Source organism: Salipiger mucosus DSM 16094, assembly GCF_000442255.1.
In the GTDB taxonomy this organism is placed as follows: Bacteria; Pseudomonadota; Alphaproteobacteria; order Rhodobacterales; family Rhodobacteraceae; genus Salipiger; species Salipiger mucosus.
Genome location: NZ_KE557274.1, coordinates 119,809 through 174,123, shown reverse-complemented (window position 1 = coordinate 174,123; position 54,315 = coordinate 119,809). Strand labels below are relative to the sequence as shown.

Annotated in this window: 62 protein-coding genes and 2 pseudogenes (2 of these 64 cut by a window edge); 40 read left to right on the top strand and 24 right to left on the bottom strand. The window is 61.2% G+C overall.

What is annotated here, in order from left to right:
* The 3 genes and pseudogenes from SALMUC_RS07005 to recD2 form a co-directional block, all read left to right on the top strand.
* On the top strand, positions 1-425 hold the final stretch of the coding sequence (locus SALMUC_RS07005) for a S8 family serine peptidase (protein WP_021119971.1). It extends 2,230 nt beyond the left edge of the window; 425 of the gene's 2,655 nt are visible here — the last part of the coding sequence; the start codon falls outside the window, past its left edge; it ends in the stop codon at positions 423-425.
* A gap of 131 nt (positions 426-556) precedes the next feature.
* Entirely contained in the window at positions 557-3,235 is a 2,679-nt protein-coding gene (locus tag SALMUC_RS07000) for a S8 family serine peptidase (protein ID WP_021119970.1), read from the top strand.
* 90 nt (positions 3,236-3,325) lie between these two features.
* Positions 3,326-5,449 (top strand): annotated as a pseudogene (gene recD2, locus SALMUC_RS30970) (SF1B family DNA helicase RecD2); the annotation flags it as partial.
* Between the two features lie 128 nt (positions 5,450-5,577).
* Here the strand turns inward: recD2 and SALMUC_RS30965 are convergent.
* Positions 5,578-6,963 carry an IS1182 family transposase gene (locus SALMUC_RS30965; protein ID WP_020038357.1) on the bottom strand — a complete coding sequence of 462 codons (1,386 nt, stop codon included), beginning with the start codon at positions 6,961-6,963 and terminating at the stop codon, positions 5,578-5,580.
* 345 nt (positions 6,964-7,308) lie between these two features.
* Between SALMUC_RS30965 and SALMUC_RS06985 the strand changes: the two genes are divergently transcribed.
* From SALMUC_RS06985 to SALMUC_RS06965, 5 genes are all read left to right on the top strand, one after another.
* On the top strand, positions 7,309-7,575 hold the full coding sequence (locus SALMUC_RS06985; RefSeq protein WP_020042389.1) for a hypothetical protein: 267 nt from the start codon (positions 7,309-7,311) through the stop codon (positions 7,573-7,575).
* A gap of 86 nt (positions 7,576-7,661) precedes the next feature.
* On the top strand, positions 7,662-8,237 hold the full coding sequence (locus SALMUC_RS28065; protein WP_021119967.1) for a nucleoside triphosphate pyrophosphohydrolase family protein: 576 nt from the start codon (positions 7,662-7,664) through the stop codon (positions 8,235-8,237).
* 96 nt (positions 8,238-8,333) lie between these two features.
* On the top strand, positions 8,334-9,176 hold the full coding sequence (locus SALMUC_RS06975) for an ATP-grasp domain-containing protein (RefSeq protein ID WP_020042387.1): 843 nt from the start codon (positions 8,334-8,336) through the stop codon (positions 9,174-9,176).
* 47 nt (positions 9,177-9,223) lie between these two features.
* Positions 9,224-9,910: a hypothetical protein gene (locus SALMUC_RS06970; RefSeq protein ID WP_020042386.1), complete on the top strand. Its 687-nt coding sequence runs from the start codon at positions 9,224-9,226 to the stop codon at positions 9,908-9,910.
* 29 nt (positions 9,911-9,939) lie between these two features.
* On the top strand, positions 9,940-10,614 hold the full coding sequence (locus SALMUC_RS06965) for a hypothetical protein (RefSeq protein ID WP_020042385.1): 675 nt from the start codon (positions 9,940-9,942) through the stop codon (positions 10,612-10,614).
* Positions 10,615-10,657: 43 nt separating this feature from the next.
* Here SALMUC_RS06965 and SALMUC_RS28060 read toward each other — a convergent pair whose 3' ends face one another.
* Positions 10,658-12,397, bottom strand: coding sequence for a patatin-like phospholipase family protein (locus tag SALMUC_RS28060; RefSeq protein ID WP_020042384.1), 1,740 nt, complete (start codon positions 12,395-12,397; stop codon positions 10,658-10,660).
* Positions 12,398-12,705: 308 nt separating this feature from the next.
* On the opposite strand from SALMUC_RS28060, the gene SALMUC_RS06955 reads away from it, so the two are divergent.
* From SALMUC_RS06955 to SALMUC_RS06920, 9 genes and pseudogenes are all read left to right on the top strand, one after another.
* Positions 12,706-14,172, top strand: coding sequence for a sensor histidine kinase (locus tag SALMUC_RS06955; RefSeq protein WP_198014515.1), 1,467 nt, complete (start codon positions 12,706-12,708; stop codon positions 14,170-14,172).
* Positions 14,169-14,897, top strand: a complete 729-nt coding sequence (locus tag SALMUC_RS06950; RefSeq protein WP_020042382.1) for a response regulator transcription factor — start codon at positions 14,169-14,171, stop codon at positions 14,895-14,897. Before SALMUC_RS06955 ends, SALMUC_RS06950 begins: the two co-directional genes overlap by 4 nt.
* A 134-nt stretch (positions 14,898-15,031) precedes the next feature.
* A pseudogene (locus SALMUC_RS30960) lies at positions 15,032-15,169 on the top strand (thioredoxin-disulfide reductase); the annotation flags it as partial.
* 51 nt (positions 15,170-15,220) lie between these two features.
* Positions 15,221-15,907, top strand: coding sequence for a hypothetical protein (locus SALMUC_RS06945; RefSeq protein WP_156883409.1), 687 nt, complete (start codon positions 15,221-15,223; stop codon positions 15,905-15,907).
* Positions 15,904-16,620: a hypothetical protein gene (locus SALMUC_RS06940; RefSeq protein WP_156883408.1), complete on the top strand. Its 717-nt coding sequence runs from the start codon at positions 15,904-15,906 to the stop codon at positions 16,618-16,620. The genes SALMUC_RS06945 and SALMUC_RS06940 overlap by 4 nt, the downstream gene beginning before the upstream one ends.
* Before the next feature lie 21 nt (positions 16,621-16,641).
* Positions 16,642-17,391 (top strand): hypothetical protein, encoded by a 750-nt coding sequence (locus SALMUC_RS06935; protein WP_020042378.1) that lies wholly within the window; start codon positions 16,642-16,644, stop codon positions 17,389-17,391.
* Between the two features lie 24 nt (positions 17,392-17,415).
* Positions 17,416-18,093 carry a hypothetical protein gene (locus SALMUC_RS06930; RefSeq protein WP_037371310.1) on the top strand — a complete coding sequence of 226 codons (678 nt, stop codon included), beginning with the start codon at positions 17,416-17,418 and terminating at the stop codon, positions 18,091-18,093.
* Positions 18,094-18,171: 78 nt separating this feature from the next.
* On the top strand, positions 18,172-19,356 hold the full coding sequence (locus tag SALMUC_RS06925) for a M24 family metallopeptidase (protein WP_020042376.1): 1,185 nt from the start codon (positions 18,172-18,174) through the stop codon (positions 19,354-19,356).
* 126 nt (positions 19,357-19,482) lie between these two features.
* Complete coding sequence (locus tag SALMUC_RS06920) at positions 19,483-19,749, top strand: hypothetical protein (protein WP_021119963.1); 267 nt, start codon at positions 19,483-19,485, stop codon at positions 19,747-19,749.
* 13 nt (positions 19,750-19,762) lie between these two features.
* On the opposite strand, the gene SALMUC_RS06915 is transcribed toward SALMUC_RS06920, so the two are convergent.
* The 3 genes from SALMUC_RS06915 to SALMUC_RS06905 all read right to left on the bottom strand — a co-directional run bounded on the left by SALMUC_RS06915 (position 19,763) and on the right by SALMUC_RS06905 (position 20,946).
* Entirely contained in the window at positions 19,763-20,278 is a 516-nt protein-coding gene (locus SALMUC_RS06915) for a hypothetical protein (RefSeq protein WP_020042374.1), read from the bottom strand.
* Positions 20,250-20,540 carry a hypothetical protein gene (locus SALMUC_RS06910; protein WP_020042373.1) on the bottom strand — a complete coding sequence of 97 codons (291 nt, stop codon included), beginning with the start codon at positions 20,538-20,540 and terminating at the stop codon, positions 20,250-20,252. The genes SALMUC_RS06915 and SALMUC_RS06910 overlap by 29 nt, the downstream gene beginning before the upstream one ends.
* Positions 20,541-20,610: 70 nt before the next feature.
* Positions 20,611-20,946, bottom strand: coding sequence for a hypothetical protein (locus tag SALMUC_RS06905; RefSeq protein ID WP_020042372.1), 336 nt, complete (start codon positions 20,944-20,946; stop codon positions 20,611-20,613).
* Between the two features lie 232 nt (positions 20,947-21,178).
* On the opposite strand from SALMUC_RS06905, the gene SALMUC_RS28055 reads away from it, so the two are divergent.
* From SALMUC_RS28055 to SALMUC_RS06890, 3 genes are all read left to right on the top strand, one after another.
* The gene (locus tag SALMUC_RS28055) at positions 21,179-21,901 is read left to right on the top strand and encodes a type IV toxin-antitoxin system AbiEi family antitoxin domain-containing protein (protein WP_020042371.1); all 723 of its coding nucleotides are present in this window, start codon (positions 21,179-21,181) and stop codon (positions 21,899-21,901) included.
* 48 nt (positions 21,902-21,949) lie between these two features.
* Positions 21,950-23,047, top strand: coding sequence for a WGR domain-containing protein (locus SALMUC_RS06895; RefSeq protein ID WP_020042370.1), 1,098 nt, complete (start codon positions 21,950-21,952; stop codon positions 23,045-23,047).
* A gap of 171 nt (positions 23,048-23,218) precedes the next feature.
* Positions 23,219-24,169 carry a nucleotidyl transferase AbiEii/AbiGii toxin family protein gene (locus SALMUC_RS06890; RefSeq protein WP_020042369.1) on the top strand — a complete coding sequence of 317 codons (951 nt, stop codon included), beginning with the start codon at positions 23,219-23,221 and terminating at the stop codon, positions 24,167-24,169.
* A gap of 4 nt (positions 24,170-24,173) precedes the next feature.
* On the opposite strand, the gene SALMUC_RS06885 is transcribed toward SALMUC_RS06890, so the two are convergent.
* The 3 genes from SALMUC_RS06885 to SALMUC_RS06875 all read right to left on the bottom strand — a co-directional run bounded on the left by SALMUC_RS06885 (position 24,174) and on the right by SALMUC_RS06875 (position 25,666).
* Positions 24,174-24,545, bottom strand: coding sequence for a hypothetical protein (locus SALMUC_RS06885; RefSeq protein WP_156883407.1), 372 nt, complete (start codon positions 24,543-24,545; stop codon positions 24,174-24,176).
* Positions 24,546-24,573: 28 nt separating this feature from the next.
* Entirely contained in the window at positions 24,574-25,170 is a 597-nt protein-coding gene (locus SALMUC_RS06880) for a hypothetical protein (RefSeq protein ID WP_020042367.1), read from the bottom strand.
* 97 nt (positions 25,171-25,267) lie between these two features.
* Positions 25,268-25,666, bottom strand: a complete 399-nt coding sequence (locus SALMUC_RS06875) for a hypothetical protein (protein ID WP_020042366.1) — start codon at positions 25,664-25,666, stop codon at positions 25,268-25,270.
* 71 nt (positions 25,667-25,737) lie between these two features.
* Here SALMUC_RS06875 and SALMUC_RS06870 point away from each other — a divergent pair, with 71 nt between their 5' ends.
* Both SALMUC_RS06870 and SALMUC_RS06865 read left to right on the top strand, forming a co-directional pair.
* Complete coding sequence (locus SALMUC_RS06870) at positions 25,738-26,097, top strand: hypothetical protein (protein WP_020042365.1); 360 nt, start codon at positions 25,738-25,740, stop codon at positions 26,095-26,097.
* Between the two features lie 40 nt (positions 26,098-26,137).
* Complete coding sequence (locus tag SALMUC_RS06865; protein ID WP_281168845.1) at positions 26,138-26,710, top strand: 5' nucleotidase, NT5C type; 573 nt, start codon at positions 26,138-26,140, stop codon at positions 26,708-26,710.
* Positions 26,711-26,765: 55 nt separating this feature from the next.
* Here SALMUC_RS06865 and SALMUC_RS06860 read toward each other — a convergent pair whose 3' ends face one another.
* On the bottom strand, positions 26,766-28,325 hold the full coding sequence (locus tag SALMUC_RS06860; RefSeq protein ID WP_021119955.1) for a winged helix-turn-helix domain-containing protein: 1,560 nt from the start codon (positions 28,323-28,325) through the stop codon (positions 26,766-26,768).
* A gap of 89 nt (positions 28,326-28,414) precedes the next feature.
* Here SALMUC_RS06860 and SALMUC_RS06855 point away from each other — a divergent pair, with 89 nt between their 5' ends.
* Positions 28,415-29,869: a tetratricopeptide repeat protein gene (locus SALMUC_RS06855; protein ID WP_021119954.1), complete on the top strand. Its 1,455-nt coding sequence runs from the start codon at positions 28,415-28,417 to the stop codon at positions 29,867-29,869.
* A gap of 124 nt (positions 29,870-29,993) precedes the next feature.
* Here the strand turns inward: SALMUC_RS06855 and SALMUC_RS06850 are convergent, their stop codons facing one another.
* On the bottom strand, positions 29,994-30,443 hold the full coding sequence (locus SALMUC_RS06850; protein WP_020042361.1) for a transglutaminase domain-containing protein: 450 nt from the start codon (positions 30,441-30,443) through the stop codon (positions 29,994-29,996).
* Positions 30,444-31,090: 647 nt separating this feature from the next.
* Between SALMUC_RS06850 and SALMUC_RS29600 the strand changes: the two genes are divergently transcribed.
* From SALMUC_RS29600 to SALMUC_RS06835, 4 genes are all read left to right on the top strand, one after another.
* On the top strand, positions 31,091-31,360 hold the full coding sequence (locus tag SALMUC_RS29600; protein WP_021119953.1) for a hypothetical protein: 270 nt from the start codon (positions 31,091-31,093) through the stop codon (positions 31,358-31,360).
* On the top strand, positions 31,357-31,830 hold the full coding sequence (locus SALMUC_RS29595; protein WP_020042359.1) for a hypothetical protein: 474 nt from the start codon (positions 31,357-31,359) through the stop codon (positions 31,828-31,830). The genes SALMUC_RS29600 and SALMUC_RS29595 overlap by 4 nt, the downstream gene beginning before the upstream one ends.
* 47 nt (positions 31,831-31,877) lie before the next feature.
* On the top strand, positions 31,878-32,759 hold the full coding sequence (locus SALMUC_RS06840; protein ID WP_020042358.1) for a M48 family metalloprotease: 882 nt from the start codon (positions 31,878-31,880) through the stop codon (positions 32,757-32,759).
* A 250-nt stretch (positions 32,760-33,009) separates the two neighbouring features.
* Complete coding sequence (locus SALMUC_RS06835) at positions 33,010-33,273, top strand: restriction endonuclease (protein ID WP_020042357.1); 264 nt, start codon at positions 33,010-33,012, stop codon at positions 33,271-33,273.
* A gap of 90 nt (positions 33,274-33,363) precedes the next feature.
* On the opposite strand, the gene SALMUC_RS06830 is transcribed toward SALMUC_RS06835, so the two are convergent.
* The 8 genes from SALMUC_RS06830 to SALMUC_RS29590 all read right to left on the bottom strand — a co-directional run bounded on the left by SALMUC_RS06830 (position 33,364) and on the right by SALMUC_RS29590 (position 39,320).
* Positions 33,364-34,179, bottom strand: coding sequence for an ABC transporter ATP-binding protein (locus tag SALMUC_RS06830; protein ID WP_020042356.1), 816 nt, complete (start codon positions 34,177-34,179; stop codon positions 33,364-33,366).
* Positions 34,176-34,976, bottom strand: coding sequence for a pyrimidine utilization protein D (gene rutD, locus SALMUC_RS06825; RefSeq protein WP_020042355.1), 801 nt, complete (start codon positions 34,974-34,976; stop codon positions 34,176-34,178). Before rutD ends, SALMUC_RS06830 begins: the two co-directional genes overlap by 4 nt.
* 3 nt (positions 34,977-34,979) lie before the next feature.
* Positions 34,980-35,804: an ABC transporter permease gene (locus tag SALMUC_RS06820; protein ID WP_198014512.1), complete on the bottom strand. Its 825-nt coding sequence runs from the start codon at positions 35,802-35,804 to the stop codon at positions 34,980-34,982.
* A gap of 5 nt (positions 35,805-35,809) precedes the next feature.
* Positions 35,810-36,196, bottom strand: a complete 387-nt coding sequence (locus SALMUC_RS06815) for a Rid family hydrolase (RefSeq protein WP_020042353.1) — start codon at positions 36,194-36,196, stop codon at positions 35,810-35,812.
* A gap of 11 nt (positions 36,197-36,207) precedes the next feature.
* On the bottom strand, positions 36,208-36,921 hold the full coding sequence (locus SALMUC_RS06810; RefSeq protein WP_020042352.1) for an isochorismatase family protein: 714 nt from the start codon (positions 36,919-36,921) through the stop codon (positions 36,208-36,210).
* Positions 36,918-37,934, bottom strand: coding sequence for an ABC transporter substrate-binding protein (locus SALMUC_RS06805; RefSeq protein WP_020042351.1), 1,017 nt, complete (start codon positions 37,932-37,934; stop codon positions 36,918-36,920). The genes SALMUC_RS06810 and SALMUC_RS06805 overlap by 4 nt, the downstream gene beginning before the upstream one ends.
* 150 nt (positions 37,935-38,084) lie before the next feature.
* Complete coding sequence (locus SALMUC_RS06800) at positions 38,085-38,993, bottom strand: LysR family transcriptional regulator (RefSeq protein WP_020042350.1); 909 nt, start codon at positions 38,991-38,993, stop codon at positions 38,085-38,087.
* Between the two features lie 51 nt (positions 38,994-39,044).
* A complete protein-coding gene (locus tag SALMUC_RS29590) occupies positions 39,045-39,320 on the bottom strand; it encodes a hypothetical protein (RefSeq protein ID WP_156883406.1) in 276 nt (91 codons plus the stop codon).
* Positions 39,321-39,621: 301 nt separating this feature from the next.
* Here SALMUC_RS29590 and SALMUC_RS30325 point away from each other — a divergent pair, with 301 nt between their 5' ends.
* The 5 genes from SALMUC_RS30325 to SALMUC_RS06770 all read left to right on the top strand — a co-directional run bounded on the left by SALMUC_RS30325 (position 39,622) and on the right by SALMUC_RS06770 (position 42,686).
* Positions 39,622-40,761, top strand: a complete 1,140-nt coding sequence (locus tag SALMUC_RS30325; protein ID WP_020042348.1) for a DNA translocase FtsK — start codon at positions 39,622-39,624, stop codon at positions 40,759-40,761.
* Complete coding sequence (locus SALMUC_RS06785) at positions 40,758-41,153, top strand: hypothetical protein (RefSeq protein ID WP_021119950.1); 396 nt, start codon at positions 40,758-40,760, stop codon at positions 41,151-41,153. Before SALMUC_RS30325 ends, SALMUC_RS06785 begins: the two co-directional genes overlap by 4 nt.
* A gap of 71 nt (positions 41,154-41,224) precedes the next feature.
* Positions 41,225-41,845 (top strand): hypothetical protein, encoded by a 621-nt coding sequence (locus SALMUC_RS06780; protein ID WP_020042346.1) that lies wholly within the window; start codon positions 41,225-41,227, stop codon positions 41,843-41,845.
* A 48-nt stretch (positions 41,846-41,893) separates the two neighbouring features.
* On the top strand, positions 41,894-42,259 hold the full coding sequence (locus SALMUC_RS06775) for a hypothetical protein (protein ID WP_020042345.1): 366 nt from the start codon (positions 41,894-41,896) through the stop codon (positions 42,257-42,259).
* A gap of 94 nt (positions 42,260-42,353) precedes the next feature.
* Positions 42,354-42,686 carry a hypothetical protein gene (locus tag SALMUC_RS06770; RefSeq protein ID WP_020042344.1) on the top strand — a complete coding sequence of 111 codons (333 nt, stop codon included), beginning with the start codon at positions 42,354-42,356 and terminating at the stop codon, positions 42,684-42,686.
* Here SALMUC_RS06770 and SALMUC_RS06765 read toward each other — a convergent pair.
* Positions 42,676-43,056 carry a hypothetical protein gene (locus tag SALMUC_RS06765; RefSeq protein ID WP_425414294.1) on the bottom strand — a complete coding sequence of 127 codons (381 nt, stop codon included), beginning with the start codon at positions 43,054-43,056 and terminating at the stop codon, positions 42,676-42,678. The two genes, SALMUC_RS06770 and SALMUC_RS06765, sit on opposite strands and share 11 nt — an antisense overlap.
* Positions 43,057-43,207: 151 nt before the next feature.
* Between SALMUC_RS06765 and SALMUC_RS06760 the strand changes: the two genes are divergently transcribed.
* The 6 genes from SALMUC_RS06760 to SALMUC_RS06735 all read left to right on the top strand — a co-directional run bounded on the left by SALMUC_RS06760 (position 43,208) and on the right by SALMUC_RS06735 (position 49,474).
* Positions 43,208-43,393 (top strand): hypothetical protein, encoded by a 186-nt coding sequence (locus tag SALMUC_RS06760; protein ID WP_020042342.1) that lies wholly within the window; start codon positions 43,208-43,210, stop codon positions 43,391-43,393.
* A 359-nt stretch (positions 43,394-43,752) separates the two neighbouring features.
* Positions 43,753-45,258, top strand: a complete 1,506-nt coding sequence (gene arfA / locus SALMUC_RS06755) for an arabinosylfuranosidase ArfA (protein WP_020042341.1) — start codon at positions 43,753-43,755, stop codon at positions 45,256-45,258.
* Positions 45,259-45,261: 3 nt separating this feature from the next.
* Positions 45,262-46,335, top strand: coding sequence for an ABC transporter ATP-binding protein (locus SALMUC_RS06750; protein ID WP_020042340.1), 1,074 nt, complete (start codon positions 45,262-45,264; stop codon positions 46,333-46,335).
* Positions 46,336-46,405: 70 nt separating this feature from the next.
* A complete protein-coding gene (locus SALMUC_RS06745; protein ID WP_020042339.1) occupies positions 46,406-47,692 on the top strand; it encodes an extracellular solute-binding protein in 1,287 nt (428 codons plus the stop codon).
* 67 nt (positions 47,693-47,759) lie between these two features.
* Positions 47,760-48,647: a carbohydrate ABC transporter permease gene (locus SALMUC_RS06740; RefSeq protein WP_020042338.1), complete on the top strand. Its 888-nt coding sequence runs from the start codon at positions 47,760-47,762 to the stop codon at positions 48,645-48,647.
* Positions 48,644-49,474, top strand: a complete 831-nt coding sequence (locus SALMUC_RS06735; RefSeq protein ID WP_021119947.1) for a carbohydrate ABC transporter permease — start codon at positions 48,644-48,646, stop codon at positions 49,472-49,474. Before SALMUC_RS06740 ends, SALMUC_RS06735 begins: the two co-directional genes overlap by 4 nt.
* Positions 49,475-49,577: 103 nt before the next feature.
* Here SALMUC_RS06735 and SALMUC_RS06730 read toward each other — a convergent pair whose 3' ends face one another.
* From SALMUC_RS06730 to SALMUC_RS06715, 4 genes are all read right to left on the bottom strand, one after another.
* A complete protein-coding gene (locus tag SALMUC_RS06730; protein WP_084513917.1) occupies positions 49,578-50,429 on the bottom strand; it encodes a FadR/GntR family transcriptional regulator in 852 nt (283 codons plus the stop codon).
* A gap of 21 nt (positions 50,430-50,450) precedes the next feature.
* A complete protein-coding gene (locus SALMUC_RS06725; RefSeq protein ID WP_020042335.1) occupies positions 50,451-50,822 on the bottom strand; it encodes a hypothetical protein in 372 nt (123 codons plus the stop codon).
* 97 nt (positions 50,823-50,919) lie between these two features.
* Positions 50,920-52,305 carry an IS1182 family transposase gene (locus SALMUC_RS06720; protein ID WP_020038357.1) on the bottom strand — a complete coding sequence of 462 codons (1,386 nt, stop codon included), beginning with the start codon at positions 52,303-52,305 and terminating at the stop codon, positions 50,920-50,922.
* Positions 52,306-52,453: 148 nt separating this feature from the next.
* The gene (locus SALMUC_RS06715) at positions 52,454-53,287 is read right to left on the bottom strand and encodes a metallophosphoesterase family protein (protein WP_198014511.1); all 834 of its coding nucleotides are present in this window, start codon (positions 53,285-53,287) and stop codon (positions 52,454-52,456) included.
* Here SALMUC_RS06715 and SALMUC_RS06710 point away from each other — a divergent pair.
* Together SALMUC_RS06710 and SALMUC_RS06705 are read left to right on the top strand one after the other, a co-directional pair.
* On the top strand, positions 53,286-53,567 hold the full coding sequence (locus SALMUC_RS06710) for a hypothetical protein (RefSeq protein ID WP_020038355.1): 282 nt from the start codon (positions 53,286-53,288) through the stop codon (positions 53,565-53,567). The two genes, SALMUC_RS06715 and SALMUC_RS06710, sit on opposite strands and share 2 nt — an antisense overlap.
* A 56-nt stretch (positions 53,568-53,623) precedes the next feature.
* Positions 53,624-53,899: a hypothetical protein gene (locus tag SALMUC_RS06705; protein WP_020038354.1), complete on the top strand. Its 276-nt coding sequence runs from the start codon at positions 53,624-53,626 to the stop codon at positions 53,897-53,899.
* 294 nt (positions 53,900-54,193) lie between these two features.
* On the opposite strand, the gene SALMUC_RS06695 is transcribed toward SALMUC_RS06705, so the two are convergent.
* Positions 54,194-54,315, bottom strand: partial view of a helix-turn-helix domain-containing protein gene (locus SALMUC_RS06695; RefSeq protein ID WP_020038352.1) — the 3' portion only. The gene runs 298 nt beyond the window's last position; only the last 122 of its 420 coding nucleotides appear in the window; the start codon falls outside the window, past its right edge; its stop codon occupies positions 54,194-54,196.

Sequence of the window (54,315 nt, the reverse complement as noted above, 5' to 3'; positions counted from 1 at the left end):
CAGGATCCTTCGATGTCGGCGACCATGTCGAGACCGGCCGCCTGTTCGACTCCGCAGGCAACGCCGAACTCCATGGCGGGCTGGGAGACAACTCGATCTGGGGGAATGATTACGACAACGTCCTGAGCGGCGGTGTCGGCAGCGACACGCTCCGCGGCGGCGGGGGTGCGGATACCTTCGAATTCACGGATGCATCGGGAGAGACCGACTACATCGTCGATTTCGAGACCGGGATCGACGACATCGACCTGGACGCGATCCTCGCAGATACGGCGACCGATCCATGGGAGTCCTCCGACATCTGGCTGACCGAGGCCGACGGTAACGTCGAAGTATGGATGTCCGCTGACGCCTATGAAGGAGATGTCTCCGGTGACGTGAACGTCGCGATCCTGACCGGGATCTCGCTCTCCGGCATCCAGTAGAGCGACTTCGTGCTCTGACGTGACCACACCCTTGGGGAGGCAGATGTCTCCCCAAGGGTGTGGTGCCGCGTAAACCATGATTGCACCTTTGCCCGGTAGGGTATCTGAACCACCATAGAAAGTGTTCAGACGTGCCTGCATCGACGACTTCAGCGACCCCTGACGCCACCGCGACCGAGACATTCTGGGAAGACGAGCCCTACTTCGACAATGCCTGGCACCTGTCGCATGCGACCGGCATCAACATCACGGCCGCCTGGGAACACTACTCGGGCGACGGGGTCCTGATCAGCCTGCTCGATAGCGGTTTCGATCACTCCGACCCCGAGCTTTCGCCCAACTACCGGCCCGAACTCTCCTATGATCATCACGAGGGAGACAACGAGATCTTTCCCGGCGGGCCCGGTCTGCATCACGGAACGATGACGGCCCTCGTTGCGGCCGGCGCCCGGAATGGAGAGGGCGGCCTCGGTGTTGCCTTCGGGTCCGACTGGGCCGGGCAGAAGGTCAGGTTCGGGGACAGTGACGGCATCGAGCAAGCCTTTCGCGAAGGGGCCCTGAACTCGGATGTATTTAACAACTCATGGGGGTTCGACGGCGCCTACGGCGGGTCCTACGAGTCCCGTTTTTATGCGGAGAACTATGAAAACATCATCGACCAGGCACTGATGGAAGGGCGCGATGGTCTCGGGACGGTCATCGTGTTCGCGGCCGGGAACAACTACGATCCCGACGGCAGTACCATGCCGACGCACAGCATGAAGGTCGATGAAGGCACCATCGCCGTCGGCAACTACATGCAGGGTGGCGCGATGGCGCCAAGCAGCTCGCAGGGCGCCGGCATTCTTGTCAGCGCGCCGGGGACAAATGTGGTCATCCAGCACGACGGGCGCGTGGTGGCCGGTGGAGGCACATCCGCGGCGGCTCCGGTGACCTCGGGGGTCGCGGCTCTGATGCTCGAGGCCAATCCGGATCTCGGGTGGCGCGACGTCCAGGAGATCCTCGCCCTGTCGTCTCGATATCTGCACAGCGACCGGGAAGGTTGGGAAACCAACGGTGGTGGCACCTGGAACGGCGGCGGGATGACCTTCAGCAACTCCTACGGGTTCGGGGGCGTGGATGCCGGCGCGGCGACAGCCTTGGCCCGGAACTGGCTCGAGCAGGGTGTCTCCGGGAACCAGGTTGAGGTCACCGGAGCATCAGCTGGCGGCTACGGAAACCAGGTTGAGACCGACGTGGCAAAGGAAATCGACATCCAGCACGTCCGGATCACCATCGACTGGGCAAGTGCCGGGTCTCCGGAAGGGCTTCAGGTCGGCAACGCGGACGTCGCTTACAAGCTGGTGTCTCCGGATGGCACGGAGTCGGTTTTCCTGTCCGGCCAGAGCAGCTCCGGCGTCGATCAGTTCGACTACTACACCAATGCGTTCTGGTCGGAGAGTTCCGCCGGCACCTGGACGGTGAAAGCTGTCGACATGGAGACCGGGGACGAGGTCAACGTGCCCGCGGAGTCCGTGAGTCTCACCTTCATGGGGGACGAGACCAGTACAAGTGACCAGTACTTCTACACCGCCGACTTCCGGAAAATGTTGGCCGAGGACGCTTCCAGGGGACGTCTGTCCGATACCGTGGGTTCGGACGACATCATCAATGCGGCCGCCAGTCCGCATCCGAATGTCATCAGCCTTCGGGACGGTTACGATTCCAGGATTTCCGGTGGCACCCTGAGCATCGAGGGTGGCATCGAGCACATCATCGCGGGGCAGGGCGACGATGCTCTTTTCGGGAACGAGGCGGCCAACACGATCTTCGCCGACTTCGGAGATGACCGGGTTCTGGGCGGCGCCGGCGATGACTACCTGGTCGGTGGCGGTGGTGACGATTACCTGCAAGGCGGCTCGGGGGACGACCGCATCGTCGGTCAGGATGGACATGACGCGGCCGTTGGTGGCAGGGGCGCCGACACGATCCTTGGCGGAGACGGAAACGACACGATCAACGGTGACGATGGCGACGATCTGCTCTTTGGGTGGGTCGGAGACGATCTCATCCGTGGGCAGGACGGCAATGACCGCGTGCTTGGAAACCAGGGCAACGACACGCTTCTCGGGAATGCTGGCAACGACAGGCTCTGGGGACGCACCGGACACGACGAGATCTCGGGCGGCGCGGACGATGACATGATTTCCAGCGGCGGAGGTCACGACACGATCAGTGGTGGGGCCGGCAACGACCGGTTGGATGGCGGCACATGGGCCGACAGGATGGCCGGTGGTGCCGGTGATGATGTCTATGTCGTCGACAACGAGCGCGATGTCGTCGTCGAGAGGACAGGTGAAGGCAACGACGCGATCTATTTCGTCGGCTGTGGAAGTCACCTGGTGTCGGAGAATGTTGAGACGGGCCGCCTGATGAACATGGCAGGGAAGTCCGATCTGCAGGGAAGTTCCGATGACAACTCGCTCTGGGGGAACGCCTTCGACAACGTCCTGGATGGCGGCGCAGGAAGCGACACCATGGCAGGCGGTGGAGGGGAAGACCGGTTCGTTTTCGCGGACACATCGGGCGAGATCGATTTCGTGACCGACTTCACGCCGGGAGAGGACGTCCTGGACATCGCAGACCTGTTGGCCGGATCTGGTGTCGGCGCCTGGGAAGCTGGCGACGTTATTCTACGGCAGTCGAACGACCACGTCGTGGTATCCTTGTCACCAGAAGCGTTCGCCGGGGAGGCCGCCGAGAATGTCGACGTTGTCTTCCTGAGTGACTTGCAGGTTTCGGACCTTGCGCAAGATGACTTTATTCTATAATTCAGCATGGCGCCGCAGGGCGAAAAGAATAGTTGTCAACATAAAGAATAGCGTGTAGCCTTCTCTGCAGGCGAAGGCGCAGGAGGCACCATGGAACACTATCGCGGGATCATTGAAAAGATCATCTTCCAGAAGAGCGATGGTGGAACCTCATTCTACATCCTTGCTGTTCGATCCCAGGAGAACGGACGGATCTCGGTGAAAGGATCCGCCCCGACACCTCTGCGTGAGGAGATGAAGGTGACTTTCAGCGGCGAGATGTCGGAATACGAAGGGCGCCCGCAGGTCGACGCCATTCGTGTCAGTCCGGACGTCCCCATCACGGCGCGTGGGGCCCGGGGGTGGGTCATGACCGAGCCGGTGGATGATTTCGGCCCCAAGTCCGCACAGAAAGTCATCGACGCCTATCCGGATACCCTTCACGAGGTGCTCACGGACGTCGAGGCCATCGTCTCCGCCGGTATCAGGAAAACGGTCGCCGACGACCTGGCGTCCGCCTGGGGGAGCCTGACGATCCCGAACGACATCCTCGAGATGTTCGGCGTCGAGGGCGTCCCGCATTCAGTCATCAAGAAGATCTTCGACGAGTATGGCGCCAGCCTGACCAAGCAGCTGGAAAGGGACCCTTGGGCCATCGCGCGCCACGTCAGCGGTGTGGGCTTCAAGATGATGGATGCCATTGCCCAGTCGCTGGGCGCCGACATGGAGGCGGACGAGCGCTATCTGGCAATGCTCGATTACGTGATGTCTGCCGAACTCGCGAATGCGGGGCACACGCAGGTCAAACGGGCGTATATCGTGGCCCGGGCGCGCTCTTTGGGTTTCACCGACGGTGAACGGGTCGAAAAGGCCATCGATGCAGCCCTGGGGGAGGGGGGACCCCTCGTTCTGGACACTGAAACCGACCGGATTTCACACCGCACACTGTACCAGGATGAGCAGGCCATCCGGAAAAACATTCAGCGCCTGATGAAGGCGTCCCGGGCCCATGACACGGATCGCGAGGAATACCTTGCCCGCATCAAGAAAGCGGAAGAAGACCTCGGGATCACCCTGGACCAATCGCAACGCGACGCCGCGCTCAAGAGCCTTGAGAATGGGGTGTCGATCATCACGGGCGGACCAGGCACCGGCAAGTCCACGACCCAGGCCGTGATCCTGAAGGCGCTGGGCATGGACAAGGGCGAAACTGTCGATCTGACGGCTCCTACCGGCCGGGCTGCGAAGCGGCTCGGGGAAGCGACCAACAGCGAAGGAATGACCATCCACCGGCTGCTCGCGTACGATCCGATTGAGGGCGGCTTCGTGCACTGCCAGTCCAATCCACTGGAGGCAACCACCATCATCGCGGACGAATATTCCATGGTGGATACCCATATCTGCCGAAGCCTTCTGGACGCGGTAGCTGACCGGGCTCGCGTGATTATCGTGGGGGACGACAATCAGCTGCCGAGCGTGGGCCAGGGGCAGGTTCTCGCCGATCTCATTCGCAGCGAGGTCGTTCCCCTGTCACGCCTGGAAGTGGTCCATCGCCAAGCCGAGCAGAGCGGCATCATCACCGCCGCCCACGCGATCCTCAAAGGCGAGATGCCGGAATTCAACGACCGCGACACATTCTTCTGGGATGCGGACACCACCGAAGCTATCCATGAAAAGATCATCGCGCTTTACGACATGCTCGCAGAGCGCGGCATCGCAGATCCCAACGACATCATGGTTTTGTCTCCGCAGAGGAAGGGTGAGAACGGATCCAACCGACTGAACGAGGTCATCAAGGATCATCTCAACCCGGCCGACCCGGAGGATCCGGACCACACCCTGGTTGCCAATAAGACCGAGTGGAGTGTCGGAGATCGCGTCATGCAGTACAAGAACTGCTACGACAAGGAAGTCTTCAACGGCGAGATCGGGACAATCGTGGCGGTCGCCCCGGGTGTTAAGTCCTCGAACCGGCTCTGGGTCCAGTATCCGGAACGGACCGAAAGCATCGAGTACAAGGACGGGGAATTTCGACAACTTGGCCATGCCTGGGCTTCGACCATCCACAAGGTGCAGGGCTCGGAGGCGCCGGTGACCCTGATCCTGACGACCAAGGCGCACGAGTTCATGCTCGAGCGCTGCCTGGTCTACACCGGTGAAACGCGCCCGAAGGAAGAATGCCATTTTATCGGCCAGAAAGGCGCACTGAAGACGGCCATCGCAAAAACGCGGGCAAGCCTGCGTCGGGCCGGTCTGATGGCCGGACTCCGTGCAGACGCCGGTCTGGAGCCGATTCTGTGGAAAAACACCCGTTCGCAAGCGCAGAATATCGATTGCAGAACACGGGGCGTGCGCCTTTCCTGTCAGGCTTTTCGCGGTTGCTGCGGTGCAGGAAGGATCTTGGCCAGTTTGCGGAGGTTTTGGGCGGTTGCGGCAAGAAGGAATTCGTCATTTGCGCCGCGTGGACCACGTAATCGCAGCCTGTTCAGGCCAAGGATCCGTTTGAGGTGGGCAAAGAGCATCTCGACCTTCTTCCTCAGCTTCATCGAGATCACATACTGCTCGGTTTTGGCGATCTCGCGAGCGACCTCCCGGGCATCTTCATGTTCTTCGCGAGTGATCTTGCGGGCATCCGCATTCGGGCAGCACTTCGCTTTTGATGGGCATGCCTGACAGACCTCTTTCAGCGCCCGATAGCGGGCTGTGCCCTTGCCGGTTGGCCCGCGGTTCGGATCGGAATAGTTCCGGCGGAACTGCTTCAGCTCATGCCCCTCGGGGCAGATGTATTGGTCGTTCTCCGCATCCCATTCAAAGTCGACGCGTGTCCAAGTCCCATCGGATCGTCCGGATTTGTCGAAAACGGGGATATGCGGGGCAATCTTGCGCTCGACCAACCAGCCCAGCATCGGCCCGCTGCCATAGGCCGTGTCCGCGATCAGGCGTTCGGGATGGAGGGCGAACTTGGTCTTCACACGCTCCAGCATGGTCTTGGTCGCACCGACCTCGGCCTGCCGAATGGACCTGGTGGCTTCGACATCTACGATTACGCCATGGTCGGTGTCGATCAGGTAGTTGTCAGAATAGCTGAAGAAAGCCGGACCCTTACGTGCGGCCGTCCACTGGCTGGCCGGGTCGGAATGCGACGTGAACTTCGGCTGCACCTCGCTGGCAGCACCGAACGCTGCCTCGTCCAGAGTCTCAAGATACTCGCGAACGGCCCGCGGGGCATCAGCAGGATCGACCTGCGCCGGATCCCACTCCTCCTTCGGAGTCGAGTTCTGCTTGTTGGCATCGGCTTCGATCAGGCTCGCGTCGATGGCCATGCGCTGTCCGCTGACCAGGCCCTCTTCGATGCACCGCGCGACGGTCGTCTCAAACAGGTGGCGGAGCAGTTCGCTCTCGCGGAAACGACCATGGCGGTTCTTCGAGAAGGTGGAATGGTCCGGAACCCGATCGCTGAGGTCCAAGCGGCAAAACCAGCGATACGCCAGGTTCAGATGGACCTCCTCGCAGAGCCGCCGCTCGGACCGGATACCAAAGCAGTATCCGACCAGGAGCATGCGGATCAGCAATTCGGGATCGACGGAGGGGCGCCCTGTGTGACTGTAGAAATCGGCAAGGTAGGCGCGGATGCTGCTGAGATCGACGAACCGATCAATGGATCGAAGCAGATGATCCCGGGGGACGTGATCTTCCAGCGAGAACTCGTAGAACAGCGCTGGCTGCGCCTCCTGCTTGGATCCCATCATCGCCATTCCTCCCGCCCGTTGGCGGAATTGAATCAGCAAGATGCCCCTCGATCAAGCGCGAGTTTTTCAACAAAATATCCGCACTGCGGACCTCCAGAAAACACCGGTCCCACAGACACGACCGAAGCGCCCGAAAGTCTCGTTGAAGCGGAAGCCCAGCATGGAGATGCAGTCAGGATGACCCGTGTCGCTTGCGTTCCGTTGCTCATTTGATCGAGCAAGGATTGGTCAAGAAATGTCTTGAACAGTCCTTTTCTATCCTATAGTTGGATAGAGGGAGCGGTCGACAGTTCAGAAGGATATGTCGGCCAAATTCGCAAAACGAAAAGTGACGGAAATCCAGCGATGACAACTGTTTCTGCCCGCGGCCTGATCACCAACTTCCGCAATGAGAAGGTCGCAATCGACGAAATCCAACATGCCGAGACCTTCGAGGTCACGTCCGACGGGGCCACCCAGACGACCGATCAGTTCCACGAGGCCGTGGAGATGGTGGCCGACCTCGTACATCATGACGGCCTCAAGATGTCCGACGACACGCCGCGATCCATGATCGAGGCCGTCGAAGAGCAGGTTCGCGACATGGAGCAGGCGCCGGCCATGGCCATGTGAGCGGGCGGACCGGACAACTCTTCAAGAGGGCGCCCTCGCATATGCGCTGGGCGCCTTTTTCTTTCCAATTCAGCCAAGGACCCAGAATGGTATTTATTCAACCTCCGAGCACCCTCTTTGCCATCACCGATCCGGTCTCCAGCGCCGTTGCTGACCGGACGCAGAGACAGGTCGTGCTTGCCACGCTGTCGGAACTCGGAGAACTGGCCGACGAGGTCAACATCGCTTCCGGCTACATTTCCAAGCAACCGGACGAGGATGGCGTGGTAGGGGAGGCCGCCGACGTCATGATTTGCCTGGCCGATCTCGTCTGGAAGAGCTTTCCGGACGAAGACGTTCGGCTGGGTGTGCAGAACCGTATCCGGTCCTATCTGGAGTTGGTTTCCATCCAGCCTGGGGGTTGGGATCTGGTCGAGGCTGGCGTCGCCGGCGTTGCGGAAGTGGTGTCCGACCTGAGCCGCGAATTCAGAACTCTGGGGGCCGACGGACTGAAGGACAAGTCCGGGAAAGTTGCCGCGGCCCTCGATATGTGCGTACACGATCTTCTGGTGGCCGCAAAAACGGAAGATCCGTCGCTTTCTATCGAGCGGTTCCGAGACACCCTTGAACGCAAGTCGGACAAGTGGCTCACCAACTGCAGGCCGGGACGTCCGGTGCCGTGACTGGCATCGGAAATCCTTGAAATGACGGGCAAGAGGGCCTTCCATTTCAAGGATTATTTGGATAGATGCTATCCAACACAGAAGAAAGCAGACACCATGCACATCGTATACCAGGACGAGATCGTCCGCGGGCAACCCGTGGAGGATCTGTGCGCGCAGCGTGGCTGGACGGCGCACCGGCTGGACACCATGCATTTCTCGGACTCGATCCGGGACATTGAACGGACGCTGTTCAAGAGTGCGCTGGGCACGGGCGAGCCGGTCATGTGCTTCACCGCGATCCGGTTGGCGCAGCAGGCGCCGAACCTGAATATCCCGACGATCCAGAGCGGGGTGGTCGCTTCGAGGTTCAAGCTCTCCTGGAGCAACTACGCGGCCCAGTTGCCGAACGATCTCCTGCTCAACCCCTTCGGGATCCTGTTCCCCTGGCAGCACCTGCGGACCGATGACGCTGTTCGCTGCCTGAAATCCTTCTATGGCGATGACGGCGTCTTCATCCGGCCGAACAGCCCCTGGAAACCCTTCGCCGGGTTCCCGACAACCTGGGAGGCCTACGACTACAACATCGACAGCTACGAGAAGCTGGAGAGCATCGAGCCCGGGGAAATCACGGTGATCTTCCCGAAAAAGACGATTTCCAACATCGAGTGGCGGTTCTGGGTGGTCGCCGGAAAGATCGCAACCTGGGCGCCCTATAGCTGGGGTGACATGGAGCCCAGCGCGCAGCGGATGCCGGCCGGCATGACGGAGAAGGTCGAAGAGGTGATCCAGAACCTAGAGTATTACGAGAACAACCTGGTGATCGACATGGTCGAAACCGAGGACGGCGTGAAGCTCGTGGAGCTCAACGGCCTGACGACAGCCGGCTTCTACGAAGGGATGGACGCCGCAGCACTGTTCGATGCGTTGCCAACCATGTTCGGACTCCCGTCCCTTTGAGCTTGCGGCGAACCGGGCACATCCAGCGAAATCACAGGAGACCAGACATGCGGGCAGCACCGCTTCCAGAGATCGACCGCGAGACAGACACCCTGTCCTACTTGGCCACCGACAGGATCACCGGGAAATACGTCACTTTCGGGACTGGTGTAGGCGGCGAGAAGGTTCGCCTCCTGTCCGACGTCCCTGTTCTGATTTCTGACGAAGACCTGGGGTCTCTTCCGGAGGCGGAGACCCGGAGGACAGTGCACCACGAGGACCCGCGCCTGAACGGGACAACCTACATTGCCTGCGACAGCCACGGGCGGATTTATGACAAGGCAACGCAGGCGTTCGGAACCTATGGAGAGGTGCCGGTCAGCTGCCTGTTTTCGGCCGAGGAAGCCAGGGAACTGGAGGCTCAGGACGAGGACTTCCGATCACTTCGGGAAACCGGCGGCGTGTCTGTTCATGCGTTTTCCAGCCTTGTCGGTGAAGTCGAGCTGCAGGCGCGGGACGAGAACGGGGACGCCTATGTGACCACGCTCATTTCCGAGGCCGTGACTGCCGATCTGAGGGTGCAGGTGCGCTACCACGAAACTGACAACGAGTACGACGAGGTCGAGGTCAACGAAGAATTCGAGGTCGACCATGTCACCATGGTCCTGCGCGAGACCGCCGAGTACTTTCCCGGAATGGAGCCGGCCTTCCGTGAGCCGGAACCGGAACGCGCGATTGTGCCAGGATTTGGCTGACCAGAAAATTTCAGGAAGAGGTTTCCACAATGGATATTGCACCCGTCGACACGGCCAAGAAAAGCGAGCTGCTCGCTCCAAGAAACCGGCACGGCGAATACGTTCAGATCGGCCTACCCGGGGAGGAGAAAGCCGCGGAGCCTAGCCCGGACACCCCGCAGGTTCTGACCCGGGACCAGGCAAGGAAGTACGTTCCCAGTCCTGGCGGTTTCTTCTTCGGAGACTACCATGGCGACCCACGCGAGAACGGGCCGACTTTCATCGCGATGTGCGGTGATGGGCATGTCTACAACCCGAGGACGGACGACGTTCAGCTCGACCTGGACACTGACTGTCTGTTCGAGAGCCGGGAAGCTGCCGAGGAGGCGGTGCGGCAATCGAAGGGCCTTCATCTCGTGGATGAGGCCGCCGAAGGAAGCCCGGACGAGGTCGATGTGAGCCACTTTTCCAGCCTGCGGTTCGAGAAAAGCTTCTTCTGGGTCGACGAAAACGACCTGGGCCACCTCTGTGAGCGCCACCAGGCTACGGTCTTCGGTGCGGCCGTATTCGTCGAATATCCTGATTTTGACATCGAAACCCAGGTCCTTACGGAGCGCGGCAACTGCCCGGTCGCAAAGTACCCCGACTACATCGGGCAGATCGCGGAGATCTATCCTGGGATGGAGAAAGTCGAGCCCGAACCAAGCCCGGTACCCGGTCCTTGAAGTGCCGGAGTAAGGTGAGCCTCGCGTGCCGTGACGAAATAGATCAGGCCGCCCTGCCCGCCCGCAGGAGGGCGCTGTCTTGCCCCGTGGCGTGTCTGGTCGCCAGTTCCTTCAACGTCCAGTCGTAGGCTTCGGCGGTGACCTTTTTGTGATTGTCGAAGTTGACCATGGAGGCGCCCGGGAAAGAAGGAGGATTCAGGACCAGGTCACCGGGTTCGGGTCGAATGTCGTAGGTCTGGTGCACCATCATGGTGCGGTAGAGCATGCTGAGGATACCGGGCGCCGAGCGACGCCGCCGTCGCACGGGGAGGAAAGACCGGAGCACGCCAGCACGCCCAGGTAGTTCGTCGTAGTCGATTTTCATGCGTCGCACGCCCGGTCGTCCGAAATGAACCACCACGTTGGGCCCCGCCTTGATCTGTCGCATCACGTCGACCGGCGCGTCGTTCATGATGCTGCCGTCGATCAGCATCATGCCGTCGTCGGTAACGAAGGGCGGAAGGACACATGGAACGGCCGTCGAGGCTCGCACCGCCTGCCACAGCGGCCCCGTCCGGATGACTTCGGTCCGGCGGGCAGAAACGTTGGTCGCGATGGCCGCGTAGGGCTTCCAGCAATCCTCGATCCGCGTGGCGGCGCCGTAGGTGTCTTGCATGGCCCGGTCGAACGTCTTGTGGTCGAGAAGGGAATGGCGCGGCAGGGTGAATTTCTTGAAGCTTCTCTGGCGCACGAAAATATACTCTGTACCCTCGCTGAGCGTTCTGTGGTCTCCGAGGTAGGCCAGTCCGGCCAGCATCGACGAGCCCACGCTCGTTCCCAGCAAGTAGTCGAAACTGATCCCCTCTTCGCCAAGCGCGCGGCAAATCCCGCTGTAGGCCGCGCCCAGTCCGCCACCGCCACCGCCGACGAGGCCCACGGCGCGGCCGGTGATGAAGCGCAGCAGCGCGTCGACGTCGTCGTTGTCCTTCAGGCAGACATGGTGATGCATCGCGGCGGGGATCTTTGCCAGCCATTCGGCGGTGCCGCTCACGACGCCCTGTCGTTCCGGATGAAGCCGCACGAGACGGCGCTGCTCAGACGGGAAGGCCGCGAGCAGCTGGCGCAGGACCGCTTCATCGCGCAGCTCAGCTGCCCGCCCCTCGGTCACGATGATCACCTCGTCGGCATGATCCATCCACGACTGCAGCCGGCGGTAGCCGGGATCGTCGGCTAGGAAGGCAACCTGTCTGCCCTCCGCCGCGCGCGCACCGAGGAAGGACGGAATGTCGGTAGCGTCGTCCTGCGGAACCTCTAAGAGCCGCGTTTCCGTCGAGGCCATGCGATTGCGCAACGCCGACAGGAATGCCACCCGCTGGCCCAAGGCGCAAAGCGGCACGACCAGGACAGAGGGTCTGCGCGCCTGCGGCGCCCCGGCCGTGCGGACCTGACCTGCAAATCCTTCCAACAATGCCGGCGCGAGGCCCGGCACCTCCGCCAGGAGCGCGTCGTGGCTCGGTCGGTCAAGCTCGAACACCTGTGCGGTACGCGTGGCGATCACTGTATCCGGATGAATGCCGCGCGAGAAGAAGGCCTCGGCGTCGATCATTCGGCCTGGTCCGTAGAAAGTCTCACCCGCCCGGAATTGCCCGTGACGCGTGAAAAAGAGCGACTGGGCCGGTGTGCCCGCCTCGGTCAGCACCTCGCCGCGGGCAAGGTCCCTGATCCGCAGCCGGGCCGCAACACGCGACCGGTCCTCGGCCGCGAGCTGCTCCAGCAAGGCCGGCACGGCGGCCTCGCGCGTCATAGCGTCCTGTGCGTCCATGCCTGTTCTCCCCGTTCGGGTTATCCCTGACTACGCGCCATGCCGCGATCCCAGACGCGGAGCAAAGCGCTTGTGGAACACGGGCCCGGACCGGCCTGTCCAGCCGGCTGACACTGGGGCGTATCCGCGCGTCACACGCCTTGGGTACACGCCGGGTCAGGCACCGCTCCACCCACCAATTCTGATCAATTCTGACCAAATCTTCTCTCCATCTCAGGTCCTTGGCAAAAACCACACCACGAAGCCCCAAGACACTTGCGCCCATGCATGCCCTTGCGTCATCAGAAGCCATGCTCGATCTCGAGACACTTCTTCTCGTGCAATTCAGCACGACCACGCTGCAGGCCATCGCATGGCTGCTGATCTGGCTGTCGTGGCGCCAGCTTTACGAGTTGAAGGTGATCGCGGCTGGGTTCACGGCCATCGCGCTAGGCGTGCTGTTGCTTCTCGAACGCGGAACTACACCGATGCCCTTCCACATTGTCTTCGACAACATGACGGTGAAGTTTGGCCTCGTCCTTCTGGCCGAAGGCATGGCGCGCTTTCTGGGCAGGCCCGGTTGCGTGCGCTTTGGGTTGGCCTGCCTAGCGGTCTTCGGGCTGGCATTCAGCGCCGCGCTGACTTGGGCTCCTGCAGACCTGGGCCTGCGCATCCACCTCTCGACCCTCTTCACCACGGTCGTCATGGGCATGATGATCCGCACCCTACTGGGCGAACGGAACCAGCCCCGCTTCGTTCGCTGGATGACCATCGGGATGCTAGGGTTCTACATCACGACGAGCGTCGTGCAGAGTGCCGTCGTCTACATCAGGCCGGCCACCGTTTCGAACGGGCCGATCCTCTCCGACGTCAATGGCTGGTATTTCCTGATGGGGCTGTTTTTCATGAATGGCTTCTTCATATGCCTGCTCATCATGGTCTGCATGCGGCTTTTCATGGACTTGCGCAGCCGAAATACCGCCCTTGCCGAGGAGATCTCTGAGCGGCGCCGGCTGGAACGCGAGCTGTCGACATCGTTGGAGGCCGAGAAGGTAGCGCGCGAGGACCAGCGCCAGCTGACCCGCATGGTCAGCCACGAATTTCGCACGCCGCTGGCCGCGATCCGCTACGCCAGCGAGATCTTGGGAGAGGTGCTGACCGATCCGCCCGAGGCCGTCAGTCGGCGACTGGACAGCATCGGAGACTCGGTTAGCCGGATGACCCTTTTGATTGACCGCTTCCTGGCGACAGAGCGCCTGACCGAGGGGCTCGTGGAGCTCGAGGACCTCGACATGCCGGCAATGTCGACCGAGGTGCAGAAACATTTCGACCGAGTTGGCAAAGGTCACCGGCTGCACTTCACCATGGTCGAGGATGTTCCTGACTATCGCGCCGATGCTGAGATGTTGAGCACCGTCCTGGTCAACCTCGTCGACAATGCTTTGAAATACTCGTCCGGCGAGACGCAGGTCGAGATCGCGGTCTTTACGCGGTCCAACTTGCTCAATATCCGAGTCTCTGACCGGGGGGTCGGGATCCCGCCGCGTGAGCTCGACAACATTGGCCGGCGCTTTTTCCGAGCTTCGAACGTCCGCGGGACGCGGGGCAACGGACTCGGCCTTCATACCTGTTTTCAGCTCGTCGAGTATCACTGCGGAACATTGACCATAGCATCGCGTCCGGGCGGCGGAACGATTGCCAGCGTTCGCCTGCCAGTCGCTGATAGGGAGACCCAGTCGGTAGCCCGAACGCCGCAAATTCAGAAGGCAGGCACATGAACCGTATCGTAGTTGTCGAGGACGAAGAGGTTCTGCGCGGTGACCTCGTGGATTACCTCTCGATGCAGGGCTTCGAGGCGCTTGGCGTTGGTTCGCGCGCGGACCTCGAGGCACTCCTGAAACACGAGCCGCCACCTCAGGTACTGATCCTCGACATCTCCCTTCCCGATGGGGACGGGTTCGACATCGCTCTCGCCGCGCGCGAAACAATTAACTCGGGTATCATCATGCTAACAGCGCATGGCGATACCGAAAGCCGTGTCCGCGGGTTCGAGAGCGGGGCTGACATCTACCTGGTCAAGCACAGCAGCCTGCGCGAGATCGCGGCGGCCGTTCAGAGCCTCCTGCGCCGGATGCACCGCGAAGACGCTCCCGGCCCGGACGCCTGGCTGCACGATCCCGTTGGCTGGGTTTTGACTTCGCCCGAAGGTTTGCAGGTCAGCCTGACGGGCACCGAAAATGCCTTTGTTAGCGCCCTGGTCGAAAGCGCGGGCCAGGCACTGGCGCGAGAAGACCTGGCGCGGTTGGTATCAAACCGGCAGACCCACTTCGATAACCGACACCTCGACGCGGTGGTCAGCCGGTTGCGACGAAAAATTCTCGAGCAGGCCCACTTGGAGGCGCCATTCAAGTCGGTCTATGGGGTCGGTTACACATTCAGTGCTCCCGCGCGGACAGGTTCTGCATCCACGCCCCCGTCCCGGGGGGCTCGGAACGGTCCATGACCTTGGTCCGGTCCTGCGTAAAGGGACCGGACCAAGAATGACGTTTCGGCGAGAAAGGTGCTCATGCCTGCAAGAGTACCTTGTGCACGGATGGATTTCAGTCTCGGTAAGTTGGCGACCTCCAAGCACTCCAGACCGACAGCACGGCGACCTCGATCCCGGGCGTCTTCGCCTCCGGGGACCTGACCGACCACCAGTATCGCCAGGCGATCACCTCGGCCGGCATGGGCTGCATGGCGGCCTTGGAAGCTGAACGTTTCCTGGCGGCCTGACATGCGTCGCTGGAACCAGATCTCATTCAGACAATCTTGGAGGGCAACAACATGCTGAATCCCGCCAAACGGCCCACCGGGTCTCGTGACCTGAGCTACGTCGTGTTTGACGGAGAGGGCATGTACTACCGGGTGAAGACGGGCAAGGACGAGAACACGATCCTGACGACGAAGGTCGGACCCCGCGAGCCGGTTCTGCACGACTTCTCCGACGTTCAGAAACTGATCGGGTCCGAGGACCTGACGTTCGGGCGGCATTACAAGGACAAGCGGCTCAACGGAGAGACCTTCGTCCTGGAAGACCAGGAAGGCCGCTTTTACGATCCGGCTTCCGATTGCTTCGTGCCGACGGTCGACGAGACCTGCGTCATGACCCGGCTCGAGGCCGAGGCTGTTTTCGGTGATCGGTTCAGCGATCTGGATGTGGAAGTGACGCCGTTCTCGAATATCAGGATCGAGGTCTTTCAGATGACCGATGACCCCGATGTCGAAGGAGAACTGGTTCCGGCCGCTTCCGAGGAAGAGGTCAGCAAATTCAACATCATCGTCCGCGTGGACTACATGTCGGGATGTCCCGAGCAGGTCGGGGCGTCCGATGTCATCGAAGCACACGAAGGCCTCGATGCCGACTACTTCAGCATGTACGCGACCTCGGTCAAACAGTCTTACCCTGGCAGTGTTCTGGCGCTGGTGACACCGGAATTGGAGCCCGAAGAAGCGCCGGAGGTCCGTCCGTGATGCACCTCAAATCCCTGTGCTACGTTCCTCGCAACGAGGACGGTGAGTTTGTGGAAATCAGCCTGAAAGCTGTGGAAGATGCTCTCGATTTTCCCGTGTCGAATTTCCCGGATATCCATTCCACTAGGGAAAAGCACGCCGTTCAGAGGTTGGCCCGGATCTTTCATGCCGACCTGGATGTGCATTGGGGACGATACAGGCATGACCCGCGCCTCAACGGAGACACCTTCATTCTGAAAAATGGTGATCGGTTCTTTGATGCGAACCGGGTCGCCTTCACCGACGAGCTCAACGCCGGATGCTTGTTCAACAAATGGGATCTCGAGGCGCTAAGCATGGAAGGCCGTGGCGGTATGCTGCCCGGGCTCGCGCGCATGAGGCCCGAGCTCATGCGTCGAACGCGAGAAGAGGTCTCGGGTCCTGAAATTGTCCAGATGGCTGCGGAAGCGATCCAGGGCTGCCACGAAGTTCTTCACACCCGGCTGACGGCCGAGTTCGCGCTCCGCGAAGGCGGAAGCCATTTCGATGCTGTCGTCAGCGTCGAAGAGATGGGCTTTCAGGGCCGGGGTGCTTCTGTGTGGAAGGTCGAAAGCTACAGGGGCGTCGAGTTGCTCGACTTCGAACATGTCCGTGAGTTCATCGAGCGCGACTACCCGGGCGCGCTGCTCCAGGACGAGGTCTCGACGGATCCCGGCCTGCCGGCACCAAAATAAGAGAGACGAGAGGTTGAGGAAATGAGCTCATCGAAAACAGAACACCGCGTTCCCAGGGATAGCGAGTGGAACTTCCTGAAAATCGACATCGACGGTCAGGGCCAACTCAGGGTCGAACAGTCGAAGAGCCCGGACCTCTGGTCGGATCGCGAGTATCGCCTCCTGGACAAGCTGGGCAAGTTCGCCGAACTGGACGATGTCCTCTGGACGACCCATCACGCGGACCCGACGCTGAATGGAGATACCTATGTGTTGCACGCGGACGGAGGGGGGTACTTCGATATCTCGTTGCTCGCGCCGGTGAAAGAGATCACCCCGGGCTGCCTTCTGAACGCATGGGATCTCGAAGACCCGGACGGCCCCGGCTGGCAAAAGATGCGGAGTGCGCTCCAGAAGAAAAAGGACCGTGCGATCACCGATGAGGACGTGCGGAACGTTGCGGTAGAGTGCCTCCGCTCCGGGGACTGCATGCCGACCCAGTACTCGGCCCTGGAGATCGACGTGATCCACATGGACCCGACACCCGACGGCCCCGACGAAGCCGAGCCGGCCGACGAGATTGGGCCCGACACCGTCTTCCATGCGACGGTGAAGATCACCTATCCGTACACGCTGGAAAACCACACGATTATCGAGGAGATCGAGGACCGGAATCCGGCCGATCTCGCCAACGTGCTGTTTCGGTTCGACTCCCGCTACCCCGGCGCGGAACCTCAGGTGGATATCATGTCATTGGACCCGGACGATGCTCCGGGCGCTCCGGGGCCATGAGACAATTCAGGAGAGAGCTCTTTCATGGCTGATCTGACGATATCAGGGTTCGCGCCGCGCACGCAGGACGGCGAATTCGCTTCGATCAAGGCACATCTGGACCACTCATTCACGGTGGAGACCACGGATCGCCCGGATGTCTGGAGCCAGCGCGAGCAGTTCCTTTTCAGGATGATTATGCAGATGCAAGGACGCGATCCGGAGGTGACATGGTCGCCAATGTACGACAACCGGCTCCTGAACGGGCCGACGTACATCCTGAAAACCGAGACCGGCGGGGTCTATGATCCATCCACTGGATGGACGCCGAAAGAAATCGCCAACGAGTGCATTCTCTTCGGCTGGGAAGTCGATGACCTGAAGGCGAAACTGGGTGACGATCTCGAAGGGCTCACGGTCTGCACGTACTCCAAGCTTGAAGCGGTGGCGCCGCTCTATGCGGCAGTTCCTGGCGAGGAGGACAATTTCGAACCGGCCGACTGCATCGAAGAGGCCGCCACCTTTTCCGTTGGTATTTTGCTTCGCTTCCCAACCACCGACGAGGATGATGTCCTGGTAACCGGGTACGAAGAAAGGGACGTGGGCCTCGACGAAATCGAGGATGTCGTGAACAGTGTCGCTCGGAACTTCCCCGCGGCGGAGATTGACGCCGACCTGTTCGGGGCCCTCGAGACCCTTGGGACGCCCGGTCCGCGCTTCTGATCGTCGGGCGCCTGTCGAAATCCTGTGGAAACTGCGACACTGCACAATCGAGCGACAGACATCAGGCAGGAGATCGACATGCGCACCAAACTCACCGCGTTCCCGGAAGCGGAGTATCGCAGGCGGCTCGAACTGGTCCGGTACGCGATGCACGAGGCTGGCATCGATCTTCTGTACGTCACGAACCCGTCGAACATGAATTGGCTGACCGGCTACGATGGCTGGTCGTTCTACGTTCACCAGGGGGTCCTGATCACTTTCGACGAGGAGCCAATCTGGTGGGGTCGCAAGATGGACGCCAACGGCGCTTTGCTGACCGTGTGGATGTCCGACGATCACGTGGTCGGCTACCCGGACCGTTTCATCCAGAGTTCCCAGATCCACCCGATGCAGGACCTCGCCCAGCACATCCGGGCGCTGGGCCTCGATGGCGGCGTCGTCGGTGTCGAGAAGGAGAACTTCTACTACTCCGCCAAGGCGCACGAAGAACTCCTGAAAATGCTGCCGGATGCCGAGATCAAGGACGCGACCAACATCGTGAACTGGCAGCGTCGCGTGAAATCAGGCGTCGAGATCGACTTCATGCGGCGGGCCGCGCGCATCTCCGAGAAGATCGTCGACGGGTTCATCGAGCGCATCGAGCCCGGCATGGCCAAGAATGACCTGGTTTCGGAGATCTATCGGGATGCCATCGCCGGCGCGGACGGGAACTGGGGCGACTATCCCGCCATCGTGCCCATGCTGCCTTCAGGATCGGACGCCAGCGCGCCGCATCTGACCTGGGACGGTCGTTCCTTCCAGAGCGGGGAGGCGACCTTCCTTGAAACGGCGGGCTGCTACCGCCGTTACCACGTGCCCTTCTGCCGGACAGTGTTCCTGGGGACGCCCCCTGACGAGATGAAGCGCGCAGAGGCAGCACTTCTGGAGGGGCTGGAGAGCGGCATCGACTGGGCCCGCCCCGGCAACCGGGCCTGCGACATCGCAAACGCGCTGGCTGTTCCCCTGGAGCGCGCTGGCATCGAACGCGGGGCACGCTGTGGCTACTCGGTCGGCCTCAGCTACCCGCCGGACTGGGGGGAGCATACGATCAGCCTGAGGCCCGAGGACACCACCGTTCTCGAGCCCGGAATGACCTTCCACTTCATGCCAGGTCTCTGGATGGATGATTGGGGGATGGAGATCACCGAGACCATCCTGATCAACGACGAGGGGGCTGCAGAGCCGTTGGCCAAGCGGTCGCGGGAGATCACCGTGAAGACGTAGGAGGCGTGGCCTTGGCATCTTACTGCCTCGAAAATCGGGTTTGACTTGCCAAGCGTACAATCGGGAAAAGACGAGAGAGAGCAGATGCGGACGAAGTCTATCAAAACCCTGAAAGAGATCTGTGACATGCCGGAGGTGGAAAAGGACAATCTCATTGTGAGTGTCCATTTCATGGTCCGGCGCCCGATCCTGATGAGCGCGACGGATGGCGCCGTGCGGTTAGGGCAGAAGTCGGTCATCCCGGCCTCGATGCTGCGAATGACGGTGGACAAGAAGTCCTTTTACGTCAGTTCGGATCTTCAAAGAGAGGAAGAAGACGGGAGGGCCTTCCTCTTCGAATTCTCAGGAAGCGAAGTCGCCGTCGTCGAGACATTGCGGAAGTCAAAGGCCTGATCGCTGTCTGGCGTCAGCCAGATCCACCGACTGGAGAAAAATCCAGCGGCGCCTCGCCCAGCGCGAAGCAACCGGCCAGTGTCCGACAGAAGTACCTGTTTGCGGCGGCACGAGCTTCCTGTCGGCTCCGGTAGGGGAGGTGGTCGGATTGGACGCCATCCTGTGTTTCCGCACGCCAGAAGAATTCAAAGTTTTGTTCGTCGTCGGTTTCGCCGTGAACACGAAAGAGGCCCATCGGGGTCCGGGCTTCGTTGTCGCGCCAGACCAGCTTGGGACGACGGAGACCGCCAGGCTCGTCCACCCGCTCCTGAAGGGCCGCATTGGCCTTTCCCTGGTGAACCACTTCTACGGCCTCCATTGCCAGCGCGAGTGTGTGCCAGTCTTGTGTCAGGTGGACGCCGTCCACCTGGACGGAAAAGCGGCCTTCCGACGATTTTCGGATCTCGGCAGCCATCGGAACCATTCTACCGAAGCCGACCAGCACGCCGTGTTCGGAAAAGTCACCGAACGGATCGTCGGGCAGGCACATCTTTCAGCGCACCGAGAAGTGCGCCGATGAGCATGGTCTTTTGCCGAGCCTCGTCGGGCATCTCCCAATCGGGATCCCCGAAGTTGTAACCGAGGGCGTTCAGGATCGCATGACAGCGATGCTTCCAGCTGGGCTGGGTTTCTGAAGCAGCCTGAAGCGCGTTCTCGATGCTTTCCTCGAGCTCCGAGATCCGCGTGTCAGAGATACTTTCCGAGGCGTGACCTTCCACGGGCGATGCCGACTGGGCATGCTTCTTGGGCATTCTTTTCTCCTGATGATGAGAAAGAATAGCCGATTCAGTGTGTGGCAACAAGAACAGATAAGCGAATTGTTCAGGGGGTCATGCCAGTCGAAGGTGGGCTGATCTCCTCTTCGAAGGCATCCATGAACTGATCGGCTTCACGTACCTTGGCCACGACCGCAATCGCATGGCGCCGGAACATCTTGACCGTGTCCGGGGTCGCAACCCGCGTGCAGTGATGGGCCTTCTTCAGCGTGTCTTCTGCCTGGCCCAGGAGCTTTTCCGCTTTGGAACGATGCCCGGATTCGCAGTGATCCGCACCAAGTTCTGCCAAGTTCTCAAGGCGAGACTGATGGCTGGATACCTGATCATCGAGCTTTGAAAGCTCGTTCCTCATTCGTTTCTTCAATTCCATTCTCTTCGACATGACGCTCCTCCGCCTGATGTGCTATGCGCCGGGGCTGCTCCCCAGTGGCTAATGTGTTTTTGTCAAAATGAGCATGTTTTGGAAAAGTTGAATACCTGCTTTCAGAGGTAGTCGTTTTCTTTCCTGGGGAATGATAGGGCAGGTTGCGCGGATGACGCGGGGCCCGAATTATTCTTGTCTTCCTTGCTGTCCACGTATTATCTTTGATGCAGGCCGATAAGGAGAATGTAGAATGGGCCCTCAGATGCGCCGGGGTATCGAACTCATGAGCGATGGACAAGTATACAGCGCTCGGGAACTTGAAGACATGGGGATCAGCCGCAGGGTCATGCGGCGTCTTCGAGAGGGCGGACATATCCACTCCATGGTTCGGGGTCACTACTTCGTTGACGAAATCCATGCAAAGAGCTCTGTGCCTGCGGAGATCGAGGAGCGTGAATACATTCTGGAAGAGCTTGCGAAAGCTTGCGTCCTGGGCGGACCGGAAGCCGCGATCTGCCTCTATTCGGCGGCCCAGTGGCATGACATGAGCATCGACATCGGTGTTCCCGAGGTCCAGGTGGGGGTTCCTCACGCCCGCGGCGCAAGCAGGTTTGAGAACGAACCCGTCCAGTTTATCCGGTGGCGCCAGGAGGAATCCCTGGAAATCGGCGTAGAAACGGTGGCGAGCTTCAAGGGCGTCGACGTTCGGATGACGAACAGGGAGCGAACACTCGTGGATCTCCTGCGGTACAGCCCCTTGAATGGCGGAAACGATCAAACCCTGATGATTGATGAGGAATCCGTGACGGAAGCCGTATCCATGTATTTTGGGCAGGAAGGCAGCAGCCCTGCGAAGCTGATTTCCATGGCAGCGAAGTTCGGGCAGGCCGAGCAATTCGATCTGATCATCAAGAGCCGCCAGAAAAACTTTGGGTTCACCGATCAGGAGCAACCGGCGGCGTTTTGTCCTTGAAGCGGGCGCGCCCCCAATCTATTCTGTAGGGGCAACAGGGAGTGTTTCATGGAAGAGAAATCCATCGCGTTGTTCCTCACCGAAGGCAGTTCGGACAAGGAGTACCGGGTCCAGCTCGTTCAGGACGGTGACGGGTGGCGCGTCTTCGCGCAAAACGGGCGCCGCGGCAAGGCGCTGAAGAATGCCGAAAAGACCAAGGAGGCGATCAGCTACGATTCTGCCGTCAAGCTCTACGACAAGACCGTGGCCTCCAAGACCCGGAAGGGATACACCGAAGACGTGACGGGAGCCGCATTTGCCGGCGGTGAGAATGCCGGCCGCAAGACGGCGTTCCGGCCCATGCTGCTGACGGCGATCTCCCACGAAGAAGCCTCCGGTCTGGACGGAGAGTGGCTGGCGCAGCAGAAACACGATGGCGAACGCCGCGGCGTAATTGCCGGTCCCGACGGAATCCACTTTGCGAACCGCAACGGCCTCGAGGTCGGTGTTCGTCAACCCGTGATGGACGACGTGCAGGCCCTGTTCCTGGATCTTCCGGAGGGCTTCGTCCTCGACGCCGAAGACATGGGCGATCACCTGGTCGTCTTCGACGTCGTCGAGCATCCCCAGGTGGAGAAAGGGGTCTCGACTTTCAGGGTGCGGTCCAACGTTCTTGCGGGTCTGCAGAGCACCGCGCAGCAACTCGGCCTGACGGCTGTGAAATTCGATGTTCCCGTTCCGGCCGCCGAGTTCTTCCGGGATCGGGAACCCAGGATGCGGGACGCGGGTGCCGAGGGCTACGTCCTGCGCCCTGCAGACAGCGTCTACGCGGAGGGCCGGCAGCCTGTGGCTTTCAAGATGAAGTACATCGAGAGCTGTACGGCCCGGGTGAAGGCGCGCAACGGCGAGAAGTCCTCCGTGCGCCTCGAGATGCTGGATGGTGACGACTGGATCGAGGTCGGCAACGTGACCATTCCGCAGGGCGTGGAGCAGTTCCCGGAGGCCGGTCAGCTGATCGAGGTCGAGTACCTCTACGCCTACGAGGGCGGATCGCTTTACCAGCCGGTCTTCAAGGGGCCCAGGACGGACGTCGACGACGAAGCCTGCCGGCTGGGGACGCTGAAGTTCAAGCGCGAGGCGGATGCGGCAGCCGCGCCGGCCATGTGATCTCTTTTCCGGGGCCCGATGCTGGGCCCCGGTGTATCCCGGGCATTGGGTTTGGGGAAAATTGTTCCGTGACAGGATCCTGATTCTTAGGACGCCTTTCTGTCTTCCAATCCATCAGACATGCGTCTTGCATGCCCGCGGACACCTTCTGAGGAAATTCAGGGGGTTCCCATGGGTAAGGTCAACAGTAACCTGGGCATGTCTCGCTATGACAAGCTCAAGAACACAGCCAAGAAAGATGGTCGGTTCATACCGGCGGTAATTGAGCAATACGCTTACACGGGCTTCCTGCGCCGGCTGGCGCAGTCCGAATGGAGCGATTTCTTCGCTTTGAAGGGTGGGATGATGATGATCCCGATCACCGGCAACGTTTCCCGGCCAACGCAGGACGTCGATCTGCATGGTGCCAAGGAACTCAGCCTGGAGGAGTTGAAATCCGCCCTGCGGGATATCTCTGCTGTCGATCTTGGAGAAAATGATGATGGCGTTACGTTCGACATCGAAAATATCAATCCGGACAAGGATCGGACCGATGGCGAGATGATCTCGGGTGCGAAGGTCTCTTTCGATGCATGGGTCGGCAAGGGGAAGGCTCGCGTGCGCATCGATGTGGGCTACGAGAACGCCATCACTCCCGAGCTGAAGACCGTGAATTTCCCCGGTCAGCTGAAGGAGGAGGGTGACGTCGAACTGGAGATGTACCCTATCGAGACGTCGATCTCGGAGAAGTTTCGCGCCATGGTCTACTACGGGAGGTCCAACAGCAGACTGAAGGATTTCTTCGATATCCAGACGTTCCGGACCCTGTCCGACTTCGACGCGGACATCGTCGCGACCGCCCTCGAGCGGTCCTGCGCCAAATTCGGGTTCTCGATGCCGCCCCTGGATGAAATCCCTGCTCTCGACACGGATCCTGAAAATGCCGAGAATTTCAGGAAGCAATGGCAGGTGTTCATCAACAAGAACAAGCTGGATGCCACCAGCTTCGAACAGTGCCAGCTCGAAATCAGGGAGTTCCTGGCTCCGGTGGTCGACTACATGAATGACGAGGGCCCCAACCCCGGGCGCTGGGATCCGGATACAGGATGGGAGATCGAAAACCAGTACGCACTGGCCATGTGAGAAATCAGGGCCTCGGCGGGGCCGGCTCCGGCGCATCGGTGAGTTGGATGTACCGCAGATCCCGGCCCTCCAGGTGGGCTGCCACCAGATGATGGTTCCCGTCGATGATGCGGTCGTCTTCCAGGATGACGACGCGGTCTTCGTCGAAGTTCTCGCGCTTGAACGCGATGAGCTCGTGCTGCCAGTCCTCGGCAAGTGCCTCCATGGCCTCGACCACCGTCAGATCTCCCAGGGCCGTCTTCACCGTGGTGATCTGGCCTGCCGGCATCGTGCGAACCTCGAAATCGAACTCCAGGGCGTCGTCGCTCACTGCGTGGAAGAGCATCTCTTCGTCGTCATCGAGGTCGCGCATGTCGTAAAGATCGGTCAGTCTCATGCGAAGCATATGGAGACCGGCCTGCATCTCAGTCATCGGCGATACTCAGGCCGGCCGCCTGGAACATCTGCAGCATGCGACCGACCTCCGTTGCCGCGAGCGTTGTCGTCAGGTTGGCCTGGATCTCGAGCGCCATGTCGCGGAAGGTCAGGATCCGGATCGGGTTCCCGTCCAGCGCGTCGATGAACGGTTGGTAGCTTTCCCAGGCGGCCCGGTCACCACGAACCTTCGCGACAGCCGTGACATAGGTGAACGTTCCGGTCCCTGTCGCGTCCAAGATCGTCTGCATGAACGCTTCCGACCATTTGGGCGAGGTCAGCTCCCGGAAGGCCTGCCACGCCTTTCGACCGCGCAACGTCTTGTCCTGTTCGATGGCCGTGATCTCGGACGCAGGATGGAAACCGCTTTGCCAGCTCTTGCAGCTCACGACCATCACCTTGTCGGGCCCATCGAGTGTCGGGTGGTAGCCCACCACGTCGATGTCTGAGTGGTTGGAGTCCTTGTTCGAGACAAAATCAGGATGATCGCGCCGCGGCAGGAATTTCAGATTGTGCTGCACGAAATACCCGCGGTGGATCAGGTATTCCTCGACGATCTGTTCGAGGATGTCTTCCTTCGTCGCCATCTTCCCTCCGACATGATCCCGCCGCCATGGTGCAAGCTTGCAATGGCATTGGCAACGCGTCCCTCAGCGGGCGAGTTGACCGCCGGCCCGACCCGTTTCACGGAGACGGCGGCTCCAAGGCAGGCTCAACACGAAGAACCCTGATGGCGCCGGGCGGGATCGTTCCGCGGTAGATCAGCTCATAGTCGGCGTCGCTGCGGCCAAGATGTGCGCACATGGCTTCGTCCAGGTCGACTTCGAGAAGGGCAATGTCCTGGTCATCCGGTAAGGCGTCACCAAGCCAGTTAACGATGGCATCCTCGGCCGTTTGCAGGTCCGGGAAAAGATAGACGCCTTCCTCGTCGTTGCCTGCACTGGTGCGCTCACCGCGCCGCGCGGTGAGGCCAATCTCCCGGATCGAGTCGAGATTGTCGGAGATCGTGACATGGATGAAGGGCGTGGTCACTGGAAGGGTGGCGCCCATCTGTTCTTCGCTCTGTTCCGGAGTACGTGACATGGGAAGGCCCTCCGGTTGCATACACAGAATAGATAAAGTATAGATACGAAAAAGGCCGAAAGAATACTCAGGTGAAGATGTTCATGTGTCCAAGTCAGGACAAAGTGGAAGACGTATCGGACTGGGCAGACCCCGTCTGGGAAAGGAATACCCAGCTCATGCTCGAGATGTTCCTTGGCGTGCGGCTCAAGCGGTCCTTCGCGGCCTACATCGGGCATCGGGACGATCCCGACGAGATGCGTGACCTGAGACAACAGGCTTTGAAAGAGGACGTCGTTGCGGCCATGGCGCCTGACGCCCTCACGCGGTGTCAGGCCGAGCGCCTCTACGACAGCGTGCGCCGGTCCGGAAGCCGGTCCGTGTACGAGATCGTATCCACGTACCAGGCGCGAGCAAAACAGATACAGGAAATCTTGAAGGGAGATGCCTGATGGCAAAAATTCTATTCGATTGTGACGACGTCCTGCTCAACTGGGCGCTGGGCTTGCGCAACTACCTCAGGAAGACACGGGGGTTGAGACCAACGGGCCGCGGCCGTGCAACTGGGATCTCGGGGCATGGACGGGCATGGAGAATGCTGCGATCCAGGACATGATCGCGGAGTTCAACGAACGCTCGTCGGACTTCGGCTTTCTCGAGCCAATCGAAGGCGCTCAAGAAGCGGTCCGACAGTTTGTCGATGACGGGCATGAACTGATCGTGGTGACCTCCTGTTCGGAGGATCCTGTTTGCATCGCGCGTCGCGAGCAGAACCTGCTCGACGTGTTCGACGATGTATTCGAGGAGATCCACTGCCTTTCGCGTGGCATCAGCAAACTCGATACGCTGTCTCGGTTCCCGGCGTCGATCTGGGTGGAGGACAACTACAAGAATGCCCTGGCAGGGCTTGAAGCCGGCCACAAGCCGATGCTGCTGGAGTATCCGCACAACGCCGATTTCAAGGCGGAATCTCCTGATGAGATCACTTGGAGCGAGGGGTGGAAAGATCTGCTTCCCAAGATGCAGGAGACTCTGCGAGACGAGCCGAGGCTCACCGTTCACTGAGTTGAACGATGGGAAATGCCGGCCCAGGATCACAGTGCCGACTTTCGGGGGGCCGTCAGGCAGGCATCTCCGCTTCGGCCAACCGCGCCAGCCAGGAATGAAGTCGTGCCGGGACCATGTCGGTTGCCTGCTTAGCGCGGCGTTCACGGGCCACACTCCAATCCGGGTTCTTTGCCTTGACCCGCATCAGCGCTGCGCGCGCGGCCACCCTGTTTCCGAGCTCGGCATGGGCCACGGCGGCGAGCTTGAGGTGGTCGGTCGTGTCCTTGGGCGCAGCGGCAAGAGACGCCAGTGCCTTGTCCGGCGCGCCCATCTGCCAATATGTGCGCGCCTTCTGGTAGGCCAGCTCACCGACACCCAACGGGTTGATCCGCTCCGCAGCCGCTAACACCTCCAGCGCTCGTCGGGTCCGGCCTAAGCCGAGCAAAGGGCTGACCATTCCGGACAGGACCAGCGTGGAGGATGGGTTCAACCGGGCGGCGTGTTCAAGGGCGGACAACGCGCGGTCCATCTCGTTCCTACCCGACAGCGTCCGGGCAAGCGCATAGTAGGCGAGGTAGTTCTCCTGGTTCAGAGTGACCGCCCGGACGGCAAGCTCGTCGGCCCGGCAACTTGCAGCCTGAAGGTCGCCTCCCATCCACCCGGACTCGATCCCCACCCGCAGGGCGAGCGCCTGGCCGAGATGACCCCAGGGCGAGTCGGGGTAGCGGTCAAGCGCAATGTCCTGCTCGTGAATATTGCGATGAAAGGCCTCTTGTGTGGGATAACTCAGCATCCGGCTGCGTGCCGCGTTCTCGATCAGCATCGCGCTGAGCTCGCCGCGATCCATGCGAGCCTCGGCACGGCCGATGATCTTCGCCCCGACGACGTTGGCGACCAGGCGCCCAATCGACCGGACCACCTGCATGAATTCGCTCAGGTCGAAATCCATTTCGTCCACCCAGAGGCACTCCGCCGCCTCGGCGACGACAAGGCGCAGACCGACGCGGGCGCGGTGGCCGTCGCTGCACAGCGTACCGGTAACCAGGTAATCCGCCCGCAGCTGAGTCCCGAAATCCGTTAGTGTCACACGTGTCAGCACGACCATCTCGGGATGGCGGGCCAGGTCAGTGATGATCGCCTCGGCCAATGAGGTCCGGAGTGCAGCGGAGGGGTAGCCGCAGATACCCAAGTCCGCGAACGGCAGGACAGCAATGACCGGCGCAACATCCTGCTGCGGATCCGGCCCCTTGGCGACCGTTTCCTCCCACGAGGTGGCGATGCGCGCAGAAGGCGCGTCCTTACGGAGCGGGGCGGCCAGCCTATAGCCTACGCGCGGGACGGTTTCGATGATCCGCTTGCTGCGGTCACCCAGCGCCCGGCGGATGTCGGCGATGGTTTGGGCAATCGTGTCGTCCGAAGTTGAGCGCGTCTTCCACACGGCCTCGACCAAGGCCTGGCGGCTGACGACCTCGCCCTTGTACTGGAGCAGAAAGATCAGGACCTCGCGGGACATATGGCGCAGCTGGACCTCCTGACCTCCAGCGTCCCGCAGGCGCCCTGTCTGTCGGTCAACCATCATCGGCCCGAGCCGGATTTCAGAAGATTTCATGGCATTTCGTTTGAGAATTCGCATCGCCACCGCCTTTGCTCAAACCATAACATACCGCGGTCCACCGGCGAAGCCGCACGATCTTGGGACCCGGCGAACCAGGGAGATCAGGAATGCTGAACACGTTGCTCAAAACGACTGCCGCAGCTGGAGTGCTGACGCTGGCAGGTGCACCGGGCTGGGCTCATACTCTCGACGCGATGCTGGAGGAGCTCGATCCGGCAACGCTCGGTGAGGTCAATTTCGAGACATCCTGCAACGAGCAGGCGCAGGCCGCCTTCCAAATCGGCCTCCTTCTGCTCCACCACATGATGTACCGCCAGTCCGACAGTGCCTTCCGCGCTGCGACCGAGGCTGACCCGGATTGCGCGATGGCCCAATGGGGCATCGCCATGACCAACTTTCACCCGCTCTGGCCTGGAGGCCCGACCCCGGACGAAATGGCGGCGGGCAAGGCCGCGGTGGACATGCTCTCGGGGATGCAGATCGGAACGCAGCGGGAACAGGCCTATGTCGGGGCCGTAAAGGCCTTCTACTCCGGCGAAGATCTGTCCTTCCCCGTACGGCTGGACGCCTGGGCGGAGAAGCAGCGCGCCGTATACGACGCCTACCCCGACGACATCGAGGCTGCTGCCTTCGACGCGCTGGCGCAGTTGACGGTCGCCCCGCGCGGCGCCGAGGCCGTGCCCGAGCTGCGGGACGCGGGTCAGCGGATGGACGCCCTGAGGACCGAGGCGCCCCGGCACCCCGGCGGCTACCACTACGCGATCCACGCCTACGACCACCCGGCCCTCGCCGAGATGGGGCTCGAGGTTGCGCGCGCCTACGACAGTATCGCACCCAAGGTGCCGCACGCGCTGCACATGCCGTCGCACATCTTCACACGCCTCGGGCTCTGGGCTGAATCGGCGGACTGGAACGCGCGCAGTGCTGCCGCCGTGCTAGAACAACACGAGGGCGAGACAATCGTCGATCACTACCCCCACGCCATCGACTATTCGATCTATGCCCACCTGCAGGCCGGCAACGTCGAGGCTGCAATGGGTCTTCTGGAGGACCTCGCCGCACATCTGAACCTGCAGGACAGCTTCGGCTCGGCCTATGCCATGGCGGCGGCACCGGCTCGCCTCCCGCTCGAGACCGGCGACTGGGCCGCTGCCGCCGGCCTGCCGACTTCGATGAACCCGGCACTGACATGGGAGCGCTACCCCCAGGCCGTCGGGATGCGCTGGTTCGCCGTGGGGATCGGAGCGGCCCGCTCCGGGGATCTGAACGCCGCGCGTACGGCACTCGACGAATTGGCCGGGCTGAGGGAGATGATGACCGAACGCGGCATGGGCTACTGGGTCACGCTTGGCGACGCGCAGGCTGGCGCGATAGAGGCCTGGGTCGCCCTTGCCGAGGGGGACGAAGCTCGAGCGCGAGAGTTGATGACAACCGCTGCAGAGACCGAGGACGCGGTGGGGAAGGCGCCCGTCACTCCGGGCCATGTACTGCCCGCCCGCGAGCTCCTTGGCGATCTTCTGCTGGAATTGGGCGAACCCGACGCCGCCGCCCGCGCCTTTTGAGGCCGCGCTGGAGCAGACTCCTAACCGGGCGCGCAGCCTGGCAGGGCTGGGAGAGGCCACCGAAGGCTGAATAGCGGGATCCAGTGTGTCCGGCCGGATCCCGCGAACAAAAGGCCGTAGGGCGTCAGGAATCCGGCCGGTCGCCGACGTGTATCTTGGTCCCGACTCGGGGATCGTTCTTGCGCCAAGCACGGGTGTCATCGAGCCACAGCCAGTGGCTGACACGATCCATGTTGTGATGAAGCGGGGTCGTTCTGCGCTTGGTGTCGCCGATACTCCAGAACTTCCCGTTGTCGTCCTGGTAAAAACCGAGGATGTGGTCGGAGATACTGTCCAGGTTGTCCCAGTCCGATGAGGTGATGACGAGTCCCAGCTTGCTCCGCGGAACGCCTGCGCAAAGTGACATCGCGATCACCGTTGCTGCCAGATCGTCACAGTCGCCATCGACGTGATCGTGGGAAAACAGCAATGTCTCCGGGTAGGCATCCCAGACGTCCTTGTCCTCTCTTCGGTAATCGAAACGGTCATGAACCATGCGGTCGATCTTCTTGACCGTGGCCAGGTTGTCACCCATTGGCCATCCGGCGTTCTGGTAGGCTTGCTGATACCGGGAGCAGCTCCTGAGTTCAGGATTCCGAGCGAACATTGCGCGTGACTTCGTCAGATGGATCGTCTCTGGAGCCGTTCGCGGGAGGGAGATTTCAGGTTGCGTGGGAGTAGTGCAGGCTCCAACGAGCGCGAGGGTTCCGGCAAGCATGCCGATCTTGACGGTTTGCCGCAGGCCGGCGCGGGCATGTAAGGATAGTGTTTTCATGCGCCGGGTGGTACCCGGTGGCAATTTCTTGCTGATTAATTCTTGGTGGCGTGGCTGGTCAGACCGGTTCTTGTGAGGGCCCAATAATCGGAAGGCGTGTTTGCGAAATTGTCCTGTCGTCTCCTGGTTGCATGTCCAGAGAAGATAACTCAGGATGCGGCAGAACTGAGGTGCGAGTTGAATAAATGTACAAGAAACGGAATGCGACAGGCCGATTTGTTCTGGAAGCCATCGGGGCTTCGGGATGGGTTTTGGCTGGGATGGGAGTGCTCTCTCTTCTATCGGGCTTCACGAACTCTAGCGTGGCAGGCACGGCCGTCTCCGCGGGAAACTCGCAAGAGATCATCCTGGGCATGGCCTCAATGGTTGGAGGCCTTCTTTTGGTCTGTGGGAGCAGGATCGGTGTCGTGACCTACGATCAGAAAAGTGTCTCCATCGAGATCCTGAAAATGCTCAAAATGCACGATGGCCCGACAGATGCCTCCGATCCTGAAAATGCCCTGGAGGATCCGGTCATCGTGGGGGATGCGGGGTCCACCTTTCCTCCAGCGGAACGGAGCAACCAGATCTATAAGGGCGTGGAAGTGTCCTATCACGGCGGGCAGTGGCATGCGCTGGGCACGAAATTCAGCTCGCTTGGGCGTGCAAAGACGGCTATCGCTCGGCGGGCCGGGTGACGCCGGAATACAATGACTTCATAGCCGATCAGGGACAAATCAGGCTTGAGTTTGAGGATTTCCTGGATCACGCTCAGGCGTGTCGATATTGGCGGTGCGTAAATTGGATGTACAAGAAGTCGAATTCTAAAGGGCGGGCAATCCTGGCTTTTGTTCAGGTGTTGGGCTTCGTCGCGGCCGGGTGTGGCCTTCTGCTTTTTTTCTTCGGGCTGGGGACTACTGAAAGCCCTGGCGCCCTCGGAGTCCTGGGAGTTCTTTGGGGAATTTCAGTGACTGTCGCAGGTTTGGTTCAAGTCGGCATCGCCAAGGTCGGGGTCGCGGTCTTCGATCAGAAAGACATTTCTCTTGAAATGCTTAGGCTGATGAGGGCCCAGGTCGGTGAGGACCATACGGGTCCGGCTCCAGAGCCGCCTGTTCAAGGAACGTCGCAGGCTGGAGCAAAAAAGGCAATCACCCGGGCAAAAGGGTGAGCCAAAAAATAGTGTTGGTTGCAAGTGAAGTACGAAAGGGAGGGACCATGAATTTGTCAATTTTGAAGAAGTCCGGGCCAGGGGTGATTGCTGCCTTTGCCCTCGGGCTATTGGCGGCCTGCGGCACGACCTATGATCTGCCCGAGGCTTCGGAGGGCCACGCCAGCGCGGCCCAGGCCATGTTCGCCGAGGAGCAGAATCCGGCGACAGCGAAATCTGGTCGGAAATTGTCTGGCACCTTGTCGACCCGACAGTTCCGACGTGTGGTGTCCCGTGTCGAGCCGGTAGCGGAAAGGTTTTGCCGCCAGGAGACCGCGGAGCAGGAGAACTTCAACTGCGATATCTTGATCCGGATCGACAGGTCCTTTCCCGGCAAGAACGCCTACCAGACGTACGATGATGCCGGGCGGCCCGTCGTGGCTTTCACGCCTGCCATGATCCAGGATGCGAGGAACCCCGACGAACTGGCTTTCGTGCTCGGACACGAGATGGGACATCACATCGGTCAGCACCAGCACAAGCAGCAGCAACAGGCGATGGCCGGTGCGCTCATCATGGGTGCAATGACGGCCTACGGCCAGGCGCAAGCCAATGCGGCGAACCCCTACCGCTACAGAGGCGGCGAGCAGCGAGCGCTGCAGAACAGCATGGATGCCGGAGCCGGCATTGGAAAGATGGCCTATTCGCAGACCTACGAACTCGAGAGCGACGTCATCGGCACGGCGATCACACGGGCGGCCGGCTACGATCCAGTCAAGGGCGCACGGTTTTTCGCGCGACCGGAAGAGAAGCGCCTCGGAAACGGTGCGCTGAGCTTCTGGGGCACGCATCCGCCGGATGAGAAGAGACTGGCCACCGTGCTTGCGACCATGGAGTCCATCGAAGCGACCGGCGGGCTCGCCCGCAAGAAAACTTCCGACGGTCAGTAAGAACAGGAAGGACCGGTTGCAAAGAGCTGGTCCGTTCGCTATTTATCCTATGCGTTATGATCGGTGCTCCCTGGCTTGGCCTCGTCGCCTTGTTACAGCCCGGTCGTCTTCCAAGAACAGCCTCGGCTGCTGCGGCGGGTCTCTCATCGAGAGCCCGCCTTTTCACATTTTTGGGCCCTCTGCGCCCAGCGCCTCGGCAATCCGGCTGTCCGGTCTCGGGGTCAGCGCGAGCGGTTCCGGTGACAGGACCATGATGTCGCTGGACAAGATCGGCGGGCCGGATGTGAACCAGCTTCTGGGCACCCTTGGCGAAGGCGAGTATGGGCTCTTTGTTTGTCTCGGGGCGTTCAGCCTCGCTGCGACGGATCTTGAACGGAACCGGCCCAAGCTGAGGCTCGTGGATGGCGAAGGCTTCGTGGAGATGTTGCTCGCCAACTACCCCAAGCTGTCTCCGCGGTATCGGTCACTCATTCCTTTGAAGAATATCTATGTGCCGGACATCGGGAGAGCCTGATCATGGGTAAGGGAACGAAATGAAGAAGGGAGGGGAACGCCCCTCCCTTCTCGCTGGCCCGACTTCGTCACTGGGCCAGGATCAACGATATCAGGCTGCGCCTTTCATGGTCTTGCCCTGTTGTCCGTTGGTGAGTTCCAGCTCTTGCCAGATCGTGGAGAACATCTCCTGGTATTCCGGCCGGTCCCGCACGGCGACCGGGTCGGTTACCTCATCCCCCCATGGCACCTCGTGCACGGTTTTCACCGTGGCTGGGCGGTTGGTCAACACCACGATCCGGTTCGCCATGGAAATCGCTTCACCGATGTCGTGGGTGATCAGGATGACGCTCTTGCCTTCTTCGCGGATGATCCGTTTCACGTCGCTCTGTAGAAGGATCCGGGTCTGAAAATCCAGCGCGGAGAACGGCTCATCCAAAAGGATCACCTCCGGTTCGAAGGCCAGGGTCCGCATCAACGCCACGCGCTGCCGCATCCCGCCGGACAGCCCTGACGGCTTCGAATGCTCGAAGCCGCCGAGCCCGTAGCGCTCGATCAGTTCCTGCGCGATCTTTTTGGCTTCGCCTTTCGGCTTGCCACGGACCTCGAGGCCCAGCGTCACGTTGTCGATGACGCTTCGCCAGGGCAGGAGCAGGTCTTTCTGCAGCATGTAGCCGACGTGGCCACTGGCTTTCTCGACCTCGATCCCGCCGACCGATACCCGGCCGCCCTGCAGCGGAATAAGTCCGGCGATAGCGTTGAACAAGGTGGTCTTGCCACAGCCGGAAGGGCCAACCAGCGCAAGCACCTCGCCCTTGCGAAGATCGAGGGAGATGCTGCGCACGGCCTCGACCGGGTTGTCGCTGTCCTCGTTGTAGACGACCCGGGCCTCGTTGGCCTCGAGAACTGTTTCCTGGCCAATACTCATGCGGTCTCTCCCGTCAGGAATTCCATGGCGATGGCATTGAACTCGTCCGGGAGGACCTGGCTCGCGGCATGCCCGCCGTCGGCCATGATCGATAGGCGCGCGTTCGGGATCGCCTCTGCAAGGGCTTCCGAGAAGTAGGCCGGGGTCAGATGGTCGTTGGCAACTCCCATGACCAGCACATCGTGCGTGATCTCGCCGAGATGTGCCGTCATATCGAAGGCCAGAAGCGCATCGATGCGGCTTGCCATGATATCTGGGTCGTGGTGCCCGCTGTAGAAGCCGCTTTCGCCGCGCTCCAGCGCCTCGATATTGTCTCGGACCCACCAGCTGGGATTAAGGAAGAGCGGTGTGGCCTTCAGGTAGGCCTCAACCCCTGCCTCCAGAAGCAGCGTCTTGCGCACCTCGAAACATCTACGGAAGAACCCGTCCGCCTTGGTCCAGCCCGAAGCAAGGATGATCTTGCCCAGCCGTTCGGGTTGTTTCGTGGCGATCACCTGTGCGACCGAGGCGCCCGTCGAATGCCCCATGAAATCGGCCTCACCGATCCCGAGCGCATCCATGAGAGCAAGCGTGTCATCGGCCATCTGTTCGACCGAATAGGTGATCTTGGAACGGCTGCTCTGTCCCGTGCCGCGGTGATCGTGGATGATCACCCGGAACTTGTCCGAGAAAGGTTCGATCTGCGGGGTCCAGTATGACCCGACCCCGCCGAGCCCGGCCACCAGGACAAGCGGACGGCCTTCGCCATGTTCCTCGTAGTAAAGGCTTTCACCGTCAGGAAGGGTAATTGTCGGCATCTCTCACTTCTCCATGTCGAGCATTTTCTCGATCCGTGCGACGACGGCTTCGAGGATGAGCGCCATGAACATCAGGCTGAAAATGCCCACCCAGACGGAATCCAGGTCGTAGAGCTGGCCTGCGTAGTAGACCATGTAGCCAAGGCCTTCCTCGGCCGAAATGTATTCGCCGACCACGGCGCCGATCAGGGCGAAGCCGACGTTCAGCCTGAGCGCCGAGACGATCCACGGGACGCTTCCCGGCATCACGATCTTCCGGAACGTCTGCCATTGCGTGGCGCCGAGGGACTTCATCAACCTGATCAGGTCCTGGTCTACCTCCTGCGTGCCCTTGTAGGCCTGCAGGAAGGCGACGATGAAGGTGATGATCGCGGCGATGGCAATCTTGCTCTCCATGCCGAGGCCGAACCAGACGATGATGAGCGGAGCCAGCGCAATCTTCGGAACGCCGTTCAGCGCGATCATGTAAGGATGCAGGATCTTGGCCCAGAGCGGCGAAAGCCACAGCATCAGTCCGCACAGACTGCCCAGGGAACAGCCGATCACGAACCCGATGATGACTTCCTGGCCAGTCACCCAGAAGTGCCGCAACAGGGTGCCGTTGGCGATCTGCTCGGCAAATGCCTGCATGACGCCCCAGGGTGTGCCGTAGACGTAGGGTTTGAGGGTGCCGGTCCACAGTCCGATTTGCCAGACCGCGACAATCGCGATGAGCACCGCCACCTGGTAGGCCATGATGCGCAGGCGACCTGTCGAATTGCGAGGTCGCCTTTTCGGGGCAGGTGGCGCCGCTGTCTGTTTCTTGGCCTCGCCGATATCTGTCGCCATGGCCATCAGGCGTCCCCGAGGTAGGCGGTCGCCGCGATCTCCACCAGCAGCTCCTCGCGGACCAGTTCCGAGATGATGCAGTACCGCGCCGGCGGGTTCTCACCGAAGTATTCGGCGTAGACCTCGTTGAAGGCGGCATAGTCGGCGCGGTTCTTGATGAAGATCTGGTTGTAGCAGACATCGGCGAGCGTTCCGCCGGCGGCCTCGACCACGCGCTTGACCTCCTCGATAACGTAGCGGGTCTGGGCCTTCATATCGCCCTCGTAGAGGCTTTCGCCATTCTGACCCAGCGCCAGAATTCCGGCCGTGAAGACCGTATTGCCGACCTTGCTGCCCGGGACGAAGGGAGCGATGGGCTTGGGGGCGCCTTCGGGAAAAATGGGTGTGAACATGACGGGTCTCCTTAGGTGTTCGCTGCCGGCGGGGCGGCCAGCGTTTCGGTCAGCGCGTCCAGGGTCGCGGTCCAGCCGAAGAATTTTTGCGTGTTGAAGATGGTCGCTTCCTGCAGGAACGCGGGCCCTGCCTGGAGGCAGCAGTCGCTCATCAGGATGGGGTGGTATTCCAGACCGAAGGCATCTCGTATCGTCGTCTCGACGCAGACGTTGGTCGCCACGCCGCAGACCAGAAGCGACCGGATTCCGCGCGTGCGGAGCATTGAATCGAGTGCCGTGTTGACGAACCCCGAGTAGCGGGGCTTTGGCAGGATGATGTCTCCGTCTTTCGGCTGCACACCATCGACCAATGCATAGTCCCAGCCACCCTTCGCCAAGAGCTTGCCCTGCAGTTCGGGGCGCTCCCGCATGACGCGGAGAGCGTTGGATTTCGCCACGTTGATCGAGGCGGGACCGCCGGCCTCGACGTATTCCGGGTCCCATCCATTCTGGAGACAGATCACCTGGACCCCCGCGCCGCGGCAGAGATCCATCAGCTTGGCGACGTTGCCGATGACGCTGTCGATGCCGGTAAGGTCGAAGCCCGCGATGTCGAGGTATCCGCCCTCGGAGGCATAGGCGTTCTGCATGTCGACGACGATCAATGCCGTGGATTCAGGATCGAACTCAACCGCTTCGGGAAGCGCCGGCAGTGAATGCCGACGCGACTGGTACATGGCGTTCATGACAGGCCGAACTCCTCCGTCGCCTTCTCGGCGAAGCTGTTGTCAACCATCTGTTCGTACGGCAGATCCGCTCGCAACGTGCCGACGCCGTCCTCATGTGCGATGAGCGTGTCCCATTCCTGCTCGGAGATGATGGGATTGCGGGGCACAATGGGGACCTTGCCGAAGAACCGGGGCCGCGCCGCCTCGATGACCGCGGGATCGACCGTCGGGAATTCGGTGGTGGCCACGTCGACGAAGACCTGTTCGTCCTCGTGCAACAGCTTTTCCGCGCCCGCGATGGCGTTGCAGTAGCCCTGCACCAGGTCGGGGTTCTCTTCGGTCAGCGTCTTGGTCACGAAAGTCGAGGAGAAGACTGCCGGCCCGAGGGCCTCGCCCAGCGCGTAGACGACCTCGAGATCGAATTGGGTCGTGCCGATGGAGGCGTCCCATTCGAAGACGGTGGCGAAATCCGCGCGCCCGTCCGCAACTGCCTGGAGCTGTGCACCGAAGGGCAGCTGGAGATAGTTCACGTCCGCTTCCGGATCGAGACCCGCTTGCTTGATGGCGTAGTAGGGCGTCGTGTAGGTGTTCGACGGATATTTCAGCGTGGCGACCGTCTTGCCCTCAAAGTCCTCCGGTCCGTTGAAGGTCGTGCCCGGCTTGGCAAGTACGAAGACGGAGATCTGCCCGGCGATCTTAGCGATGTTCACCATCTGCGCGCCTTCGGCGGTTGCATTGATCGACATGCCGGTGCCGGTGACCGCGAAGTCCGCGGAGTCCGACAGCAGGGCGGGCACGGGCTGGGCGATGCCACCGGCCGATTTCAGCGAGCTGCCCAGTCCCTGCTCCTCGAAGAAGCCTTTGTTGATGGCCGTGTAGAGGGGCATGTAGAGGCCGAGGTGAATGGCCTCGGAAATGCGGGCGGTCTGCTGCTGCGCGAAGGCGCGGCGCGGCATGCCGAGGCCGAGCGCGCCGGCGCTGCCGCCGAGTGCATAGAGAAAGCTCCGCCGGTCCATGTACGATTGCGTCATGGGGGTCTCCTGTTGGTTATCGTTCTGTGCTCCGGCAACAGTAGGCAGGGTAACGGGCCGGACTGCGAACAACGCTACGCGAAAAGAGTGTTTAGAAAAGTGCTGCTTCGGCAAGCCCCTGTTGCGCAATATGCAACACCCAGTGCCTCATCACTGACCTAGAGCCTCGAAATGCTCCTTCAGAACAGCTGTAAGGGCCTTGGCCGCAAATGAAAGTTCGCGATCCCTGTGCAGGCATAGCGTCACACGCGCGTCGCGAAAGGCCGGCGAGTCCAGCTTCAGTGCGCGCAGCCGACCCGCTGCAATATCGTCAGTCACCATGAATCCAGGCATGAATCCGACGGCATCGCCGTTCATTGCAACCCGCTTGGTCAGCTCCAGCGAGTTGGTGTTCACCACCATCTCCGGGCGGAGCGATTCCTGCGACAAGGCCGTATCGATCATCCGCCGCATGCCGAAGGAGGTTTCGGGCAGGGCCAGGGGGTAGCCCAGCAAGTCCCCGACCGTGATGCATCCGTCTCGCGCGACATTTTCCAGAGCGTGTCCCGGTCGAACCAGGCAGTGCAGCGGCTCGGAATGCTCGGCGACGGTCACGATATCCGACCGCTGCGGCCCATTGAAGGTGATGCCGATGTCGGCCACGTCATCCACGAGCGCGGACACGATGGCGTCGGTGGAGTCGAAATGGAGATCGAAACCGATCTGGGGGTGTTTGTCGTGAAAGTCGTTGATGACTTTAGGCAGGAACTCGGCCACCAGACCCTCTGCTCCGTAGAGCGTCACGCGACCACGATGCAGACCTCTCAGATCGTCTATGCTGTCTCGCACGCGATCAAGATCACGAAACATGCGCTGGGTTTGACGTGCGAGGAGCGTGCCGGCGGCGGTCAGCCGCACGCCCTTTCGGCTTCGCTCGAACAGCGGCGCGCCGAACTCGTGCTCGAGTGCCGAAACCGCCCGGCTGACCGATGACGGCGTGACATGGAGCACTTCGCTCGCCCGCCGGATGGACCCCGTCCGCGCAGACTCGTGGAAGTACTTGAGAGCCGTGAATTCCATATCGTCCCTCGCTTGAGCTTGTGTCTAAGCTTCGGCGATGGACCGGAGAATTCAAGAGATCAGAATGCTCAATCGTCCCCGGGGGGTCGTCGGACTGCAAGAAATGCCGGCATTCCGAACCAACTCCTCCTGGGGCAGGGCCCGACCGTGAGTTTTCAGGATTTCCCAGTGCGCGGAAAATTCAGGATCCTTGGTGGCATTGAGCTTGGCTTCGGCACCGGGGAGCTGCGCCAGGTAGCGCTCGGACACACCGCGGCTGGCGCGGAGGAGCTGGTCGATCTCATCAGGAGGCGGCAGGCAGAGGCCCGAGAGATGGGGCGTGGTCATCGCGATAACCAACCCGGCCGGCCCGGGGGGTCCGAAAATACGAACACCGGGCGCCCGAACATTTTGAGGAAATCTCGGGCCGCCGAGGTCGGGTAGGCGCCGTTGTCCCCGCGGTAGAGGATGACCGGATCGACACATGCGCCGGGCATCCTGATTTTGGGGCCACAAGCCAAGCCAGGGGTGGTCCGGACCTATTCAATAGGGCGGCATGACGATTCTCTTCTTCTCAGGTGTCATGCTGATCTGTTGCGATTTGTTCTGTCATGCGCCAAGGTAGGTTGAATAGATAAGGATTGGTGGCATGCCGAGCGTTGGCGGCGACAAAGCTGAGAGCTTCCGGAGTTATGGTGCGACATTCGAAAAGGCCTGGGCGCAGCTGCCGAGTGTTGCGCCCCACGTCAAGGAGGCTCCCGGACTGACAACAGGCGGCGCTCTGACTGTCCTAAAAGTCGCAGGCGACGCCATCGACGCGCTCAAGGTGGAACGTGACGAGGCTCGGCAGGAGAGCGAAAGCTGGCAGGAATTCCTGGGGCCGGCGAACGACTGCATCGAGGAACTGGGGGCCATGCTGATCCAGAGCGGCCATCTGCATGACGGGGTACTGCTCGAGGCCGGACAATCGCAGACCACCGAGGATTATCGCCTCGCTGGACAGAACATCCTGCGCGCCGTGCGGGCGCTGCTCGACGAAAACACCGCTCTCAAGAAGGGCGCGAACACGCCGCTTGAGGTGGCGATGCGCGTGGTCGGCAACGCGGCAAGCGAACGCGCGGCCGGGGACTGGGACGCAGAGATCGAGGGCGAGGAAGGCATGGCGCCGTGGTCTCGGCTGAACCAAGGGCCCCGAGACCGTCTCATGCTATCGGCGCTCACCGGAATGCTCGAGGACTGGGTTCGGGCAGGCGAACACCTCGTGCTGAAGGAGGAGGCGCCGGTCTCGGCATTCCATCCGGACGCAGTTGTCACTTTGGCGGAAAGCCAGACGGCCGGCCAGTTCCACCCCTACACCTGCGCAAATCGAAACGACGGCAATCACCGGCACATGCTTGGGGACCTCGGGGCCCTGGTGCCGACCGTGCGCGGATGGATCTGCCCGTTCTGTGACTACACGCAGGACTGGGCGCATGGTCTACCGCCCGCAGGCGAGGCTCCGGCCAAGAAAGAGGGCGTGGCGCCGAGAGATCCCGAGGTGAAGCGCCACGAGATCGAAACGGCTGCCGAGATCGTGGCGCTGCACGACCGTGCGGCAACCTCCTTCGTACAGCGCAAGATGGGAATCTCTTATGCCCGCGCTGCCGCGATCATGGAGAAACTCATCGAGGAAGGCGTCGTGAGCGAAGCCAACCACGTCGGCAAGCGGGACGTCCTCGACTACAGCGCGCTGGAGAATGCGGCCGGCGTCCGGCAGATGGTAGCTCCCCGCGAAGGAGAACAGTCGTGATCCACGTCCTTCAACGCATTCCCGGATATCCTGAAAATCCAGATGGGACCCTCGCTGTTTCTGCGGACCGGGATCGGATCGAGTTCCGGGCGCGGTTTTCCGACCCGGCTGCCGAGGACGTGATCCGGGATGGCCTCGAGCGTGGCGACTACAACCACGTGGCCGATATCCGGAAAGACCATCTGGAAGTCGCCTATGCCGTCTCACAAAACATCGAAGCCAACTGGACATCGCATTCCGACGTGGATGCAAAGGTCGACAAGGCGCGGTCCACGAGCATGGGGGACATCCTCATCGATGCGGAGGGCCGTTGCCATGTCGTGGTTATGGTTGGCTTCCGGGCAGTCGAGGATCCTGACATCGTTGGGCGCCTTCGAGAACTCGTCCGCTGAGCGCGAGCGGCGGTCTGTCATCTGCACTGCGCGCGAAATGGATAAGCGCACCGACAACTGAAAGGAAAAACATGGATTCCCGCCCGGCAAGCCATCTTGGCGACATCTTATACTACATCGCCGGCACGATTTTCGTGTTGGAGCAGTACGCGCGCGGGAACAACCTGGTGGCGACGGCATTGGCCGCGGTCGCCCTCTGCCAGGCGGCCATGCGTTCTTTGTCGCTGCACAAGACCGGCGGGATCTATCCCCGAATTGACCTTGTCAGCTGTCTCGTGCGGGTCGTCTGTTTCACAATCGCAACTGGCCTGCTCGCGTATGTGTCCAAGGGAGCCGCTTTCCCGATGGCGGCCTCGGCGGTGGCGTTCGCGGTCTCGGCGTGGATCGAGTGGTCTCGTCGTCCCATTGAGCTCGAATGGTCCGCGCATCCGGATTGGATGCGCGGCAAGGTCGCAAACCACGGGCGGCTTTCTTACCACGTCTTTCAGAATGTTGACGATGATTGGAGGGTTGCCGTCATCGTCAACGGCGTCAAGGTCGACACGCTCTCCGCCTGGAACACGAAACAAGACGCCATGGCCGAAGCGCAGCAGGACTTCGACCGGAGGCGCTCGGCTCGCAGTCCCAGCGATTCAGGGAGCAGGCAGTTTACCCCGTCGGCGCAGGCGTCGGTGACATCGGCCGCGGGCTGAAATTCCGCTCGAGACTGCTTCGAGCCATGGAAGATGAGAGGAAAGCGCATGGATAGCTACTTCGGAAGGGCACTCGTCAACGCCATTGATGTTCTGATGGCGTCCGGCGCCGTGATTTACACAGTCTCGCTCGCCATGTCAGGAGAGTGGTGGAACGCGGCCGCGACGTTTATCATCGTCGCCGTTCTGATCGGTAGTATTGTCGGGCAACGCATCCGACCGGACGTCGATCCCTTCGATGTGACGCCGCGGATGAGCCTGGTTCGCGGAGGATTCTTCCTGTTGGCCTCATTGCTGTTCGGGGTCGGTCTGGCATCCGACCTCGTGGCGGCGATGTTCGCCGCGGCCGGTCTGCTGCACCTGCCCCTGGCTTTCGTGGCCGCCCGGGAGATTGCAGATCGTGAGGCGGACTGATGCTTTCGCGTTCCGCGACCGCACGTCCTAAAAGAACGGCCCGGATGCCTGAGACTGAGAAGGAGACGACCTCGTGAGAAATCAGAAAATCACTATGAGACTGCAGATCATCAGCCCGCTGTCGGATGATCAGGTCGCATTGGTCGCAGGGCATTTGGTGGATGAGCATCGGCCTGCGCTTCCGCAAGGGTGCGCGTCTGAAACGGATGTCGCCACTCGTCTCCGCGAAGGCGAAGCGCTCGCCAGGGAAGACAGTGACAGCGCGGCCGGGGAAACATGGGAGCAAGTCCTGATCACCGATGGCATCAGGTTCTCGCGCACGCACTACTTCCATGTCGAAGAGGACGGGCAGAGGTTCACCTACGACCCCGACCGACGCGGCTTCGCAATCGACGACGTGCCGAACTCGGAATCCGTCAGTACTTGAAGCCCGGACTGCTCGAGGCGGCGCCTTGTTCCTGCTGGATGCAGGTTTCCAGGATCACGTAGCTGCCACCGATGCTGCGTGCCACCTCATCGCAATAGCCAGAGGTCCGGCCGGAGATGGATGACCAGGTCCGCTTGAGGCCGTTATAGGCGCTCTGTTCCTGTTGCAGGCAACTGTTTCGGATCTGGTAAGAGCCGCCCACGGTATCGGCGACCTGATCGCAGTAGCCTTCGGCATCGTAGCGCGGAACAGCTTGCGCGAAAGCCAGGCTCGGCACGAGAAGAAGGGCAAAGACGACAAGGCGAAAAGACTGACTGGGAACCATCGGAACAACCTCGCTTTCGGACACGAGTATCCGGAAATCGTCCACCTGGTTCAAGTTAACGATGACTTTCTGTTGCCCGGAATCGCATTCCCGGCTTCACTATCGAAGCGCGATCCCTGGCGCATGGCACGGCTCCCGGATGCCTTCGTTCCTTTCGGCATTCGGGAGCATCCAACGACGACGGAAGGAGGCGGCCATGGCGAACGATGTCGAGGACCGCGAATACGAGAAGCGGTGCATGGCCGCACTTCTCGACTACGTGGAGCGGTACGGGTTGACGGAGCTTGCTCGTGAGGCGCTGGTGGACCGCTCGACGGAAGGATGCGGACCCGTTTCAGGTATGCCACGCGCCTCCGATCCAGTGCTTGGCCGGAGAGAGTGAGTAACCGGATCCGGTCCGGCGGGAACCGTCAGCACGAACCTCTGAATTTTGCAGAGACAGAATAAGCCCGAGGGGGCGACGAGTTCTCGCAAGGCGGGAATCGGTACGCCAATCGGCGCTCTGCACCTCCTTGAGGAGAGGCTCGAGGGTGTAATTCGCAGCGTGGCTTCCTGGGGATTGCTGCCATCGTCTTGGTGATCATCGCGCTGCGAGCAACATGCAGGTCGCCGGAGAAGTATCTGATAAATCGCAATTTTGACCCCTTCAGGGAAGGCGCTTTGGCTGTTGTCATTGAGGCGGTTGACAGGCGCACCTCTTTGCGACCAGTTTGTAGGACAAATAAGTGAGGAGGGGTCAAGATGCGGGTGAATGCCGACATACATCGCGCGTTCGAAATCGCGAAGATCGATGACAGGCTCTACGCCGCGTTCATCGAACACATGGGACGTGCGATCTATTCGGGGATCTACGAGCCGGGTCATCCGGAGGCCGATGCGCATGGTTTTCGTCGTGACGTGGCGCAGATGGTGCGGGACCTGAACATCCCCGCCATTCGCTACCCGGGCGGCAATTTCGTCTCGGCCTACAACTGGGAAGACGGTGTTGGTCCCAAGGAGGATCGCCCCGTGAGGCTCGACCTGGCCTGGCGAAGCAAGGAGACGAACCAGGTCGGCATCAACGAGTTCGCGGTCTGGGCCGAGGAGCAGGGCATCGAGATGATGCTTGCCGTAAACCTTGGGTCTCGCGGGATCACGGACGCGCGAAACTTCATGGAATACGTCAACCATCCCTCGGGCACTTACTGGTCAGACCTCCGACGCAGCCATGGCGTGGAAAATCCCTACGGCGTGAAGATGTGGTGCCTTGGCAACGAGATGGACGGCCCCTGGCAGATCGGCCACAAGGAAGCCAAGGAATACGGCCGGCTCGCCGACGAGACCGCCAAGGCGCTGCGCCAGCTTACTCCCGGCGCCGAGATGGTGGTTTGCGGCTCGTCCAACGACGAAATGCCGACCTACCCCGACTGGGAGCGCGGCGTTCTCGAGGAATGCTACGAGAACGTCGACTACATCTCGCTGCACAAGTATTTCGGCAACTCGTCCAACGATACGCTCAATTTCTTCGGCAAGGTCGAGGAGACGGGCCGCTACATCCAGTCCATCGCTGGCGTGATCGACTTCGTGAAGGCCAAGAAGCGCGCGACGAACGACGTGCACATCTGCTTCGACGAGTGGAACGTCTGGTATCATATCCGCGAGGAGGATCATCGGCGCTGGAAGTCCTGGGACTGGCCGGAGGCTCCCGACCTGCTGGAAGAGGACTACAACTTCGAGGACGCGCTCTTCGTCGCCTGCCTGCTCAACGAGTTCATTCGTCGCTCCGACCGGGTCAAGATCGCCTGCATCGCGCAGCTCGTGAACGTGATTGCGCCGATCCGGGCCGAGCCCGGCGGACCGGCCTGGCGACAGTCGATCTATTGGCCCTACCAGTTGGCCAGCCTCTACGGCCGCGGCACGGCTCTGAGAGTCTCTGTCGACAGTCCGACCTATGACTGTGCGGTTGCCGACGACGTGCCCTACCTCGACGTGGCTGCAACCCACGACACTGCCGGCGGCACTGTGACGCTTTTCATCGTGAACCGGCACCTGACCGAAGTCGCGGATCTGCGCGTATCTCTGACCGGTTTCGAGGGCGCTACGCTACTCGATCACCGGGTGATGGCAGGCCACAACCTACGTGCCACGAACGGACCCGGCAGCGAAGCAATCGCGCCCGCCAAGGGAAATGGCGTCGCCGTGGAGGATGGAACCCTGGGCGGCAGCCTTGCGCCGTTGTCCTACCATGTCGTGCGGCTGAGGGTCTGAGCCATGTCCGGAGTGAAGCTGACCAACGTGAGAAAGTCGTTCGGTGGCCACGATGTCATCCGGGACGTCTCGCTGGAGGTTCCCAAGGGCGACTTCGGTGTTTTCGTCGGACCTTCGGGCTGCGGCAAGTCCACGCTTCTGCGCATGATTGCCGGTCTTGAGGAGACATCAGGCGGCAAGATCGAGATCGGCGGCCGCAACGTGACCGCCGTCGAGCCCGCACAGCGCGGCGTCGCGATGGTCTTCCAGTCCTATGCGCTCTACCCGCATCTGAGCGTGGCGGAAAACATGGGGTTTTCGCTGCGCCTGTCACGGGCCCCGCGCGCGGAGCGGGAAGAAAAGGTGCGCGAGGCAGCGCGAATTCTTCAACTGACCGACCATCTCGACAAGAAGCCCTCCGCGCTGTCCGGCGGGCAACGCCAGCGTGTCGCCATTGGCCGGGCCATTGTGCGCGAGCCTGATGTCTTTCTGTTCGACGAACCGCTGTCGAACCTCGACGCAGAATTGCGGGTGCAGATGCGGCTCGAGCTGACGCGGCTTCACCGCCAGATCGGCGCGACGATGATCTACGTCACGCACGACCAGGTCGAGGCGATGACTCTGGCCGACGACATCTTCGTGCTGAAGGGCGGCCACGTCATGCAGTCGGGCCGGCCGCTGTCGCTCTACGACGATCCTGACAACCGCTTTGTCGCGGGCTTCATCGGCTCCCCGGCCATGAATTTCGTCGACGCGGTGGTCAGCGACAGCGACGACAGCGGCTTTACCGCCCGCGCCGAGGAAGGCGAACTTCGCGTCGCGCTGCAGGGACCGAAGCCCGGGGCCGGCACGCAGCTGGTGCTGGGTGTGCGGCCCGAACATCTCGAGCCGCTCGAGACCGGCGGATTGCCGGTGAAGGTCGAGGTGGCCGAGGAGCTCGGCGGGAATTCCTATGTCCACTCGCGCTCGGCATCGGGGAAGGACATCGTCTTCGAACGCCGAGGCAACCGCGAGAGCCTTGAAGGCCGTGACCTGCAGCTCAGCGCGCCCGCGGACAAGGTCTTTGCCTTCACACCCGAGGGCGAAAGGCTTCGTTAGGCCGGCCTGCCCGGGCGGCCGTAACAGGAGGGAGGCGCGCCTGCGTCTCGAAATTCAGGAGGAGGACAACATGACATTCAAGACACTTGCACGAGCGTCCGCGCTCGCGGCGCTGGTCGGATCGGCAACGCCGGCTCTGGCACAACAGACCATCACCTGGTGGGATTTTTTCGCCGGCGGTGACGGCGTGCGCATGAAGGCACTGATCAGCCAGTTCAACGAGGAGCATTCCGACATCCAGATCGAGGCGACCACCCTTGAATGGGGTGTGCCGTTCTATACCAAGATCCGGACGTCCGCCGCCGTCGGGCAGGGCCCCGACCTGATGACCTACCACCTTTCCCGCATGCCGCTTGGCCTCGAGGAGGGGGTCCTCACACCGATCACCGAGGCAGATCTCGAGGCCGCCGGGCTGAGCGAAAGCGACTTCTTCGAAGGCTCCGTGGAGGCGGCCAAGGGGCCGGACGGCACGCTCTACGCGGTGCCTTTCGACATCCATTCGGTCGTGCTCTACTACAACAAGTCCTATCTTGAGGGCTCTCGTTTTCTCGACGACGACGGCAATCTCACCGGCATCGAAAGCGTCTCCGACTTCGAGGAGGCCATGCAGGTTGCCGCCGAAAACGGCTCCGAGACACCGCTGACCTATGCCACGGGCGATGACGGTGGGGTTTACCGGGTCTTCTACACCTTGCTGTCTCAGCAAGGCGGAACGCTGATCTCCGACTCCGGAGAGATCCTGCCCGGCGAGAGCACCGAGATGGCCGAGCGGGCCGTCGAAATCATGACCAAGTGGCAGAGCGAGGGCTGGCAGCCAGAGCAGGCGCTCTACGAGGCCTCGGTCGCCCTCTTCACATCGGGCAAGTCGGCCTTCCAGATCAACGGCGTCTGGGAAGTCCCCACGATGACCGACCTTCAGGACAGCGGTGAACTGGGCTTCGAGTGGGGCGCCGTCGAGGTTCCCAAGCTGATGGACGAGCAGACCACCTGGGCGGACAGCCATGCCTGGGCGATCCCGGTCCAGGGCGAGGAGGAGATGGACCCCGAAAAGCGCGAAGCGGTCATGACGGTCATCGGCTGGATGGAAGAACACGCTATTCAGTGGGCAGATGCAGGGCACATCCCGGCCTACAAGCCCGTGGCCGAGAGCGAGGAGTTTGCGGCCATGGAGCCGAACGCGACCTATTCTTCGCTCGCCGAGAATGCCACCTACGACCCGCGTAGCGAAGTCGCGGGCGTGGCCTCGCCGGCCTATGATGCGGCCGTCAACATCATCTCGCCGGCGATCCACGGTTACCTCTCGCCCGAGGACGCCGTCGCCCAGATGAAGGCTGAACTGCAAAGCCGCATGAACTGAGACGGATCGCATCCCGCTCGGGGCTACCGAGTGGGATGCTCCTGACTTCGGGAGGAGAATTGAGAACATGGCCATGATCCACAACAGGTCGCGGCACAGGCTGACGGCGTATTCGCTGATCCTTCCCTTCGTGGCCATCTTCGCGTTGGTATTCGGCTACCCGGTGATCGAGGTGATCCGGATGAGCTTTACGGATGCGCCACTGATCGGCGAGGGCGAATGGGTCGGTTGGGACAATTACAAACGGCTGTTCTCGGACCGGCTGTTCTACACATCCGTCATCAACAATGGCTACTTTGTCCTGCTGACCGTTGTTCCGACCACGGTCATCGCGCTGATGATCTCTTTGGCGGTCAATCGTCTGTCGGGGCGAATGCAGGCACTCGCGCTGGTGTTTTTCTTCACGCCCTACGTTCTGCCGGTATCGGTGGTCACGCAGATCTGGGCCTGGATGCTGGATTTCCAGTTCGGCATCTTGCAACCGGTGCTGGAGTTCTTCACCGGCAAGCCGGTTCCGGTTTTCAAGAACCCCTTCTGGGTGATGCCGGCCGTGGCCTTGGTGACGATCTGGTGGACCAACGGCTTCAACGTGCTGCTCTTCATCGCCGGCCTCCGGAACATCCCCGAAGAGCTCTACGAGGCGGCCAAGCTGGATGGCGCCACGCGACGGCAGCTCTTCTTCCGGGTGACCTGGCCGCTGCTCTGGCCCGTGACAGCGCTGGTGCTGACCCTGCAGTTGATCCTGCAGCTCAAGATTTTCGATCAGGTCTACCTGCTGTCCGAGGGCGGTCCCTTCAACTCGAGCTACGTGCTCCTGCTGATGGTCTATCGTGAGGCCTTCCAGCTCAACAACGGTGGTTACGCCGCGGCGGTCTCGCTGGTTCTCTTCCTGCTGATCGTCGTGATCTCGGTGCTCCAATTCCAGCTTCTGCGGGTCGGAGGGAAAGATAAATGACACGTCAACGACGTATCGAGAACGCTGCGCTCACAGGCCTCACGATGGTCGGCGGGCTGATCTGGGTCTTTCCGCTCTACTGGGCCTTCGTGACCTCGATCCGGTCCGAGAACCGTGTGGTTTCCGATGAAGCGGGACTGCTTCCAGACGAGTTCAACCTGAGTTCCTACATCGATGCGCTGTTCAACTCGAGCCTGATCGACTGGTACATCAACTCCATCGGCACCTCGGTCATCGTCACGGCCATCGTGCTGGTGACAGGTATGATGTGCGCCTATGCTCTCAGCCAGATGCGGTTCCCCGGGCGGAAGTTGCTCTACCTCGTGGTCCTGGGCAGCTTCATGGTGCCGGCACAGGCGCTGGTCGTGCCCCAGTTTGTTTTGATGAATGACATGGGGCTCATCAATCGCTGGGGCGGGATCATCCTGCCGCAGCTCGTCGTGCCGGTGGTCATCATCGTCTACAAGCAATTCTTCGACGCGGTGCCCAAGGAGATGAAGGAAGCCGTGGTTCTGGATGGCGGTGGTGACTACACACTCCTGTTCCGGGTCTACCTGCCGCTCAACTGGGGCATCACCACGGCGCTGGGCATCATCACCTTCATTATGACTTGGAACGCGTTTCTCTGGCCGTTCCTGGTCATCACGACAGAAGACATGATGACCATTCCGGTCGGTATCACGCAGGTCAACGATGCCTTCGGCGTAGCCTACGCGCGGATCATGTCGGTTGCACTTCTGGCCGCGGCACCGGTGGTGATCGCTTACCTGATTTTCCAGAAACGGGTGACCGAGGCAGTGATGATCTCTTCCGGCGTGAAGGGCTGACCCGCCTTACACGACGCCGCGCATGCAAGTATCGCCCCGGCTTTTGCGGCCGGGGTGATTTTTTATCGGAGTTCCCGGACATGACGACGTATGGAGCGCCGGCTCAGCCCTTGAGTGTCGGGAGGCCCAGATCAAAAACCGTGGTGCCCCGAGAATCCAGAAGCGCGGTGTCCACGAGTTCGGTCATCAGCCGACGTGCGCCCACCGGGTCGCGGGCCTCGATCCGCTCGAAGACCGCCGCATGCTCATCCACGGGGTTGCGCGTGTGCGGGTTGGACATGTCGCGGTAGCGAAACGCCGTCGTGTGGGCAACCGCCGCACAGATCCCCGCTTCCAGCGAATGCAGCACCGGGTTGTGCGAGCCAACCAAGATCGCGCGATGAAAGCTCGCGTCGGCTGCATGCCAACTGTCCTCGGTCATGTCGCAGTAACGCATCGCGTGCAGCGCATCGCGGAACAGCTGCAAGTCCTCTTCGGTGCGCCGCTCGGCGGCAAAAGCAGCCGCCGGAGGTTCGATCATTGCCCGCATCTCGTAGAGGGCCCGGATATACCAGTCGGGCGGCTTTCCGGTCTCGAAGCTCCAGCGCACGACGTCGGGATCGAGCAGGGACCATTTCTCGCGAGGCGTGACACGGGTGCCGCTGCGCGTCCGGGTCACCAGCATACCCTTGCCAACCAGGCGACGCACAGCCTCTCTATAGGCGCCCCGTGAGATGCCGGTCTCGGCCAGGAAGTCCATCTCCTTGGGAATTGCCTCGCCGCAGGCATAGGTGCCCGAGACGATCTGGCGTCCCAGCCAGTCTGCAATGGACTCGTTCTTGCGTTTCTCCGGCCTTGCGTCCGTATCATAAGACACGGCAGGGAATGATGTTTTGTCCGACATATTCCCATATGTATGGATTTGCACCTGCAGGTCAATCGGCCTTCGAGCAGGACGGACCGAGGCCACCGTCATCCGTTGGCTACAAATCCAAGCCTAGCCCTCGATCATGTAGACCGGAGAGCTGCTGCCATCACGCCGCTCGAAAACGACGGTGTTGTCGGAAATCACGGGCACGCTGCAGAATTCGCGGCCGGTCAGGAACTCCGGCGCAGAATAGGTGCTGCAGACTTCCTGAGTATCGGCGGTGTAGGTGCCGACGATTTCCTCTCCGCGGAGGCTCCCGCCAACCGTTCCATCAGGGTTGAACAGGAACACTCCGCCATTTTCGGTCACCAGACGCTTACCGATGAACGTGTCGACGACCGTGGCTGTCTCCATGGTTTGGCTGCCCATGTTTTCCGGCGTGGCCTGGCACGCTGCCACGCCCAGGCCAACCAGGGCCAAAAATACAATGCGCTTCATCATTCCCTCCCAAAATCTTCAACAATATGATTCTGTGGAAAAACACCCGTTCGCAAGCGCAGAATATCGATTGCAGAACACGGGGCGTGCGCCTTTCCTGTCAGGCTTTTCGCGGTTGCTGCGGTGCAGGAAGGATCTTGGCCAGTTTGCGGAGGTTTTGGGCGGTTGCGGCAAGAAGGAATTCGTCATTTGCGCCGCGTGGACCACGTAATCGCAGCCTGTTCAGGCCAAGGATCCGTTTGAGGTGGGCAAAGAGCATCTCGACCTTCTTCCTCAGCTTCATCGAGATCACATACTGCTCGGTTTTGGCGATCTCGCGAGCGACCTCCCGGGCATCTTCATGTTCTTCGCGAGTGATCTTGCGGGCATCCGCATTCGGGCAGCACTTCGCTTTTGATGGGCATGCCTGACAGACCTCTTTCAGCGCCCGATAGCGGGCTGTGCCCTTGCCGGTTGGCCCGCGGTTCGGATCGGAATAGTTCCGGCGGAACTGCTTCAGCTCATGCCCCTCGGGGCAGATGTATTGGTCGTTCTCCGCATCCCATTCAAAGTCGACGCGTGTCCAAGTCCCATCGGATCGTCCGGATTTGTCGAAAACGGGGATATGCGGGGCAATCTTGCGCTCGACCAACCAGCCCAGCATCGGCCCGCTGCCATAGGCCGTGTCCGCGATCAGGCGTTCGGGATGGAGGGCGAACTTGGTCTTCACACGCTCCAGCATGGTCTTGGTCGCACCGACCTCGGCCTGCCGAATGGACCTGGTGGCTTCGACATCTACGATTACGCCATGGTCGGTGTCGATCAGGTAGTTGTCAGAATAGCTGAAGAAAGCCGGACCCTTACGTGCGGCCGTCCACTGGCTGGCCGGGTCGGAATGCGACGTGAACTTCGGCTGCACCTCGCTGGCAGCACCGAACGCTGCCTCGTCCAGAGTCTCAAGATACTCGCGAACGGCCCGCGGGGCATCAGCAGGATCGACCTGCGCCGGATCCCACTCCTCCTTCGGAGTCGAGTTCTGCTTGTTGGCATCGGCTTCGATCAGGCTCGCGTCGATGGCCATGCGCTGTCCGCTGACCAGGCCCTCTTCGATGCACCGCGCGACGGTCGTCTCAAACAGGTGGCGGAGCAGTTCGCTCTCGCGGAAACGACCATGGCGGTTCTTCGAGAAGGTGGAATGGTCCGGAACCCGATCGCTGAGGTCCAAGCGGCAAAACCAGCGATACGCCAGGTTCAGATGGACCTCCTCGCAGAGCCGCCGCTCGGACCGGATACCAAAGCAGTATCCGACCAGGAGCATGCGGATCAGCAATTCGGGATCGACGGAGGGGCGCCCTGTGTGACTGTAGAAATCGGCAAGGTAGGCGCGGATGCTGCTGAGATCGACGAACCGATCAATGGATCGAAGCAGATGATCCCGGGGGACGTGATCTTCCAGCGAGAACTCGTAGAACAGCGCTGGCTGCGCCTCCTGCTTGGATCCCATCATCGCCATTCCTCCCGCCCGTTGGCGGAATTGAATCAGCAAGATGCCCCTCGATCAAGCGCGAGTTTTTCAACAAAATAATATGAAAAATGAAACTCGATTCGGTGTGACCTTGGCAAGAAATGATGTCGGTCAGCTTCCTTGGCTCTCGTCACACGTACACCCGCACAGGCTCCGCGAGACCAAGACCGCGCACCTGGATGCCGTTCATGAGCTCGTCCGCGTAGCTGATGTGGTGGTGGCCGTGAAAGATCACTTTGGCCCCCATGTCGTCAGCAAGCTGATCCAGGGCAAGAAAGCCGTGCGGTGACACGGCGCTGGGCGCCTCGTGAGTGAGGAGGATATCCGCGCCGATCTGCTTGATGCGCTCGGCGTCGGACGGAAAGATCGAGCTGCGATGACGCAAGGGAAGGCCGCCGCGCCAGGCGCAGTCCTTCTCCTGCAGGAAGGTCTCCGGGCATTGGTAACGTGCCGGGTCCTCGTAGTGCATCTCCGGGTACCAGATCTGCCCGCGAAAGACGCCGCCCAGCGCCGCGACCCGAAGCCCGCTGCTTTTCAGTGTACGGACCCCGCCGTGCAGGTGCCCCTCGGGAAAGCTCTCGAAGGTAGCGTCATGGATCTCGGGGGAGTCCGTGTCGTGGTTCCCGTGGGTCCAGATGATCTCGATGTCTTCCTCCAGGAGCTCGGCCAGCTCCGAGCGGATCGGACGGATGCGTTCGGGCTCATCCTTCGGGGCCGTCATGTCGCCGGCGATGAGCATCGCGTCGGGACGTTTCGCACTGCAGGCATCGATCAGCGGTGCGTAGTTTCCGTGCGGGTCTCCGTAGACCAGGAGTCGTGTTTCTTGTTCTTCATGTTGTCGGGCCTTTATCAGTGACCCGCAGATGACAGATCCGGGTAAACACCCGATTTCTTTGTAGAAGTGACTCCGAAACCCTCCGGAAATCGCGCGACCGTATCCTGTGTGGAGGAGGAGTTTCCACATGCCTGATCCAACGACGCCCGCCATCCATGCGCACCTTCGAAGCCTGTCCGATGCCGGTGGTGACAGGATGCGATCAGCCCAGAAGTCGGCCGGCGACCAGTTCCAGGTCGGAGCGGATGCGCTCTATGCCTGGGGAACCGCGCGCAGCGTCTCGGACATCATGAAAATGCAGTCCGAGTTCGCCCGCAGCACCATGCATTTCATGACCGCCTTCTGGGCCGCGGCGGCCGGGCAGCAGACGACGCCCTCTCCCGAGGAACAGGCTGGCGACCGGTCTTAAATCGGCGGCAACCCGGGCCGGGTACCACATCGGCATTCCAGACAGAGGATTTCAGAATGCCTGACCACAACGATGACGCCCATTCCGCCAGCCGCTTGGCGACCCTTCCGTTCGACATGGCGGCCGGTGCCCGGTCGCGCTTCCTGAATTTCGTGGAGATCGGCATCGAGGCCATCGAGGCGCTGCCCGACGCCCGCAACCCGGTCGACTTCCTGAAAATTCAGGATCGAGCAGCGCAGCGCTTCGCTCGGGAAGCCACCCGGGGAGTTCGCACAGCTATCGGCTTCCAGCTGCAGTTCATGGCCGGGATCATGTCGGTTGGAGTCCGATGACGCCTGACGCGACAGATCCCCGAAAGTCATTTCGCGAGACGCGAGCATATCTCGGGACGTGTCTCGCGGGTCTGCATCTGGCGTTCGCCATCGTCGCCCTGGTTCTCGAGGTCTCCACCGAAGAGGCCGGCCGGCTGGAATTTGTGTTGCCAGTCTATGTTCTAGTCATGGCTCTTTTCGGGCTGATGGCCGTGGCATGGCTACTGACAGCTGGCGGCAAATGCACGGGAAGCCGAGAAGTAACCGACCGGCATTCGGTCCGCGACGGCGCTGAGTAACTTCCAACTCCCCGCTTCAGAATCGACTGGAAGGGCGGGATCGAACACCGCGGTGAGCAGGCTCGAGGTCTAGTTGGTACGGCTTCACAAGGCATTCAGCCGGGACGTGCCATTCGTTACTGATTTTATAGATCATCT

Coding starts and splice junctions, on each gene's coding strand:
- SALMUC_RS30965 (WP_020038357.1), bottom strand. CDS start 6,963: ATGATGGGATCCAAGCAGGAGGCGCAGCCAGCGCTGTTCTACGAGTTC.
- SALMUC_RS06985 (WP_020042389.1), top strand. CDS start 7,309: ATGACAACTGTTTCTGCCCGCGGCCTGATCACCAACTTCCGCAATGAG.
- SALMUC_RS28065 (WP_021119967.1), top strand. CDS start 7,662: ATGGTATTTATTCAACCTCCGAGCACCCTCTTTGCCATCACCGATCCG.
- SALMUC_RS06975 (WP_020042387.1), top strand. CDS start 8,334: ATGCACATCGTATACCAGGACGAGATCGTCCGCGGGCAACCCGTGGAG.
- SALMUC_RS06970 (WP_020042386.1), top strand. CDS start 9,224: ATGCGGGCAGCACCGCTTCCAGAGATCGACCGCGAGACAGACACCCTG.
- SALMUC_RS06965 (WP_020042385.1), top strand. CDS start 9,940: ATGGATATTGCACCCGTCGACACGGCCAAGAAAAGCGAGCTGCTCGCT.
- SALMUC_RS28060 (WP_020042384.1), bottom strand. CDS start 12,397: ATGACGCGCGAGGCCGCCGTGCCGGCCTTGCTGGAGCAGCTCGCGGCC.
- SALMUC_RS06955 (WP_198014515.1), top strand. CDS start 12,706: ATGCTCGATCTCGAGACACTTCTTCTCGTGCAATTCAGCACGACCACG.
- SALMUC_RS06950 (WP_020042382.1), top strand. CDS start 14,169: ATGAACCGTATCGTAGTTGTCGAGGACGAAGAGGTTCTGCGCGGTGAC.
- SALMUC_RS06945 (WP_156883409.1), top strand. CDS start 15,221: ATGCTGAATCCCGCCAAACGGCCCACCGGGTCTCGTGACCTGAGCTAC.
- SALMUC_RS06935 (WP_020042378.1), top strand. CDS start 16,642: ATGAGCTCATCGAAAACAGAACACCGCGTTCCCAGGGATAGCGAGTGG.
- SALMUC_RS06930 (WP_037371310.1), top strand. CDS start 17,416: ATGGCTGATCTGACGATATCAGGGTTCGCGCCGCGCACGCAGGACGGC.
- SALMUC_RS06925 (WP_020042376.1), top strand. CDS start 18,172: ATGCGCACCAAACTCACCGCGTTCCCGGAAGCGGAGTATCGCAGGCGG.
- SALMUC_RS06920 (WP_021119963.1), top strand. CDS start 19,483: ATGCCGGAGGTGGAAAAGGACAATCTCATTGTGAGTGTCCATTTCATG.
- SALMUC_RS06915 (WP_020042374.1), bottom strand. CDS start 20,278: ATGTGCCTGCCCGACGATCCGTTCGGTGACTTTTCCGAACACGGCGTG.
- SALMUC_RS06910 (WP_020042373.1), bottom strand. CDS start 20,540: ATGCCCAAGAAGCATGCCCAGTCGGCATCGCCCGTGGAAGGTCACGCC.
- SALMUC_RS06905 (WP_020042372.1), bottom strand. CDS start 20,946: ATGTCGAAGAGAATGGAATTGAAGAAACGAATGAGGAACGAGCTTTCA.
- SALMUC_RS28055 (WP_020042371.1), top strand. CDS start 21,179: ATGGGCCCTCAGATGCGCCGGGGTATCGAACTCATGAGCGATGGACAA.
- SALMUC_RS06895 (WP_020042370.1), top strand. CDS start 21,950: ATGGAAGAGAAATCCATCGCGTTGTTCCTCACCGAAGGCAGTTCGGAC.
- SALMUC_RS06890 (WP_020042369.1), top strand. CDS start 23,219: ATGGGTAAGGTCAACAGTAACCTGGGCATGTCTCGCTATGACAAGCTC.
- SALMUC_RS06885 (WP_156883407.1), bottom strand. CDS start 24,545: ATGAGACTGACCGATCTTTACGACATGCGCGACCTCGATGACGACGAA.
- SALMUC_RS06880 (WP_020042367.1), bottom strand. CDS start 25,170: ATGGCGACGAAGGAAGACATCCTCGAACAGATCGTCGAGGAATACCTG.
- SALMUC_RS06875 (WP_020042366.1), bottom strand. CDS start 25,666: ATGTCACGTACTCCGGAACAGAGCGAAGAACAGATGGGCGCCACCCTT.
- SALMUC_RS06860 (WP_021119955.1), bottom strand. CDS start 28,325: ATGCGAATTCTCAAACGAAATGCCATGAAATCTTCTGAAATCCGGCTC.
- SALMUC_RS06855 (WP_021119954.1), top strand. CDS start 28,415: ATGCTGAACACGTTGCTCAAAACGACTGCCGCAGCTGGAGTGCTGACG.
- SALMUC_RS06850 (WP_020042361.1), bottom strand. CDS start 30,443: ATGGGTGACAACCTGGCCACGGTCAAGAAGATCGACCGCATGGTTCAT.
- SALMUC_RS06840 (WP_020042358.1), top strand. CDS start 31,878: ATGAATTTGTCAATTTTGAAGAAGTCCGGGCCAGGGGTGATTGCTGCC.
- SALMUC_RS06835 (WP_020042357.1), top strand. CDS start 33,010: ATGATGTCGCTGGACAAGATCGGCGGGCCGGATGTGAACCAGCTTCTG.
- SALMUC_RS06830 (WP_020042356.1), bottom strand. CDS start 34,179: ATGAGTATTGGCCAGGAAACAGTTCTCGAGGCCAACGAGGCCCGGGTC.
- rutD (WP_020042355.1), bottom strand. CDS start 34,976: ATGCCGACAATTACCCTTCCTGACGGTGAAAGCCTTTACTACGAGGAA.
- SALMUC_RS06820 (WP_198014512.1), bottom strand. CDS start 35,804: ATGGCGACAGATATCGGCGAGGCCAAGAAACAGACAGCGGCGCCACCT.
- SALMUC_RS06815 (WP_020042353.1), bottom strand. CDS start 36,196: ATGTTCACACCCATTTTTCCCGAAGGCGCCCCCAAGCCCATCGCTCCC.
- SALMUC_RS06810 (WP_020042352.1), bottom strand. CDS start 36,921: ATGAACGCCATGTACCAGTCGCGTCGGCATTCACTGCCGGCGCTTCCC.
- SALMUC_RS06805 (WP_020042351.1), bottom strand. CDS start 37,934: ATGACGCAATCGTACATGGACCGGCGGAGCTTTCTCTATGCACTCGGC.
- SALMUC_RS06800 (WP_020042350.1), bottom strand. CDS start 38,993: ATGGAATTCACGGCTCTCAAGTACTTCCACGAGTCTGCGCGGACGGGG.
- SALMUC_RS29590 (WP_156883406.1), bottom strand. CDS start 39,320: ATGACCACGCCCCATCTCTCGGGCCTCTGCCTGCCGCCTCCTGATGAG.
- SALMUC_RS30325 (WP_020042348.1), top strand. CDS start 39,622: ATGCCGAGCGTTGGCGGCGACAAAGCTGAGAGCTTCCGGAGTTATGGT.
- SALMUC_RS06780 (WP_020042346.1), top strand. CDS start 41,225: ATGGATTCCCGCCCGGCAAGCCATCTTGGCGACATCTTATACTACATC.
- SALMUC_RS06775 (WP_020042345.1), top strand. CDS start 41,894: ATGGATAGCTACTTCGGAAGGGCACTCGTCAACGCCATTGATGTTCTG.
- SALMUC_RS06770 (WP_020042344.1), top strand. CDS start 42,354: ATGAGACTGCAGATCATCAGCCCGCTGTCGGATGATCAGGTCGCATTG.
- SALMUC_RS06760 (WP_020042342.1), top strand. CDS start 43,208: ATGGCGAACGATGTCGAGGACCGCGAATACGAGAAGCGGTGCATGGCC.
- arfA (WP_020042341.1), top strand. CDS start 43,753: ATGCGGGTGAATGCCGACATACATCGCGCGTTCGAAATCGCGAAGATC.
- SALMUC_RS06750 (WP_020042340.1), top strand. CDS start 45,262: ATGTCCGGAGTGAAGCTGACCAACGTGAGAAAGTCGTTCGGTGGCCAC.
- SALMUC_RS06745 (WP_020042339.1), top strand. CDS start 46,406: ATGACATTCAAGACACTTGCACGAGCGTCCGCGCTCGCGGCGCTGGTC.
- SALMUC_RS06740 (WP_020042338.1), top strand. CDS start 47,760: ATGGCCATGATCCACAACAGGTCGCGGCACAGGCTGACGGCGTATTCG.
- SALMUC_RS06735 (WP_021119947.1), top strand. CDS start 48,644: ATGACACGTCAACGACGTATCGAGAACGCTGCGCTCACAGGCCTCACG.
- SALMUC_RS06730 (WP_084513917.1), bottom strand. CDS start 50,429: ATGACGGTGGCCTCGGTCCGTCCTGCTCGAAGGCCGATTGACCTGCAG.
- SALMUC_RS06725 (WP_020042335.1), bottom strand. CDS start 50,822: ATGATGAAGCGCATTGTATTTTTGGCCCTGGTTGGCCTGGGCGTGGCA.
- SALMUC_RS06720 (WP_020038357.1), bottom strand. CDS start 52,305: ATGATGGGATCCAAGCAGGAGGCGCAGCCAGCGCTGTTCTACGAGTTC.
- SALMUC_RS06710 (WP_020038355.1), top strand. CDS start 53,286: ATGCCTGATCCAACGACGCCCGCCATCCATGCGCACCTTCGAAGCCTG.
- SALMUC_RS06715 (WP_198014511.1), bottom strand. CDS start 53,287: ATGTGGAAACTCCTCCTCCACACAGGATACGGTCGCGCGATTTCCGGA.
- SALMUC_RS06705 (WP_020038354.1), top strand. CDS start 53,624: ATGCCTGACCACAACGATGACGCCCATTCCGCCAGCCGCTTGGCGACC.